This window comes from Mycobacterium sp. E1747 (assembly GCF_001667775.1).
Taxonomy (GTDB): Bacteria; Actinomycetota; Actinomycetes; order Mycobacteriales; family Mycobacteriaceae; genus Mycobacterium.
In genome coordinates this window covers 56417-113552 of the sequence record NZ_LZJI01000047.1, presented here as the reverse complement: position 1 = coordinate 113552, position 57136 = coordinate 56417, and the positions used below count along the sequence as shown (strand labels likewise).

Annotated in this window: 54 protein-coding genes and 2 tRNA genes (2 of these 56 cut by a window edge); 16 read left to right on the top strand and 40 right to left on the bottom strand. The window is 68.0% G+C overall.

What is annotated here, in order from left to right; genetic code table 11:
* A protein-coding gene (locus tag A5695_RS04610) for an NUDIX hydrolase (protein ID WP_068078729.1) crosses the window boundary here: on the top strand, positions 1-856 show its 3' portion. It extends 74 nt beyond the left edge of the window; only the last 856 of its 930 coding nucleotides appear in the window; its start codon lies beyond the left edge, outside the window; the stop codon is at positions 854-856.
* Positions 857-925: 69 nt separating this feature from the next.
* On the opposite strand, the gene A5695_RS04605 is transcribed toward A5695_RS04610, so the two are convergent.
* The 3 genes from A5695_RS04605 to leuC form a co-directional block, all read right to left on the bottom strand.
* Complete coding sequence (locus A5695_RS04605; protein ID WP_068078727.1) at positions 926-1555, bottom strand: HU family DNA-binding protein; 630 nt, start codon at positions 1553-1555, stop codon at positions 926-928.
* Between the two features lie 212 nt (positions 1556-1767).
* The gene (gene leuD / locus A5695_RS04600) at positions 1768-2364 is read right to left on the bottom strand and encodes a 3-isopropylmalate dehydratase small subunit (protein WP_068078725.1); all 597 of its coding nucleotides are present in this window, start codon (positions 2362-2364) and stop codon (positions 1768-1770) included.
* A 24-nt stretch (positions 2365-2388) separates the two neighbouring features.
* A complete protein-coding gene (leuC, locus tag A5695_RS04595) occupies positions 2389-3804 on the bottom strand; it encodes a 3-isopropylmalate dehydratase large subunit (protein ID WP_068078723.1) in 1416 nt (471 codons plus the stop codon).
* Positions 3805-3890: 86 nt separating this feature from the next.
* Between leuC and A5695_RS04590 the strand changes: the two genes are divergently transcribed.
* Together A5695_RS04590 and A5695_RS04585 are read left to right on the top strand one after the other, a co-directional pair.
* Positions 3891-4592 (top strand): IclR family transcriptional regulator, encoded by a 702-nt coding sequence (locus tag A5695_RS04590; RefSeq protein WP_068078722.1) that lies wholly within the window; start codon positions 3891-3893, stop codon positions 4590-4592.
* Between the two features lie 137 nt (positions 4593-4729).
* Positions 4730-5242 carry a pyridoxamine 5'-phosphate oxidase family protein gene (locus A5695_RS04585; RefSeq protein WP_068078754.1) on the top strand — a complete coding sequence of 171 codons (513 nt, stop codon included), beginning with the start codon at positions 4730-4732 and terminating at the stop codon, positions 5240-5242.
* 4 nt (positions 5243-5246) lie between these two features.
* Here A5695_RS04585 and A5695_RS04580 read toward each other — a convergent pair.
* The 4 genes from A5695_RS04580 to A5695_RS04565 all read right to left on the bottom strand — a co-directional run bounded on the left by A5695_RS04580 (position 5247) and on the right by A5695_RS04565 (position 7885).
* A tRNA-Glu gene (locus A5695_RS04580) sits at positions 5247-5319 on the bottom strand.
* 73 nt (positions 5320-5392) lie between these two features.
* Positions 5393-5464 (bottom strand) — tRNA-Gln (locus A5695_RS04575).
* 145 nt (positions 5465-5609) lie between these two features.
* Positions 5610-7091, bottom strand: coding sequence for a glutamate--tRNA ligase (gltX, locus tag A5695_RS04570; protein WP_082945848.1), 1482 nt, complete (start codon positions 7089-7091; stop codon positions 5610-5612).
* Positions 7088-7885 carry a fumarylacetoacetate hydrolase family protein gene (locus A5695_RS04565; RefSeq protein WP_068078718.1) on the bottom strand — a complete coding sequence of 266 codons (798 nt, stop codon included), beginning with the start codon at positions 7883-7885 and terminating at the stop codon, positions 7088-7090. Before A5695_RS04565 ends, gltX begins: the two co-directional genes overlap by 4 nt.
* Before the next feature lie 95 nt (positions 7886-7980).
* On the opposite strand from A5695_RS04565, the gene A5695_RS04560 reads away from it, so the two are divergent.
* Positions 7981-9285, top strand: a complete 1305-nt coding sequence (locus A5695_RS04560; protein ID WP_068078715.1) for an MFS transporter — start codon at positions 7981-7983, stop codon at positions 9283-9285.
* Here the strand turns inward: A5695_RS04560 and A5695_RS04555 are convergent.
* Together A5695_RS04555 and serA are read right to left on the bottom strand one after the other, a co-directional pair.
* Positions 9185-10195, bottom strand: coding sequence for a 3-isopropylmalate dehydrogenase (locus tag A5695_RS04555; RefSeq protein WP_068078713.1), 1011 nt, complete (start codon positions 10193-10195; stop codon positions 9185-9187). The genes A5695_RS04560 and A5695_RS04555 overlap by 101 nt on opposite strands.
* Positions 10196-10268: 73 nt before the next feature.
* Entirely contained in the window at positions 10269-11855 is a 1587-nt protein-coding gene (gene serA / locus A5695_RS04550) for a phosphoglycerate dehydrogenase (protein WP_068078711.1), read from the bottom strand.
* A 108-nt stretch (positions 11856-11963) separates the two neighbouring features.
* On the opposite strand from serA, the gene wrbA reads away from it, so the two are divergent.
* Positions 11964-12581, top strand: a complete 618-nt coding sequence (gene wrbA / locus A5695_RS04545) for an NAD(P)H:quinone oxidoreductase (protein WP_068078751.1) — start codon at positions 11964-11966, stop codon at positions 12579-12581.
* A gap of 39 nt (positions 12582-12620) precedes the next feature.
* Here wrbA and ilvC read toward each other — a convergent pair whose 3' ends face one another.
* From ilvC to A5695_RS04530, 3 genes are read right to left on the bottom strand one after another with little or no spacing between them, the layout of a single operon-like run.
* Positions 12621-13622: a ketol-acid reductoisomerase gene (gene ilvC / locus A5695_RS04540; protein WP_082945847.1), complete on the bottom strand. Its 1002-nt coding sequence runs from the start codon at positions 13620-13622 to the stop codon at positions 12621-12623.
* Positions 13623-13655: 33 nt separating this feature from the next.
* Complete coding sequence (ilvN, locus tag A5695_RS04535; protein ID WP_066952481.1) at positions 13656-14156, bottom strand: acetolactate synthase small subunit; 501 nt, start codon at positions 14154-14156, stop codon at positions 13656-13658.
* The gene (locus A5695_RS04530; RefSeq protein WP_369830157.1) at positions 14156-15982 is read right to left on the bottom strand and encodes an acetolactate synthase large subunit; all 1827 of its coding nucleotides are present in this window, start codon (positions 15980-15982) and stop codon (positions 14156-14158) included. Before A5695_RS04530 ends, ilvN begins: the two co-directional genes overlap by 1 nt.
* A 364-nt stretch (positions 15983-16346) precedes the next feature.
* Between A5695_RS04530 and A5695_RS04525 the strand changes: the two genes are divergently transcribed.
* The gene (locus A5695_RS04525; RefSeq protein ID WP_068078706.1) at positions 16347-16703 is read left to right on the top strand and encodes a PH domain-containing protein; all 357 of its coding nucleotides are present in this window, start codon (positions 16347-16349) and stop codon (positions 16701-16703) included.
* 3 nt (positions 16704-16706) lie between these two features.
* Here A5695_RS04525 and A5695_RS04520 read toward each other — a convergent pair whose 3' ends face one another.
* Entirely contained in the window at positions 16707-17564 is an 858-nt protein-coding gene (locus A5695_RS04520) for a DoxX family protein (RefSeq protein WP_068078704.1), read from the bottom strand.
* Between the two features lie 263 nt (positions 17565-17827).
* Between A5695_RS04520 and A5695_RS04515 the strand changes: the two genes are divergently transcribed.
* Complete coding sequence (locus A5695_RS04515) at positions 17828-18949, top strand: sorbosone dehydrogenase family protein (RefSeq protein WP_197515359.1); 1122 nt, start codon at positions 17828-17830, stop codon at positions 18947-18949.
* A 90-nt stretch (positions 18950-19039) separates the two neighbouring features.
* On the opposite strand, the gene gatB is transcribed toward A5695_RS04515, so the two are convergent.
* From gatB to gatC, 5 genes are all read right to left on the bottom strand, one after another.
* On the bottom strand, positions 19040-20551 hold the full coding sequence (gene gatB / locus A5695_RS04510; RefSeq protein WP_068078699.1) for an Asp-tRNA(Asn)/Glu-tRNA(Gln) amidotransferase subunit GatB: 1512 nt from the start codon (positions 20549-20551) through the stop codon (positions 19040-19042).
* A 100-nt stretch (positions 20552-20651) separates the two neighbouring features.
* Positions 20652-21845 (bottom strand): MinD/ParA family protein, encoded by a 1194-nt coding sequence (locus A5695_RS04505; protein ID WP_197515358.1) that lies wholly within the window; start codon positions 21843-21845, stop codon positions 20652-20654.
* A gap of 139 nt (positions 21846-21984) precedes the next feature.
* Positions 21985-23016 carry an ATP-dependent 6-phosphofructokinase gene (locus A5695_RS04500; RefSeq protein ID WP_068078697.1) on the bottom strand — a complete coding sequence of 344 codons (1032 nt, stop codon included), beginning with the start codon at positions 23014-23016 and terminating at the stop codon, positions 21985-21987.
* A 120-nt stretch (positions 23017-23136) separates the two neighbouring features.
* Positions 23137-24618, bottom strand: a complete 1482-nt coding sequence (gatA, locus tag A5695_RS04495; RefSeq protein WP_068078696.1) for an Asp-tRNA(Asn)/Glu-tRNA(Gln) amidotransferase subunit GatA — start codon at positions 24616-24618, stop codon at positions 23137-23139.
* Positions 24615-24914 (bottom strand): Asp-tRNA(Asn)/Glu-tRNA(Gln) amidotransferase subunit GatC, encoded by a 300-nt coding sequence (gene gatC, locus A5695_RS04490; RefSeq protein ID WP_068078694.1) that lies wholly within the window; start codon positions 24912-24914, stop codon positions 24615-24617. Before gatC ends, gatA begins: the two co-directional genes overlap by 4 nt.
* A gap of 144 nt (positions 24915-25058) precedes the next feature.
* Between gatC and A5695_RS04485 the strand changes: the two genes are divergently transcribed.
* Positions 25059-25715: an amino acid-binding protein gene (locus tag A5695_RS04485; RefSeq protein ID WP_156749455.1), complete on the top strand. Its 657-nt coding sequence runs from the start codon at positions 25059-25061 to the stop codon at positions 25713-25715.
* Here the strand turns inward: A5695_RS04485 and A5695_RS04480 are convergent.
* The 8 genes from A5695_RS04480 to A5695_RS04445 all read right to left on the bottom strand — a co-directional run bounded on the left by A5695_RS04480 (position 25712) and on the right by A5695_RS04445 (position 35024).
* A complete protein-coding gene (locus tag A5695_RS04480; RefSeq protein WP_068078691.1) occupies positions 25712-28648 on the bottom strand; it encodes an RND family transporter in 2937 nt (978 codons plus the stop codon). The genes A5695_RS04485 and A5695_RS04480 overlap by 4 nt on opposite strands.
* Entirely contained in the window at positions 28645-29076 is a 432-nt protein-coding gene (locus A5695_RS04475; RefSeq protein WP_369830156.1) for an MmpS family transport accessory protein, read from the bottom strand. The genes A5695_RS04480 and A5695_RS04475 overlap by 4 nt, the downstream gene beginning before the upstream one ends.
* Before the next feature lie 170 nt (positions 29077-29246).
* Positions 29247-29855, bottom strand: coding sequence for a TetR/AcrR family transcriptional regulator (locus A5695_RS04470; protein WP_156749460.1), 609 nt, complete (start codon positions 29853-29855; stop codon positions 29247-29249).
* Between the two features lie 41 nt (positions 29856-29896).
* Positions 29897-31009: a cystathionine gamma-lyase gene (locus tag A5695_RS04465; protein WP_068078684.1), complete on the bottom strand. Its 1113-nt coding sequence runs from the start codon at positions 31007-31009 to the stop codon at positions 29897-29899.
* Between the two features lie 4 nt (positions 31010-31013).
* Positions 31014-33095, bottom strand: coding sequence for an NAD-dependent DNA ligase LigA (gene ligA, locus A5695_RS04460; protein WP_068078682.1), 2082 nt, complete (start codon positions 33093-33095; stop codon positions 31014-31016).
* A gap of 35 nt (positions 33096-33130) precedes the next feature.
* Complete coding sequence (locus A5695_RS04455) at positions 33131-33454, bottom strand: helix-turn-helix transcriptional regulator (protein WP_068078680.1); 324 nt, start codon at positions 33452-33454, stop codon at positions 33131-33133.
* Positions 33451-33933, bottom strand: coding sequence for an SRPBCC family protein (locus A5695_RS04450; protein ID WP_068078679.1), 483 nt, complete (start codon positions 33931-33933; stop codon positions 33451-33453). Before A5695_RS04450 ends, A5695_RS04455 begins: the two co-directional genes overlap by 4 nt.
* A gap of 74 nt (positions 33934-34007) precedes the next feature.
* The gene (locus A5695_RS04445; protein ID WP_068078677.1) at positions 34008-35024 is read right to left on the bottom strand and encodes a methionine synthase; all 1017 of its coding nucleotides are present in this window, start codon (positions 35022-35024) and stop codon (positions 34008-34010) included.
* 105 nt (positions 35025-35129) lie between these two features.
* Here A5695_RS04445 and A5695_RS04440 point away from each other — a divergent pair, with 105 nt between their 5' ends.
* The gene (locus A5695_RS04440) at positions 35130-35765 is read left to right on the top strand and encodes a sensor domain-containing protein (protein WP_068078676.1); all 636 of its coding nucleotides are present in this window, start codon (positions 35130-35132) and stop codon (positions 35763-35765) included.
* On the opposite strand, the gene mnmA is transcribed toward A5695_RS04440, so the two are convergent.
* The 6 genes from mnmA to A5695_RS04410 form a co-directional block, all read right to left on the bottom strand.
* Positions 35762-36838, bottom strand: a complete 1077-nt coding sequence (mnmA, locus tag A5695_RS04435) for a tRNA 2-thiouridine(34) synthase MnmA (protein WP_068078674.1) — start codon at positions 36836-36838, stop codon at positions 35762-35764. The genes A5695_RS04440 and mnmA overlap by 4 nt on opposite strands.
* Positions 36839-38017, bottom strand: a complete 1179-nt coding sequence (locus A5695_RS04430) for a cysteine desulfurase family protein (RefSeq protein ID WP_068078672.1) — start codon at positions 38015-38017, stop codon at positions 36839-36841. It lies immediately after the preceding gene.
* A 432-nt stretch (positions 38018-38449) separates the two neighbouring features.
* Positions 38450-39343 (bottom strand): 1-acyl-sn-glycerol-3-phosphate acyltransferase, encoded by an 894-nt coding sequence (locus A5695_RS04425; protein WP_068078670.1) that lies wholly within the window; start codon positions 39341-39343, stop codon positions 38450-38452.
* Positions 39340-40185, bottom strand: coding sequence for a GNAT family N-acetyltransferase (locus tag A5695_RS04420; protein ID WP_068078668.1), 846 nt, complete (start codon positions 40183-40185; stop codon positions 39340-39342). Before A5695_RS04420 ends, A5695_RS04425 begins: the two co-directional genes overlap by 4 nt.
* Before the next feature lie 286 nt (positions 40186-40471).
* Positions 40472-41425 carry an electron transfer flavoprotein subunit alpha/FixB family protein gene (locus A5695_RS04415; RefSeq protein ID WP_068078666.1) on the bottom strand — a complete coding sequence of 318 codons (954 nt, stop codon included), beginning with the start codon at positions 41423-41425 and terminating at the stop codon, positions 40472-40474.
* A gap of 39 nt (positions 41426-41464) precedes the next feature.
* Complete coding sequence (locus tag A5695_RS04410) at positions 41465-42256, bottom strand: electron transfer flavoprotein subunit beta/FixA family protein (RefSeq protein WP_068078664.1); 792 nt, start codon at positions 42254-42256, stop codon at positions 41465-41467.
* A 227-nt stretch (positions 42257-42483) separates the two neighbouring features.
* On the opposite strand from A5695_RS04410, the gene A5695_RS04405 reads away from it, so the two are divergent.
* The 5 genes from A5695_RS04405 to A5695_RS04385 all read left to right on the top strand — a co-directional run bounded on the left by A5695_RS04405 (position 42484) and on the right by A5695_RS04385 (position 48554).
* Positions 42484-43290 (top strand): bifunctional 2-polyprenyl-6-hydroxyphenol methylase/3-demethylubiquinol 3-O-methyltransferase UbiG, encoded by an 807-nt coding sequence (locus A5695_RS04405; RefSeq protein WP_068078663.1) that lies wholly within the window; start codon positions 42484-42486, stop codon positions 43288-43290.
* Positions 43291-43316: 26 nt separating this feature from the next.
* Positions 43317-44879, top strand: coding sequence for a glycoside hydrolase family 57 protein (locus tag A5695_RS04400; protein WP_156749459.1), 1563 nt, complete (start codon positions 43317-43319; stop codon positions 44877-44879).
* 13 nt (positions 44880-44892) lie between these two features.
* Positions 44893-46137: a glycosyltransferase family 4 protein gene (locus A5695_RS04395; protein ID WP_068078659.1), complete on the top strand. Its 1245-nt coding sequence runs from the start codon at positions 44893-44895 to the stop codon at positions 46135-46137.
* A gap of 9 nt (positions 46138-46146) precedes the next feature.
* Positions 46147-47502 carry a TIGR01777 family oxidoreductase gene (locus tag A5695_RS04390; RefSeq protein WP_068078657.1) on the top strand — a complete coding sequence of 452 codons (1356 nt, stop codon included), beginning with the start codon at positions 46147-46149 and terminating at the stop codon, positions 47500-47502.
* Positions 47503-47567: 65 nt separating this feature from the next.
* Complete coding sequence (locus tag A5695_RS04385) at positions 47568-48554, top strand: alpha/beta hydrolase (protein ID WP_068078655.1); 987 nt, start codon at positions 47568-47570, stop codon at positions 48552-48554.
* Positions 48555-48567: 13 nt separating this feature from the next.
* Here A5695_RS04385 and A5695_RS04380 read toward each other — a convergent pair whose 3' ends face one another.
* From A5695_RS04380 to A5695_RS04350, 8 genes are all read right to left on the bottom strand, one after another.
* A complete protein-coding gene (locus A5695_RS04380) occupies positions 48568-49245 on the bottom strand; it encodes a phosphodiesterase (RefSeq protein ID WP_068078652.1) in 678 nt (225 codons plus the stop codon).
* Positions 49246-49300: 55 nt separating this feature from the next.
* Positions 49301-50380, bottom strand: a complete 1080-nt coding sequence (locus A5695_RS04375; RefSeq protein WP_068078650.1) for a sulfate/molybdate ABC transporter ATP-binding protein — start codon at positions 50378-50380, stop codon at positions 49301-49303.
* A 15-nt stretch (positions 50381-50395) separates the two neighbouring features.
* Positions 50396-51214 carry a sulfate ABC transporter permease subunit CysW gene (cysW, locus tag A5695_RS04370; RefSeq protein WP_068078648.1) on the bottom strand — a complete coding sequence of 273 codons (819 nt, stop codon included), beginning with the start codon at positions 51212-51214 and terminating at the stop codon, positions 50396-50398.
* On the bottom strand, positions 51211-52095 hold the full coding sequence (gene cysT / locus A5695_RS04365; protein WP_068078646.1) for a sulfate ABC transporter permease subunit CysT: 885 nt from the start codon (positions 52093-52095) through the stop codon (positions 51211-51213). Before cysT ends, cysW begins: the two co-directional genes overlap by 4 nt.
* Positions 52092-53129 (bottom strand): sulfate ABC transporter substrate-binding protein, encoded by a 1038-nt coding sequence (locus tag A5695_RS04360; RefSeq protein ID WP_068078644.1) that lies wholly within the window; start codon positions 53127-53129, stop codon positions 52092-52094. Before A5695_RS04360 ends, cysT begins: the two co-directional genes overlap by 4 nt.
* A gap of 410 nt (positions 53130-53539) precedes the next feature.
* The gene (locus tag A5695_RS30000; protein ID WP_255398583.1) at positions 53540-53662 is read right to left on the bottom strand and encodes a hypothetical protein; all 123 of its coding nucleotides are present in this window, start codon (positions 53660-53662) and stop codon (positions 53540-53542) included.
* Positions 53659-54393, bottom strand: coding sequence for a hypothetical protein (locus A5695_RS04355; RefSeq protein WP_068078642.1), 735 nt, complete (start codon positions 54391-54393; stop codon positions 53659-53661). The genes A5695_RS30000 and A5695_RS04355 overlap by 4 nt, the downstream gene beginning before the upstream one ends.
* Positions 54394-54514: 121 nt before the next feature.
* Complete coding sequence (locus A5695_RS04350) at positions 54515-55009, bottom strand: MarR family winged helix-turn-helix transcriptional regulator (RefSeq protein WP_068078639.1); 495 nt, start codon at positions 55007-55009, stop codon at positions 54515-54517.
* A 272-nt stretch (positions 55010-55281) separates the two neighbouring features.
* Between A5695_RS04350 and A5695_RS04345 the strand changes: the two genes are divergently transcribed.
* Both A5695_RS04345 and crtI read left to right on the top strand, forming a co-directional pair.
* Complete coding sequence (locus tag A5695_RS04345) at positions 55282-56463, top strand: polyprenyl synthetase family protein (protein WP_068078638.1); 1182 nt, start codon at positions 55282-55284, stop codon at positions 56461-56463.
* A gap of 27 nt (positions 56464-56490) precedes the next feature.
* Positions 56491-57136 carry the 5' portion of a phytoene desaturase family protein gene (crtI, locus tag A5695_RS04340; RefSeq protein WP_068078636.1) on the top strand. Its footprint extends 887 nt past the window's final position, so only the first 646 of its 1533 coding nucleotides appear in the window; the start codon lies at positions 56491-56493; the stop codon falls past the right edge of the window.

Here is a 57136-nt window from a genome sequence, read left to right as displayed (position 1 = left end):
TTCGTCCAACCCCGGCCTCGAGATCGCGGTGATCCACCGCCCGCGCTATGACGACTGGTCGCTGCCCAAGGGCAAGGTCGACCCGGGCGAGACGGCACCCGTCGCCGCGGTGCGAGAGGTGTGCGAGGAGACGGGGCACCACGCCATCCTCGGCAGGCGGCTCGACATGGTGAGCTACCCGATCGAGGCGGGGGTCAAAAAGGTTTACTACTGGGCGGCGCGCAGCACCGGCGGTGACTTCACCCCCGGCAACGAGGTCGACGAATTGATTTGGCTGCCGGTCTCCGACGCGCTGAAGAAACTCAGCTACTCTCATGATCGAAAGATGTTGCGCCACTTCAGCAAACACCCTGCAGAGACGCACACCGTGGTCGTGGTCCGACACGGCACGGCCGGCCGGAAATCCCGCTTCAAGGGCGACGACACCCAGCGGCCATTGGACAAGCGGGGGCGCGCACAGGCCGAGGCGCTGGTGCCGCAACTGCTGGCCTTCGGCGCCACCGATGTATATGCGGCCGACCGGCTGCGCTGTCATCAGACGGTTGAGCCGCTCGCGGAGGAGCTGGGTGTGACGGTGCACAACGAGCCCGCCCTCACCGAAGAGTCTTACGCCAAGAGCCCCAAACGCGGCCGGCACCGCGTGCTCGCCATCGCGGAGCAAGAAGGCACACCGGTCATTTGCACACAGGGCAAAGTGATCCCGGATTTGATCGCGTGGTGGTGCGACCGGGACGGGGTGCGTCCCGACAAGTCACGCAATCACAAGGGCAGCACCTGGGTGCTCTCGCTCGCGGGCGGCCGGCTGGTGTCGGCCGACCACATCGGTGGCGCCCTGGCCGCCAACGTGCGGGCATAACACGCGAATACCCTTCGGGTGCATCGCTGCACCCCGAAGGGTATTCGCGTCTAGAACTCGGCCGATGCCTTAGCGGCGACCGCGACGCGCGGTGGCCTTCTTGGCCGGAGCCTTCTTTGCAGCGGCCTTCTTGGCCGGAGCCTTGGTCGCAGCCTTCTTGGCCGGAGCCTTCTTCGCCACGACCTTCTTAGCGGCGGTCTTCTTGGCCGGGGCCTTGGTTGCGGCCTTCTTGGCCGGGGCCTTGGTCGCAGCCTTCTTGACCGGAGCCTTCTTCGCGGGCGCCTTCTTCGCGGGCGCCTTCTTCGCCGGAGCCTTCTTGGCCGCCGCCTTCTTCGCCGGAGCCTTCTTGGCGGTCGTCTTCTTTGCCGCGCCGCTTGCCACTACACCACGCTTCACTGCAGGTCCTTCCGACGGGAGACGCTGTGCCCCAGACACAACCGCTTTGAATTGAGCACCGGGCCTAAACGCCGGCACGGAAGTCGGCTTGACTTTCACCGTCTCGCCGGTGCGCGGGTTGCGGGCCACTCGGGCCGCGCGGCGCCGCTGCTCGAATACACCGAACCCGGTGATGGTGACGCTGTCGCCCTTGTGCACCGCGCGCACAATGGTGTCGACCACGTTCTCGACGGCGGCGGTTGCCTGCCGACGGTCGGTGTCCAACTTCTGAGTGAGCACATCTATGAGCTCTGCCTTATTCATCCAATCCCTCCGACGCTAGTGGTCCTCTGTTTTGAACCGACTAGTGCACACGGTAAACCCTCACCCAGCAAATTTCCAAGAGCCACGCGCAATTTCAGGGTCGGACAATCGCAGATTTTCGCAATCCGGTTGCCGCCCTTGACCGGTGGGGGACTCGAATTCCGCCCGGTTTAGTTAGGTGAGCGAGAAAAAATTCGGGTCGCCTCGACCGTTCACGAGGCGGGCAGAGTGCGCGGCTTCCACTGCGGATACGCGGCCTCGTATGACTCGATTTTATCGAGTTTCCGCAGCGTAAGGGCTATATCATCGAGACCTTCGAGAAGCCGCCAGGCGGTGTGGTCGTCAATCTTGAACGGCAACACCGTCGTTCCCGCGGTGATATTTCGATCTTGAAGATTGGCAGTGATTTCCAGTCCCGGACTCTGCTCGATGAGCTTCCAAAGTAGTTCCACGCCGTCTTGCGAAACTTCGGCCGCCAGGAGCCCGGCCTTGCCTGCGTTGCCCCGGAAGATGTCACCGAATCGAGACGAGATGACCACCCGGAACCCATAGTCCATGAGGGCCCACACCGCATGCTCGCGCGACGAGCCGGTCCCGAAATCGGGTCCAGCTACCAGGACTGACCCCCGATCAAAGGGGCTGAGGTTGAGGACGAATGAGGGATCCTGCCGCCAGCTGGCGAACAATCCGTCCTCGAAACCGGTTCGAGTGACCCGCTTCAAATACACCGCCGGAATGATCTGATCGGTGTCGACATTGGACCGCCGCAACGGCACACCGATGCCGGTGTGCGTCTGAAATGCTTCCATGCTCTTGCCTTCTTCTCGAATCGATCAGTTCAAATCGGCCGGGGCGGACAATGTGCCGCGAACCGCCGTCGCGGCTGCGACGGCCGGAGACACCAGGTGCGTGCGGCCGCCTTTCCCCTGGCGCCCTTCGAAGTTGCGGTTGGACGTCGCCGCGCACCGCTCCCCCGGCGACAGCTGATCCGGGTTCATCCCCAGGCACATCGAGCAGCCTGCCTGGCGCCATTCGGCGCCCGCGGCGGTGAAAACCTCACCCAGCCCTTCGGCTTCGGCCTGCGCGCGCACCCGCATGGACCCGGGCACCACGAGCATCCGCACCCCGGGCGCCAGCTTGCGTCCGCGCAGCACGTCGGCGACCACCCGCAGGTCTTCGATACGACCGTTGGTACACGAGCCCACGAACACGGTGTCGACCACTATGTCGCGCATCGGGGTGCCGGGGCGAAGGTCCATGTAAGCCAACGCCTTCTCGGCGGCCTGGCGCTCGGCGTCACCGGTCATCAGCTCCGGGTCGGGCACGGCCGCGGCCAGCGGAACTCCCTGCCCCGGATTCGTGCCCCAGGTCACGAACGGGCTCAACGATGTTGCGTCGAGGTGAACTTCGGTATCGAAGACGGCACCCGGGTCGGTCTGCAGCTGCTGCCAATAGCGCATCGCCGCGTCCCATTGCTCGCCCCGGGGCGCGTGTGGCTTGTCACGCAGGAATTCGAAGGTGGTGGCATCCGGCGCCACCATGCCCGCCCGGGCGCCGGCCTCGATGCTCATGTTGCAGATCGTCATCCGGGCTTCCATCGACAGCGATTCGATGGCGCTGCCGCGGTATTCGATGACGTGGCCCTGCCCGCCGCCGGTGCCGATCTTGGCGATCAACGCGAGAATGATGTCCTTGGCCGTCACACCGGCCGGCAATTCGCCGTCGACATTGACGGCCATTGTCTTGAATGGCCGCAGCGGCAACGTCTGCGTGGCCAGCACATGCTCGACCTCCGACGTGCCGATGCCCATCGCCAGCGCCCCGAATGCGCCGTGCGTCGATGTGTGACTATCACCACAGACAACGGTCATTCCGGGTTGGGTGAGGCCCAATTGCGGCCCGACGACATGCACGATGCCCTGCTCGATATTGCCCATCGAGTAAAGGCGGACGCCGAATTCGTCGCAGTTTCGGCGCAACGTCTCGACCTGCGTGCGCGACACCGGATCGGCGATCGGTTTGTCGATGTCGACCGTGGGCACGTTGTGATCCTCGGTGGCCAGCGTCAGATCGGGGCGCCGCACGGCCCGGCCCGCCAGCCGCAGACCGTCGAAGGCCTGCGGGCTGGTGACCTCGTGCACCAGATGCAGATCGATGTAGATCAGGTCGGGCGCGTCAGCGCCCCCGTTATCCACAACGTGGTCGTCCCAGACCTTTTCGGCCAGGGTGCGCGGCTTGCCGGAACCCATCTGAAAACTCGCCTCTATTCCTGGTGCGCGGCTCGCCGATCCACCACGGGCTGTGATCTCAGAATGCGAGACGCTAGTATCTTCTTGTGAGACAGCATAGCGGCATCGGCGTCCTCGACAAAGCCGTAAGTGTCCTGCACACGATCGCCCAATCCCCCTGCGGACTGGCCGAACTGTGCGAACGGACCGGATTGCCCAGGGCCACTGCGTATCGACTGGCGGCCGCGCTGGAAATCCATCGCCTGCTGGCCCGCGACGACGAAGGGCGCTGGCTACTGGGTCCGGCCGTCACCGAGCTCGCCGTCCACGTCAACGATCCGCTGCTGGCCGCCAGCGCGGGGGTACTGCCCCTGCTGCGCGAGACCACCGGCGAGAGCGTGCAGCTGTACCGCCGCGAAGGCACGACGCGGGTCTGCGTGGCCGCCCTGGAACCCGCTGCGGGCCTTCGCGATACCGTCCCGGTCGGGGCGCGGTTGCCGATGACGGCGGGCTCGGGCGCCAAGGTGCTGCTGGCCCACAGCGACGCGGCGACGCAGAAGGCGGTCCTGCCGACGGCAAAATTCACCGAGCGCACGCTGGCCGAAGTGCGGCGCCGCGGCTGGGCGCAAAGCGTGGCCGAGCGAGAGCCCGGGGTCGCGAGTGTGTCTGTTCCCGTGCGCGATGGCCGCGGCGCGGTCATCGCCGCCATCTCCGTGTCGGGACCCGTCGACCGAATCGGCCGCCGCCCCGGCGCCCGCTGGGCCGCCGATCTGTTGTCGGCGGCCGAAGCACTCACCCGCCGGCTATAGAGGCCGCCGAGTCGGGTGTGCAGCGATGGCGTCGCGAGTGCGACTACGGCGGCGAAATCGCCGAAATCCCGCCCCCCGCGCACACTCGACGCCACCAGCGCACGCTCGAACCGGTGCGGCCTGACAGACTGACCGCCATGGGAACCAATCAGCGCGCGAGCATCGTCATGTCGGAAGACGAAATCGCCGACTTCGTGGTCAAGAGCCGCACCGGAACGCTGGCCACCGTCGGCCCCGACGGCCAGCCGCACCTGACCGCAATGTGGTACGCCGTCGTGGACGGCGAAATCTGGCTGGAGACCAAGGCCAAGTCGCAGAAGGCGGTCAACCTCAAACGGGATCCGCGGGTGAGCTTCCTGATCGAGGACGGCCACACCTACGACACGCTGCGTGGGGTGTCGTTCGAGGGTGTCGCGGAGATCATCGACGATCCCGAGGTGTCGCATCGGGTTGGCGTCAGCGTGTTCGAGCGCTACACCGGGCCCTACACCGACGAGATGAAGCCCGTTGTGGAGCAGATGATGAACAAGCGCGTCTGCGTGCGCATCGCCGCCCGGCGGGCACGCTCCTGGGATCACCGCAAACTCGGCCTGCCGGCGATGCCGGTGGGTGGGTCCACGGCACCGGCCGTGTTGGGAACCGGTCAATAATTTGTAGCCCCGATGGGATTCGAACCCACGCTACCGCCGTGAGAGGGCGGCGTCCTAGGCCGCTAGACGACGGGGCCAGACACGATCCGAGGTGTCAGCATAGCTCACACGTCAGAAGGCCACCTAATCGCTTGAGGTGGCGAGATTTTGCTGGGGTACCAGGACTCGAACCTAGAATGGCTGAACCAGAATCAGCTGTGTTGCCAATTACACCATACCCCATTGGCTGCCTAAAACCGCTGGTCAGCGATCATTCCGGGTGATATCACGCCGCCCCGGGACCGCCACTGCCAGCCGTTGTCGGCCTTTGCGAACCGCAGTGCAGACTACCAAAGACTCGGCACAGTATCCGCACGCGAGGCCTTGGCTAGCCGACGATCGTTTCGCGCGCAGCGCGTAGCCGCTGCATGCTGCGGTCCCGGCCCAGCAGCTCCAGCGATTCGAACAATGGCGGGCTGACCGTCGTTCCCGTGGCCGCAACCCTGATCGGACCGAAGGCCTTGCGTGGTTTGAGGCCCAGGTTTTCGATGAGCGCGGCCTTGAGCGCGGGCTCGATCTGGACCGTCGTCCAGTCCGTCACGCCCTCCAGCGCGGCCAGCGCGGCGTCCAGCACGGCGGCCGCGTCCGGGCCGAGCTCCTTGGCGGCGGCCTTGGGATCGATGGCGTACTCGTGGTCGTCGAGGAACTTCAGCAGCTCCCACGCGTCGGCGAGCACGACGATGCGGGTCTGGACCAGGTCGGCGGCGGTGGCGAACGCCGCTTCGTAATTACCTGGGTCCAACCCGAGGCGGTGGCCGTGCACCTCGAGGTAGTCGCGCAGCCGCCCCGCGAAGTCGGCCGGCTCGAGCATGCGGATGTGCTCGGCGTTGAGCGCGTCGGCCTTCTTCTGGTCGAACCGCGCCGGGTTGGAGTTGACGTCGACGACGTCGAACGCGGCCACCATCTCGTCGAGGCTGAACAGGTCGTGGTCGTCGGCGATGGCCCATCCCAGCAACGCCAGGTAGTTGAGCAGTCCCTCCGGGATGAAGCCCCGGTCGCGGTGGGCGAACAGGTTCGACTGCGGGTCACGCTTGGACAGCTTCTTGGTCCCCTCACCCAATACCGTTGGCAGGTGGGCGAATTCCGGGATCCGCTCGGCCACCCCGATCCGGATCAGCGACCGATACAGCGCGAGCTGGCGTGGGGTCGAGGGTAGCAGGTCCTCGCCCCGCAGCACGTGGGTGATCTTCATCAGCGCGTCGTCGCAGGGATTGACCAAGGTGTACAACGGATCTCCGTTGGCGCGGGTCAGCGCGAAGTCGGGCACGCTGCCCGCGGCGAAGTTGGTGGGCCCGCGCACGAGGTCGCTCCAACCGAGGTCTTCGTCGGGCATCCGCAGCCGCACCACCGGCTTGCGCCCCTCCGCGAGGAACGCGGCCCGCTGGGGGTCGGTCAGCTGCCGGTCGAAGTTGTCGTATCCCAGTTTCGGGTTGCGGCCGGCCGCGATGTGGCGCGCCTCAACCTCTTCCGGGGTCGAGAACGCGTAGTAGGCCTCGCCCGCTTCCAGCAGCTTGGCCACCACGTCGCGATAGATCTCCTTGCGCTGCGACTGACGGTATGGACCATAGGGCCCGCCCACCTCCGGCCCCTCGTCCCAGTCGAGACCGAGCCAACGCAGCGCGTCCAGCAGCGCCAAATAGCTTTCCTCGCTGTCGCGTTCGGCGTCGGTGTCCTCGATACGAAATACGAACGTGCCACCCGTGTGCCGGGCGTAGGCCCAGTTGAACAGCGCCGTTCGGACCATTCCGACGTGCGGGGTGCCGGTGGGTGAAGGGCAGAACCGGACCCGGACTTTCGCTTCGGCGGTCACGACTTGCCCTTACGGACCACGGGATTGGACAGGGTGCCGATGCCCTCGATGGTGATCGCGACGGTGTCGCCGTCCTCGATCGGGCCGACGCCGGCCGGCGTTCCAGTGAGGATCAGGTCACCGGGCAGCAGGGTCATCACGGCCGAGATCCACTCGACGATGGCGCCGACGTCGTGGATCATCAGCGAGGTCCGGCTGTGCTGCTTGACCTCGCCGTTGACCTCGGTACGGATTTCGAGGTCCGCCGGGTCGACATCGGTGACGATCCACGGCCCGACCGGGCAAAAGGTATCGTGCCCTTTGGCCCGGGTCCATTGGCCGTCGGCCTTCTGCTGATCGCGGGCCGACACGTCGTTGCCGATGGTGTAACCCAGGATGCTGTCGGCGGCCTCGGCGGCCGTGACGTCCTTGCACGGCCGGCCGATCACCGCGGCCAACTCCCCCTCGAAATGCACGGGTGATGCGTTGGCCGGCAACCGAATCGGCACATTCGGGCCGACGATCGCCGTGTTGGGCTTGAGGAAGATGATCGGATCCGGCGCGGCCGGGCCGGTGAGCTCGGTCATCTCCGCGATGTGATCGGTGTAGTTCTTGCCGATGCAGACCACCTTGCTGGCCAGTATCGGGGCCAGCAGCCGCACATCGGGCAGCGGCCACGAGCGGCCGGTGAAGTTCGGCGTGCCGAACGGATGCTCGGCGATCTCGCGGGCAATCATCGCGGCGGGATCAGCGAGTTCTCCCTCGATGCTGACGAAGGCGACACCGTCCGGGCTGGCGATTCGACCAAGGCGCATTTCGTTGAGCCTACTAATGAGCGATTGCCCCATCGCAATGGCAGCAGGCACACGAGTATTACCAGCGGTTTTCCCCGCGTGTGCAAGCATGGGGGATGCAGACCGGGACGGCCGCGACGCGGGACCTGGGCGCCGGCGCGCGCTGGTCGATCATGGTCGTATCGTTGGTGGCCACCGCGAGTTCCTTCCTCTTCATCAATGGCGTCGCATTCCTGATTCCCTCGCTGCAAGCGGCGCGGGGAATCCCGCTCGACGAAGCCGGTCTGTTGTCCTCGATGCCCAGTTGGGGCATGGTGGTCACGCTGGTGCTGTGGGGTTACGTGCTGGACCGGGTGGGCGAGCGCCTGGTGATGGCCGCAGGCTCGGCGCTCACCGCGGTGGCGGCCTACGCCGCGGCTTCGGCGCATTCGATGGTGCTCATGGCCGTCTATCTGTTCCTCGGCGGCATGGCCGCCGCGAGCTGCAACACCGCCGGCGGGCGGCTGGTGTCGGCGTGGTTCCCGCCGCACCAGCGCGGCCTTGCGATGGGCTTACGCCAAACCGCGCAACCCCTCGGAATCGCCTTGGGAGCGCTGGTCATTCCCGAGCTGGCCGAACACGGACCGAGCACGGGGCTCCGATTCACGGCGTTGGCGTGCGCCTTGGGTGCGGCGGCCAGCGCGGTCGGCATCATCGACCCGCCGCGCAAGCCCCGGGAGAAAGCCACCGACACCGAACTCGCCAGCCCCTATCGAGGGTCGTTGACGCTGTGGCGAATTCACACGGTCGCGGGTCTGATGATGGTGCCGCAGACGGTGACCGTCACGTTCATGCTGGTGTGGCTGATCAAGAATCTGCACTGGTCGGTGGCCGCCGCCGGCAGTTTGGTCACCCTTTCGCAACTACTGGGAGCCGTCGGCCGCGTCCTGGTGGGCCGCTGGTCGGACCGGATCGGTTCCCGAATGCGTCCGGTCCGCCTCGTCGCGGGCGCGGCCGCCATCACCCTGTTCCTGTTGGCCTGGGCCGATTTCCTGAATTCGAGCTACCAGGCGCCCCTGATGGTGGCCATCTCGGTGATCGCCGTGCTCGACAACGGTTTGGAAGCCACGGCCATCACCGAATTCGCCGGTCCGTTCTGGAGCGGGCGCGCCCTGGGCATCCAGAACACCACCCAGCGAGTGATGGCGGCCGCGGCGCCACCGCTGTTCGGCGCCTTGATCACCGCCGCGAAATACCCGAACGCGTGGATATTGTGCGGGCTGTTCCCGGTCGTCGCGGTGCCGTTGGTGCCCGGGCGGCTGCTGCCGCCCGGGCTGGAAACTACAGCCCGGCGGCAATCCGTTCGCCGACTTCGGTGGTGGCGAGCCGTGCGTTCCCACGCGTTGCCAAATACGACTCGACAGCCCGATCCACCCGCTTAGCGGCTTCGTCCTCGCCGATATGGGCAAGCAGCAAGGCCACCGACATGATCGCCGCGGTCGGGTCCGCGATGCCCTGGCCCGCGATGTCCGGCGCGCTGCCGTGCACCGGCTCGAACATCGACGGGTTGGTCCGCGTGGCGTCGATATTCCCGCTGGCGGCCAAGCCAATTCCACCGCACACCGCCGCCGCCAAGTCGGTGATGATGTCGCCGAAGAGATTGTCGGTGACGATCACGTCGAAGCGCCCGGGGTCGGTGACCATGAAGATGGTGGCGGCGTCTACGTGTTGGTACGCGACCTCGACGTCGGGGTACTGCTCCCCGACCTCGGCCACGATGCGCGCCCACAACTTGCCGGCGAACGTCAGCACGTTGGTCTTGTGCACCAGCGTCAAATGCTTGCGCCGGCCCTGGGCGCGCTCGAATGCGTCGGCCACCACGCGGCGCACGCCGAAGGCGGTGTTCAGGCTCACCTCGGTGGCAACCTCGTTGGGTGTGCCGGCGCGGATGGCGCCGCCGGTGCCGGTGTAGGGACCTTCGGTGCCCTCGCGCACCACGACGAAATCGATGTCGGGGTTTCCGGCGAGTGGGCTTGCCACACCGGGATAAAGCCGGCCCGGCCGCAGGTTGACGTGATGATCGAGCTCAAAACGTAAGCGCAGCAACAAGCCCCGCTCCAGCACGCCGCTGGGCACCGACGGGTCCCCGATCGCGCCGAGCAGGATGGCGTCGTGCTGGCGCAATTCGGCGAGCACCGATTCCGGCAAGAGCTCACCGCTGGCGTGAAAACGCCGGGCGCCCAGATCGTAATCCGTCTTCTCCACACCGGGCAGCACCGCGTCGAGAACCTTGACGGCCTCGGCCGTCACTTCCGGCCCGATGCCGTCGCCGCCGACAACCGCCAACTTCATGAGCGCCGCTCTCCCCCGCTCGCGGGTGGTACCCCCACCTCATCGCTCAAATTTGTCTCGTCGCCGGCGCGCTTCACGATAGATCAACCACCTCAAGCTTGTTGGCGCCCACCGCCGCACCGATCTCCGATCGCACCTCGCCTGGCACGTCCTGGTCCAGCCGCAGCAGGATCGTCGCGCCCGGACCCTCGGCGTCCTCGGAGAGTTGCGCGGCTTGGATGTTCACGCCCGCCGAGCCGAGCAGGGTGCCGATCTTGCCCAGCGCCCCGGGCTGGTCGACGTAGTTGATCACCAGGTTGGTGCCGCGGGCGCGCAGGTCGAAGTTGCGGCCGTTGATCTGGACGATCTTCTCCACCAACTGCGGCCCGGACAGCGTGCCGGCGACGTTGACGGCGCTGCCGTCGGCGGCTACCGCGCGCACGTCGACGACGCTGCGGTGGTTGGGACTCTCCGAGGCGGTGGTGAGCTCGGCGGTGACGCCGCGCTCTTCGGCCAGCGCCGGTGCGTTGACGAATGTGACGGGGCCCTCGACCACCGCCGAGAACAGTCCTCGCAGAGCCGAAAGCTTCAGCACCTCAACGTCTTCGGAGGCCAGCTCGCCGCGCACCTGCACCGACACCGAGACCGGCGGCCCGGCGGACAACGAGGCGGCCAGCACGCCGAGCTTGCGCACCAGGTCCAGCCAGGGCGCCACCTCCTCGTTGACCACACCGCCGCCGACGTTGACGGCGTCGGGAACGAATTCCCCGGCCAGCGCCAGCTTCACGCTTTCGGCGACGTCGGTGCCCGCCCGATCCTGAGCCTCGGAAGTGGACGCACCCAGGTGCGGGGTGACCACCACCTGCGGCAGCTCGAACAGCGGGCTGTCGGTGCATGGCTCTTTGGCGTAGACGTCAAGACCGGCCGCCCGGACGTGGCCGCTGCGCACCGCCTCGGCCAGCGCGGCCTCGTCCACCAGCCCGCCGCGGGCGGCGTTGACGATGATGACGCCCGGTTTGGTCTTGGCCAGCGCTTCCTTGCCGATCAGGCCCGCAGTCTCGGGCGTCTTCGGCAGGTGCACCGAGATGAAGTCGGCGCGGCCCAGCAGGTCGTCGAGCGGGAGCAGTTCGATGCCCAGCTGCGCGGCCCGAGCCGGCGAGACGTAGGGGTCGTACGCGACGAGGTGGGTGCCGAAGGCCGTCAATCGCTGGGCGACCAGCTGCCCGATCCGGCCCAGCCCCACCACGCCGACCGTTTTGCCGAAAATTTCGGTGCCGTTGAACGACGACCGCTTCCAGGCGTGCTCGCGCAGCGAGGCATCGGCGGCCGGGATCTGCCGGGCGGCGGCCAAAAGCAGCGCCAGCGCGTGCTCGGCGGCGCTGTGGATGTTCGACGTGGGCGCGTTGACCACCAGCACGCCGCGCTCGGTCGCGGCGTCCACGTCGACGTTGTCCAGCCCCACCCCGGCGCGGGCGACGATCTTGAGCTTGGGGGCCGCGGCCAGCACCTCGGCGTCCACCGTGGTGGCCGAACGCACCAGCAGCGCGTCGGCCTCCGGCACCGCGGCCAGCAGCTTCTCCCGGTCCGGCCCGTCTACCCAGCGCACCTCGACCTGGTCTCCCAGGGCGGCGACAGTCGATTGGGCGAGTTTGTCGGCGATCAATACAACAGGCAGATTCACCCGGCCAGCCTAACGGCTGCGTTTGACGGGCATCGACGGGCTCGCCACTGCCGTAACCTGCACCGACGCGTGCTTGGACGCGCGTCGCCGTGGTCCTACGATGCGCTCGTGACCAAACTCGCGATCATCTACTATTCGGCCACCGGGCATGGCACCGCGATGGCGCAACGCGTGGCCGCCGCGGCCGAGTCCGCCGGCGCCGAAGTCCGGCTGAGGCACGTCACCGAGACCCGCGACCCGGAATCGTTCGCGCAGAACCCGGCCTGGACCGCGAATTACCAAGCGACCAAGGACCTTCCGGCGGCGACGGGTGAGGACATCGTCTGGGCCGACGCGGTGATCTTCGGTTCGCCGACCCGCTTCGGCTCTCCCGCTGCGCAATTGCGCAACTTCCTGGACTCGCTGGGCGGGCTGTGGGCCGAGGGCAAGCTCGCGGACAAGGTGTACGCGGCGTTCACGTCGTCCAACACCGTGCACGGCGGTCAGGAAACCACGCTGCTGTCGCTATACATCACCCTGATGCATTTCGGCGGCATCATTGTGCCGCCCGGCTACACCGACCCGCTGAAGTTCGTCGACGGCAATCCCTATGGGGTGAGCCTGGTCTCCACCCACGACAACATCCACGAGTGCGACGAGGCGACGGGTAACGCGCTGGACCACCTTGCCCGCCGCGTGGTCGAGACGGCCGGCCGGCTGGCGTCGCCCAGCGTCACGCCAGAGTGACCGCGGTGGCCGAACGCCACTCTGGCGTGACGCTCGCGGTTACGCCGTCTCGGTGATCGGCCGGTCGACCCAGCTCATCAGGTCGCGCAGCTTCTTGCCGGTCACCTCGATGGGATGCTCGGCGTTCTCCTTGCGCAGCTGCTCGAGTTGCTTGTTGCCGCCCTCGACGTTGGCCACCAGCTTCTTGGTGAAGGTGCCGTCCTGGATGTCGCGCAGGATCTCACGCATCCGCTCTTTGGTGCCGGCGTCGATGACCCGCGGGCCCGACAGGTATCCGCCGAACTCGGCGGTGTCGGACACCGAGTAGTTCATCCGGGCGATGCCGCCCTCATACATCAGGTCCACGATCAGCTTGAGCTCGTGCAGCACCTCGAAGTAGGCCATCTCCGGCGGGTAGCCCGCCTCCACCATGACGTCGAAACCGGTCTTCACCAATTCCTCTGTGCCGCCGCACAACACCGCCTGCTCGCCGAACAGGTCCGTTTCGGTCTCATCCTTGAACGTGGTCTTGATGACGCCGGCGCGGGTGCCCCCGATGGCCTTGGCGTAGGACAGCGCCAGCGCCTCGCCGTTGCCGGTCGGGTCCTGGTCCACCGCGATCAGGCACGGCACGCCCTTGCCGTCGACGAACTGGCGGCGCACCAGGTGGCCGGGCCCCTTCGGGGCGACCATCGCGATGGTCACATCGGCGGGCGGCTTGATCAGGCCGAAGTGAATGTTGAGGCCGTGTCCGAAGAACAGCGCGTCACCGGGCTTGAGGTTGGGCTCGATGTCGCTGGCGAAGATCTCGGCCTGCGCGGTGTCGGGCGCCAACAGCATGATGACGTCGGCCCACTTGGCCACCTCGGCGGGGGTGTCGACCTCCAGGCCCTGCTCGGAGACCTTGGGCCGCGACTTCGACCCCTCCTTGAGCCCGACGCGCACCTGCACGCCGGAGTCGCGCAGGCTCAGCGAGTGCGCGTGCCCCTGGCTGCCGTATCCGATGACCCCGACCTTGCGGCCCTGGATGATCGTCAGGTCTGCGTCGTCGTCGTAGAACATTTCTAGTGCCACTTTTGACTATCTCCTTGTGTGTTACTTGGCCGTGGCGATGCCGCGCGGACCGCGGGACAACGACACCACTCCCGATTGGACTATCTCGCGAATGCCGAACGGTTCCAGCACCCGCAGCAGCGCCTCGATCTTGCCGCGGTCACCGGTCGCTTCGATCGTCAGCGCCTCCGGCGATACGTCGATCACCTTGGCGCGGAACAGGTTCACCGCCTCGATCACCTGACTGCGGCTGCCCGCGTCGGCGCGCACCTTGATCAGCGCCAGCTCCCGGGACACCGCGGCCCCGTCGTCGAGCTCGACGATCTTGATGACGTTGATCAGCTTGTTGAGCTGCTTGGTGATCTGCTCGAGCGGGGTCTCCTCTGCGCTGACCACAATCGTCATGCGCGACATGTCCTTCTGCTCGGTGGCACCGACGGCCAGCGACTCGATGTTGAAACCGCGCCGGGAGAACAGCGCCGCCACGCGGGCGAGCACACCGGGTTTGTCCTCCACCAACACCGACAGCGTGTGCGTGTGCATCAGGCGTGCCCTTCGCTCTCGTCGTCGAACAGCGGGCGAATGCCGCGCGCGGCCTGGATCTCGTCATTGCTGGTGCCCGCGGCGACCATTGGCCACACCTGCGCGTCCGCGCCGACGATAAAGTCGATCACCACCGGACGGTCGTTGATCGCGCGCGCCTGGTTGATGACGTCGACGACGTCTTCCTCACGCTCGCAACGCAATCCGACACAACCCAACGCCTCCGCCAGCTTCACGAAGTCGGGGATGCGATGCGAGTGCGTAGCCAGGTCCGTCTGCGAATACCGCTCCTCGTAAAACAGCGTCTGCCACTGCCGCACCATGCCCAGGTTGCCGTTGTTGATCAGCGCCACCTTGATCGGCACGCCCTCGATCGCGCACGTGGCCAGCTCCTGGTTGGTCATCTGGAAGCAGCCGTCGCCGTCGATGGCCCAGACCTCAGCCTCCGGTCGAGCCATCTTGGCCCCCATCGCCGCCGGGATGGCGAACCCCATGGTGCCCAGCCCGCCGGAGTTGATCCAGGTGCGTGGGTTCTCATACGAGATGAACTGCGCCGCCCACATCTGGTGCTGGCCCACCCCGGCGACATACACGGCGTCGGGGCCGGCGATCTGGCCGAGCTTCTCGATCACGTATTCCGGGCCGAGGCTGCCGTCGCTCTGCGGGTCGTAGCTCAGCGGGTAGGTGGCTTGGACGCCGTCCAGATAGGCCCACCACTCCGTCATGTCTGGGATTGCCGCGGTGCCGGAATGCTCGTAGTGGCGCAGCATCGCGATCAGGTCGGTGATGACCGCTTTGACGTCGCCGACGATCGGCACGTCGGCATGGCGGTTCTTGCCGATCTCGGCGGGGTCGATGTCGGCGTGGATGACTTTCGCCTCGGGCGCGAACGTGTCGAGTTTCCCGGTCACCCGGTCGTCGAAGCGGGTACCCAGGGCGATCAGCAGGTCGCTGCGCTGCAGCGCCGCGACCGCGGCGACCGAGCCGTGCATGCCGGGCATGCCCATGTGCTGTCGATGGCTGTCGGGGAACGCCCCGCGAGCCATCAGGGTGGTGACCACCGGGATGCCGGTCAGCTCGGCCAGCTCGGCCAGCTGCTCGGTCGCCTCCCCGCGGATGACACCACCACCGACGTAGAGCACCGGTTTGCGGGCAGCGGCGATCAACTTGGCGGCCTCGCGGATCTGCCGGTTGTGCGGCTTGGTGTTGGGCTTGTAGCCGGGCAGGTCCAGGCGCGGCGGCCAGCTGAACGTGCACTCAGCCTGCAGCACGTCCTTGGGGATGTCGACCAGCACTGCGCCCGGGCGGCCCGAGGAGGCGATGTGGAAGGCCTCGGCGATCACCTGCGGGATCTCGTCGCCCGTGCGGACCAGGAAGTTGTGCTTGGTGATTGGCATCGTGATGCCCGAGATGTCGGCTTCCTGGAAGGCGTCGGTGCCGATCAGTGCGCGACCGACCTGCCCGGTGATCGCGACGACGGGCACGGAATCCATCTGGGCGTCGGCCAGCGGCGTGACCAGGTTCGTGGCGCCGGGGCCCGATGTCGCCATGCACACCCCGACCTTGCCGGTGGCGTGGGCGTATCCGCTCGCGGCATGACCGGCGCCCTGTTCGTGCCTAACCAGCACGTGGCGAAGCTTTTTCGAGTCGAACAGCGGGTCATACACCGGCAGCACGGCGCCACCGGGAATCCCGAAGATGACCTCGACGTCAAGTTCCTCCAGCGACCGGATCACCGACTGGGCGCCGGTAACTTTCTCGGGCCCAACGCGTTTCGGCTTCCTGGTGGGGGCGGCAGCGGGGGTTTCCGCCGCGTCGGAGGCGATGTCGGCGGCACGCTCCGGCTGGGTGGCGTGCTGCCTGGTGGGTGCGCTCACTGTCTTTCGTCCTTTATTCACTCTGGGAGTCTCGCTGGGGGCAACAAAAAACCCCCGACAGCTCTTCTGCTGCACGAGGGTTGCGCGTTGGTCTGGATAGCTTCAAATGCCGAAGAGGCTAGTCAGGCACCAACGCGCCGACCAATTACTACGAGCATCCCGGGCTGTCCGGCGGTATCCATAACGTCCGACGGTAGCCTTCGCACAGCTCAGCAGTCAAATCCGCCCCTGTTGCCCCGCGCCCGGATCCGGCCCCGGCGACCGGTGAAATGATGGTCGGGTGGCTACCGGTTCGTCTTCCCACACGCCCGTCGTGATCAAGGTCTCCCCCATCGCGCACCTGGCCGTCGGTTTCTTCACCCTGGGGCTGCTGATCCCGGTGATGCTGTGGCCGCCCTCGGCGCCGCTGCTGGTGATTCCCGTGCTGTTGTCGGCGCTGATCGTTCGGTTGCGGACCGTTGCCGACGATCGGGGCGTGACCGTCCGAACGCTGCGGAGCAGCCAGACGGTGGACTGGGATGACATCGACGGGCTGCGCTTCCATCGGGGTTCGTGGGCTCGCGCACATCTCAAGAGCGGCGCGGAGGTGCGCCTGCCCGCGGTGACGTTCGCGACGCTGCCGCAGCTGACGGAGGCCAGCTCGGGACGGGTGCCCAACCCGTATCAGTGAGCGTCAGGCGATCGGGTTGACCCCGTTGAGCAGCACCCACACGGCGATGCCGGCGGCGATGCCGACCAGCAGCGCGACGAAAGACCCGATGAACGGCCGATGCGCCCAGCCCCGTCGCGCGTCGAGACCGTAGCGGCCCGGCCCGCACAGGATCACCGCGACGGCCATCACGATCAGAGTGATCTGGTATTCGTGCCCGTCGGGCAGGAAGTACGTGAAGCTGTGCGGATGCGGCCGCGCGGTGATGGTGGCCAGCATGCCGTTGATCAAAAAGGCCAGCGCACCGGCCGCGGCCACCGGGGTGAACAGGCCCAGTACCAGCAGAATGCCCGCGACGAGCTCGCCCCCGGCGCTGACGTAGGCCAGGATGTCGGCGTGCTGGTAGCCGACGTCGGACAGTGAGTTCTTGAACCCGCCCACCCCGGAGCCGCCCCACCAGCCGAACAGCTTCTGCAACCCGTGGGCGGCCAGCACTACCCCGAGGCCGACCCGCATGACCAGCAAACCCAGATGCTGGGTTCCGCGCCGGCCGACCTCGTGCAGCCGGCCGTGGTGTTCGTCCGCGTCGATCTCGGTGGGCTCGGCTGCCGCGTGCCGCGATGCCTGCGGCTGGACGTAGGGCAACGGCTCCTGCTGGTCGAGCACGTTGTAACCGGCCGCGCTCGACCCACCGCCGGCGTGGTCACCCATGTACGGGATGACGGTGGTGGTTCCGGTGGAGGGGTTGAAGTCGCCGGGGTAGCCGACGGGCGTCAGATCGTCTTCGGGGTCAACCACACGCGCCGTCGCGGGGCGACCTGGAGTTGGCTCCGGGGATTCGCCGGGCCGCTGCCAATGTCCGTCATTCGGTTGACTGGTCACGCGTGTCAGGGTAAGGGCATTTGGCGCCGAATTGGGGATTTGAGCGGCGCTTTCGCCAGGCAATCGGCGGTTTGCCCGCCGAACGCGCCCGGATCGGCCCGAAAATGCCATCCGCGGGCAGCCGGAGGGGCCCATACGCCGGCGAATCGGGGCGGAGCCGGCCCGGTTCGCCGCTGGGGAGAAGCCGGCCGGATTGCGTCGCGCCAGGCGGGCAGGCGCATGCGTGTGGCGGCGGCGGCCGCACTATCCGTAGCCTGTCGGTCATGCGATTAGGGCGCTCGATTCGGTGCGGGTTCGCCGCGCTTTGCGCGGTGGTGCTGGTCGCGAGCGGTTGCGCACGGTTCAACGACGCCCAGTCGCAGCCGTTCACCACCAACCCCGAGCTCAAGCCCCAACCCAGCTCGACGCCGCCCCCGCCGCCGCCGCTGCCGCCCACGCCGTTCCCCAAGGCGTGCCCGGCTCCAGGCGTGATGCAGGGCTGCCTGGAGAGCACCAGCGGGCTGATCATGGGGCCCGACAGCAAAACCGCGCTCGTCGCCGAGCGCACCACCGGCGCGGTCAAGGAGATCTCGGTGAGCGCCGAGCCGAAGGTGAAGATGGTCATCCCGGTCGACCCGTCCGGCGACGGCGGCCTGATGGACATCGTGCTGTCGCCGACCTACACCCAAGACCGGCTCATGTACGCCTACATCAGCACGCCGACCGACAATCGGGTGATCCGGGTGGCCGACGGCGACATCCCCAAAGACATCCTGACCGGGATCCCCAAGGGCGCCACCGGGAACAGTGGCGCGCTGATCTTCACGAGCCCCACCACGTTGGTCGTGATGACCGGCGATGCGGGTAACCCCGCGGCGGCCGCGGACCCCAAATCGCTGGCCGGCAAGGTGCTTCGCATCGAGCAGCCGACCACCATCGGGCAGGCCCCGCCGACGACGGCGTTGTCGGGCGTCGGTGCGGGCGGCGGCCTGTGCATCGACCCCGTGGACGGCTCGCTCTACGTCGCCGACCGCACGCCGACGGCGGACCGGTTGCAGCGCATCACCAAGACCTCCGATGTCTCCACGGTGTGGACTTGGCCGGACAAGCCCGGCGTGGCCGGCTGCGCGGCGATGGACGGGACCGTGCTGGTCAACCTGATCAACACCAAAATGACGGTGGCCGTGCGGCTGGCCCCCGCGACGGGTGCGGTCACCGGTGAACCCGACGTGGTCCGCAAGGACACCCACGCCCACGCATGGGCGCTGCGGATGTCGCCGGACGGAAACGTCTGGGGCGCAACCGTCAACAAGACCGCCGGCGACGCCGAGAAGCTAGACGACGTAGTGTTCCCGCTGTTCCCACAGGGCGGCGGCTTCCCGCGCAACAACGACGACAAGACCTAGGTCTTACTCAGGGCCGCCCATCGAGTGCGAATCTCGCGACGACGAATCGGCTTGGCGCGTAGCTACATTCGCTCTCGATCCGGTCGGCACTCACCCCTGGCCGCAGGCCGCCAGCACCAGTTCCCGAACCCGGGCCGCGTCGGCCTGCCCGCGGGTGGCCTTCATCACCGCGCCGACGATCGCGCCCGCCGCAGCCACCTTGCCGCCGCGGATCTTCTCCGCCACATCGGGATTGGCGGCCAGCGCCTCGTCGACGGCGGCCTGGGTCACCGAGTCGTCGCGCACCAACTCGAGGCCGCGCGCCGTCATCACCTGCTCGGGCTCACCCTCGCCGGCCAGCACCCCCTCCACGACCTGGCGGGCCAGCTTGTTGGACAGCTTGCCCTGGTCCACGAGCGCGATCACCGCGGCGATCTGAGCCGGGCTGATCGCCAGCTCGTCCAGGCCGACGTTGGCCTCGTTGGCCTTCTGCACCAGGAAGTTTCCCCACCAGGCCCGCGCCTGCTCGCTGGTGGCGCCGTGCTTGACGGTCTCGATGACCAAGTCGACGGCGCCGGCGTTGACCAGGTCGCGCATCACCTCGTCGGATACGCCCCACTCCTGCTGAATCCTCTTGCGGCTCAGCCACGGTAGTTCGGGGATCGTTTCGCGGAGCTGCTCGACCCACTCACGGCTGGGCGCGACGGGTTCCAGGTCGGGCTCGGGAAAATACCGGTAGTCCTGGGCGGTCTCCTTGGCGCGGCCGGGGCTGGTGTATCCCGCCTCGTGAAAGTGTCTGGTCTCCTGGATGATCTGACCGCCGGACACGAGGACGGCGGCCTGCCGCTGCATTTCGTAACGCACCGCAACCTCAACGCTTTTCAGCGAGTTGACGTTCTTGGTCTCGGTGCGGGTGCCGAACTCGGCGGCGCCCTTGGGCATCAGCGAGACGTTGGAATCGCAACGCATCGATCCCTGGTCCATCCTGACATCGGATACTCCCAAGGCGCGCAACAGGTCTCGCAATGCCGTAACGTAGGCCCGGGCGATCTGGGGGGCCCGCTCACCGGCACCCACGATCGGCTTCGTGACGATCTCGATGAGCGGTACACCGGCCCGGTTGTAGTCGAGCAGCGAGGTCGTCGCGCCGTGGATGCGGCCGGTCTCGCTGCCCAGGTGGGTCAGCTTGCCGGTGTCCTCCTCCATGTGCGCACGCTCGATCTCGACCCGCCAGGTGGTGCCGTCGTCCAGCGGCGCTTCCAGGTAGCCGTTGATGGCGATCGGCTCGTCGTATTGGGAAATCTGGTAGTTCTTGGGCATGTCCGGGTAGAAGTAGTTCTTCCGGGCGAAGCGGCACCAGGGCACGATCTCGCAGTTGAGCGCGAGCCCGATTCGGATCGCCGATTCCACCGCCGTGCGGTTGAGCACCGGCAGCGAGCCCGGCAGCCCGAGGCACACGGGGCATACCTGGGTGTTGGGTTCGGCGCCGAACGCAGTGGAGCAGCCACAGAACATTTTGGTGACGGTCGACAGCTCGACGTGCACCTCGAGGCCGAGTACCGGGTCGAAGCGCGCGATGACCTCGTCGTAGTCCATGAGATCGGCGCTGGCAGCAACACTCATGCCGTCGATCGTAGTGGTGACCGCGAGCGCGGCGGCGCCGGGCGAAGCGGGTCACCACCACCAGGCACATGGTGACCGCGAGCGCGGCGCCGCCGGGCGATCAGGGCCAGTGCGGCGAGCGCGGCACGGGGCGCCGGTTGGGCTCCCCGCCCCTGACGGGGAACATGTCGGCCAGCACGGCCGCCATCTCGAGGTAACTTCGCCGGCTCTCCTTGTTCAATCGATCCAGCTCGATCTGGTTCCCGCTATGGATGTGCCGATCGAACGGCAGCACCACCGTTGCGCCGACGCGCGCGGACAATCGGTCGAGCTCGTTGGCGGCCAGCAGTTCCACCTTGGCCGGTTCGACGTGGTTGATCGCCAATACCGTCGACTGCACCAGCCATTGATAGGCGTTGTTCGCCAACCAATCCAGAGTGGTGGCGGTCTTCCGAATCGCGTCGATGGACGTACTGGTTACCACGACCAGCGCCAGCGCCTCGCGCAGCACCGCGTCCATCACACCCGAATTGAGCGCCTTCGCGCAGTCCACCAACACCACCGAATAGTGGTTGCGCAGGATCGAAAACGCCTTGACAGCGTCGTGGCGCTCGAGCCGCCAGTCGGTGTGCGCGTAATCGGGCAATGCGAGCACTTCGAGGCCGAAGTTATTCATGTAGGTGTGCGCCCGCACGTCTGCGTAACTCGTGATCGTGTCGTCGGCGAGCAGCTCGGCCATTCCCAGCGCGTTGGGCTTGCCGTGGCGCTCGGCCAGGTCGCCGGCGTCCACGTCGACGGCGACGATCCGGTCGTGGCGCACGTCGGCGAATGTCGACCCCAGCGCCTCCACGACCGCGGTCTTGCCGACGCCGCCCTTGAGGTTGAGAACGGCGATGGGAAATGCTCCGCCCACCTCCGCGCGGATGCGGTTGCGCAGCTCCTCTTTGTACCGCGCGTCTTTGCCGGGGCCCAGATCGACGCCAGTCAGGCGATGGACCACTTCTCGCCAGCTAAACCGGGGGGAGCCGTCGGGCTCTTGCTGGTCGAGCCCGTCCAGCGCCGTCCCGCCCGGCGGTCGCGCCGGCCGTCGCAGCGAGGGGCCCCGTCCCGCCGGGGCGGGTACGGGCGGTGGCGGCCTGAACGGCGGACGACGGATGGCCGGGTCCGATGGATGGGCTTGGGGCGCCGTGGTGGCCGCCGGATCGGCCTCGATGCGCCACGCGGGCGGACGCGACGGACGGACCGGCGGGCCCACTGGCCCCGCCGTCGCCGCGGGGTGCTGAACGGCTCCGCGAATCGAACCGCGGTTGCTCACTTTGGGGGTATAACCGCTAGGAACCGGTCCGGAAACCACGGATTTTGGGCAAACGCGCCCGGAGTTGGTCAACCGGCGGGCAAATTCAGGCCGTCGTCAGGTCAGGGTCACGTCAGGGCCGCCCGCCGTTTGCGGGGGATCAGCCGAAGAAGGCGGCGGCGTCGTCGTAGCGACTTTCGGGCACCAGCTTGAGTTGGCGTACGGCATCGGCCAACGGCACGCGGCCGATGTCCTGCCCTCGCAGCGACACCATCTGGCCGTATTCGCCCGCGTGTGCGGCGTCTGCGGCGTTGACGCCGAACCGCGTGGCCAGCACCCGGTCATAGGCGGTCGGAGTACCGCCGCGCTGGACGTGGCCCAGCACGGTCACGCGGACTTCCTTATTGATCCGCTTTTCCACCTCGACGGCCAATTGGGCCGCGACGCCGGTGAAACGCTCATGGCCGAACTCGTCAAGCCCGCCCTCGCGCAACGAGATTGAGCCTGGGATGGGTTTCGCGCCCTCGGCGACCACGCAAATGAAGTGCGAATCTCCGCGCTGAAACCGGCGTTTCACCAGCCGGCAAACCTCTTCGACGTCGAAGGGTTGCTCGGGAATCAGTGTCATGTGCGCGCCCGACGCCAGTCCGGCGTTGAGCGCGATCCAGCCGGCATGCCTGCCCATCACCTCCACCAGCATCACCCGCTGGTGGGATTCCGCGGTGCTGTGCAGCCGGTCGATGGCCTCGGTGGCGACGGTGAGCGCGGTGTCGTGGCCGAAAGTGACGTCGGTGCAATCGATGTCGTTGTCGATGGTCTTCGGCACGCCGACGACGGGAACGTTCTCCTCCGACAGCCAGTGCGCGGCGGTCAGGGTGCCCTCCCCGCCGATCGGGATCAGCGCGTCGATACCGTTGTCGTCCAGCGTCTGCTTGATCTGGTCCAGCCCGGCCCGCAGTTTGTCCGGATGCACCCGGGCGGTCCCCAGCATGGTGCCGCCCTTGGCCAAGAGCCGGTCATTGCGGTCGTCGTTCTGCAGCTGAATGCGCCGATTTTCCAGCAAGCCGCGCCACCCGTCCTGGAAGCCGACCACCGACGAGCCGTACCGGGCGTCGCAGGTGCGCACCACGGCCCGGATGACGGCGTTCAGCCCCGGGCAGTCACCACCTCCAGTGAGAACTCCGATCCGCATGCCCTTATCTTGCCCTGCGGCCCAGCTAGATGGCGCGGGCAGACGCAGAATCGCACCGAAGTGCGGAAAAAGATGCGGTTTTGCGTTTCCCCGCAAGCGGGCGGGTACACCAGCTGGGTGTTAGATGGCACTCGGCAGCGGGCCGCGCGCCACCTCGTAGGCGGCGCCCACCCGGTAGAGGCGGTCGTCGGCCAGCGCCGGCGCCATGATCTGCAGCCCGACCGGCAGTCCGTCATCGGGTGACAGCCCCGCGGGCACCGACATGCCGCAGTGGCCGGCCAGGTTCAGCGGCAGCGTGCACAGGTCGAACAGATACATCGCCAGCGGATCGTCCACCTTCTCCCCCAGCGGGAAGGCGGTGGTCGGGGTCGCCGGTGACACCACCACATCAGCCGACTCGTACGCCCGGTCCAGGTCGCGGGCGATCAGCGTGCGCACCTTCTGCGCCTGGTTGTAATAGGCGTCGTAGTAACCGGCCGAGAGCGCGTAGGTGCCGATCATGATGCGCCGCTTGACTTCCGGACCGAAACCGGCGGCCCGGGTCAGCGCCATCACCTCCTCGGCGCTGTGGGTCCCGTCGTCGCCGACCCGCAGCCCGTAGCGCATCGCGTCGAAGCGAGCCAGGTTGCTCGACACCTCCGAAGGCAAGATCAGGTAGTAGGCGGCCAGCGCGTATTCGAAGTGCGGGCAGTCGACTTCGGTCACTTCGGCGCCCAGCTCGGTCAACCGTCCCACCGCGGCCTCGAACGAGGACAGCACCCCCGGCTGGTAGCCGTCGCCGCGCAGCTGCTGCACGACTCCGACGCGCACGCCCCTGAGGTCACCGGCCGCGCCGGCTTTGGCGGCGCCGACGACATCGGGTATCGCCGCCTCGACGGACGTGGAGTCGCGGGCGTCGTGCCCGGCGATCACGTGGTGCAGCAGGGCGGTGTCCAGCACCGTGCGCGCGCACGGGCCGCCCTGATCCAGCGACGACGCGCACGCCACCAGCCCGTAGCGCGACACGGTGCCGTAGGTCGGTTTGACGCCGACCGTCGCGGTCAGCGCCGCAGGCTGCCGGATGGAGCCCCCGGTGTCGGACCCGATCGCCAGCGGCGCCTGGAAAGCGGCCAGAGCCGCCGCGCTGCCGCCGCCGGAGCCACCGGGCACCCGGTCGAGGTTCCACGGGTTACGGGTGGGGCCGTAGGCGGAGTTCTCCGTCGAGCTGCCCATCGCGAACTCGTCCATGTTGGTCTTGCCCAGGATCGGGATGCCCGCGGCGCGCAACCGCGTGGTGACGGTGGCGTCGTAGGGAGAACGCCAGCCCTCGAGGATCTTGGAGCCGCAGGTGGTGGGCATGTCGACGGTGGTGAAGACGTCCTTGAGCGCCAGCGGCACCCCTGCCAGCGGCGACGGCAGGGGCTCGCCCGCGGCCACCGCCTCGTCGATGGCCGCTGCGGCGGCAAGCGCCTCGTCGGTGGCCACATGCAGGAAGGCGTGGTAACGGTCGTCGGTCGCGGAGATCTGGTCCAGGCAGGCCCGGGTGACCTCGACCGACGACAGCTCCCTGGCGGCGATCCGGGCCGCCAGCGTGGCGGCGTCGGACCGGATGATCTCGTTCATTCGCTGTCCCCCAGGATCTGCGGCACCGCGAAGCGGCCATCGGCGGCCTCGGGCGCCTGGGCCAGCGCCTCGGACTGGGTCAGGCACGGGGTCGGCTCGTCCGGGCGGGTGACGTTCACGTCCTTGAGCGGGTTGCCGGTCGCTTCGACGCCGGTGACGTCGACGGCCTGCACCTGGCTCACGTGGGTCAGGATGGCGTCGAGCTGGCCGGCGAAGCTGTCGAGCTCGCTGTCGGTCAGCGCGAGCCGGGACAGCCGGGCCAGGTGCGCCACCTCGTCGCGGGAGATCTGAGACACGACAGGAAAGCCTAGTCGGGCGACGACGCGGCGCGCGGGGCGGGAACCGCGAGCGTGCGGGTAGCCGCACACTCGGGAGCCGGTCAGGGTCACCGGTCGTCCGCAGAAATGCAGTGCACGCATCGCTGTGTAACAGTGTTGGCCGTGCCGTCGTATCTGTTGCGCATCGAACTGGTCGACCGCCCGGGCAGCCTGGGCTCGCTGGCCGTCGCGCTTGGTTCGGTCGGCGCCGACATCTTGTCGCTCGACGTGGTCGAGCGCAGCTCGGGGTATGCGATCGACGACCTGGTGATCGAACTGCCGCCCGGGGCGATGCCGGACACGCTGATCACCGCGGCGGAATCGCTCAACGGTGTTCGGGTGGACAGCGTGCGCCCGCACACCGGGCTGCTGGAAGCGCATCGCGAGCTGGAGTTGCTCGACCACGTCGCCGCGGCCGGCGACAACGCGCACCGGGTGCAGGTGCTGGCCGACGAGGCGCCCCGGGTACTGCGGGTGAGTTGGTGCACCGTGGTGCGCAGTGCGGGCGACGGGTTGGAGCGGCTGGCCGCGAGCCCGGGTACGCCGGAGACGCGGGCGGATTCGGCCCCGTGGTTGCCGATCGAGCGGGCCGTGACGCTGGACAGCGCGGGCGATTGGGTTCCGCAGGCCTGGCGCGACATGGACACCACGATGGTCGCCGCCCCGTTGGGCGACCCGCACACCGCGGTGGTGTTGGGCCGCCCGGGCCCGGAGTTCCGGCCGTCGGAAGTGGCTCGCCTGGGCTATCTGGCCGGGATCGTCGCCACCATGCTGCGCTAGTGCGTCGCCAACGCCGAACCGGACAGCACCGCCTGCGAGTTCGATCCCACCAGCACGGCATGGTCGTCGTCGTCCCACAGCAACAGCTGCCGAACCGCCGGACGCGGACCGTAGGGCCGCAGCATGGTGCTGGCCGGACGCGGGCGCACCCGTTGCGGCCACCAGAACCATCGCCCGAGAATCCTTGCGACAGAAGGCGTCATGAACGACCGCACGATCAGCGTGTCGAACAGCAAGCCGAGCCCGATCGTCGTTCCGATCTGACCGAGAACCTGGAAGCCGCTGAACACGAACGCACACATGGTGAGGGCGAACACGATGCCAGCCGAGGTGACCACCGATCCAGAACCCGCCATCGCGCGAATGATGCCGGTGTTCAAGCCGGCATGAATCTCTTCCTTGAACCGGGAGATCAACAGCAGGTTGTAGTCGGATCCCACTGCGAGAAGCAGGATCACGGCAAGCGCGAGCACCACCCAGTACAGCTGAATACCGAGGAGGTACTGCCAGACCAGGACCGAGAGCCCGAACGAGGCGCCCAGCGACAAGGCGACGGTGCCCACGATGACCAGTGCGGCGATCAGGCTGCGCGTGATGATCATCATGATCAGCAGAATCAAACTCAGCGCCGCGAACGCGACGATCATCAGGTCGTACTTGGCGCCATCTTGGATGTCCTTATAGGTCGCGGCGGTCCCGCCGAGATAGATTCCCGCGTCCGCCATCGGCGTGCCCTTCAGGGCTTCATGCGCCGCTTTGGCCATCGGGTCGATGTGCGAAATACCTTGGGGCGTTGCGGGATCGCCTTCGTGCGTGACGATCATGCGGGCGGCCTTGCCGTCGGGTGAGAGGAACAGTTTGAGCCCGCGCTTGAAGTCGGGATTGTTGAACACTTCCGGCGGCAAATAGAAGGTGTCGTCGTTCTTGGCCGCGTCGAAGGCCCGCCCCAGCGCCGTCGCATTGTCGATCGCGGCCGCGGTCTGCGCGTAAATGCCCGACAGGGTGGCGTAATTGGCCAACGTCAGATCGCGATTGGTCTGTTGACTCTCGATCTGCGGCGGTATCAGCGTCACGAGTTTCGGCTGCAGCGCGTCGAGTTTGTCGAGTGACGCCGTCAGGTTCTCGAACTTCTCGGTGAGCTGATCAATTCCGTCGAGCGCGTCGAACAGCGACCTGAACGCGAAGCAGATCGGAATGTCGTAGCAATGCCTCTCCCAATAGAAGTAGCTGCGAACAGGGCGGAAGAAGTCGTCGAAATACGCGACCTTGTCGCGCAGGTCCTGGATCGTGCCGAGCGTGTCGTGGAAGCTCTGGGTCTCGTCGTGGGTGGTGCCGGCGAGCTGCTGTTGCAATACGTATTGCTGCTTGAGGATGTCGATGGTCTTGTTCAGCTCGTTGGCCTGTTTGAGGGCATCGTTGGCCCGATCCTGTTGGTAGGTCAGGTTTTCCTGCTGCGCCGCGCTGGAATTGCTGACCACGAATGCGAGCGAACTATGGACCAGCGGGGTGCCCAAGGGGCGGGTGATGGTCTGCACCTGCGCGACGCCGGGAACGTGAAATACCGCCTTGGCCACCTTGTCCAGGATGAGCATGCTCTCCGGGTTGCGCATGTCGTGATCGGTTTCAACCATGAGCAGTTCGGGCTCCAGCCGGGCGCGCGAGAAATGCTTCTCGGCGGCGGTGTAGCCGACATTGGCCGGAGCGCTGGCCGGCATGTAGGGACGGGTGTCGTAACTGGTCTTGTAGCCGGGCAGGGCGATCAGGCCCACCAGGGCCAGCGCGCACGCCGCGGCAAGGACGGCTCCGGGCCAGCGGACGATGGCGGTGCCGATCCGCCGCCAGCCACGGGTTCTGACCGCGCGCTTGGGGTCGAAGATGCCCACCTTGGCGCCCAGGGTGAGGATCGCAGGCCCCAGGGTGAGGGCCGCGAACAACGCGACGAGGATGCCCAATGCGGCCGGAATGCCCAGACTCTGGAAGTAAGGCAGCCGGGTGAAGCTCAGGCAGGCCACCGCGCCGGCCACCGTCAGCCCCGAACCCAGCACGATATGCGCCGTGCCGTGATACATGGTGTAGAAAGCCTTTTCGCGGTCTTCCCCGGTTCCGCGCGCTTCCTGGTAGCGGCCCACGAAAAATATCGCGTAGTCGGTGCCCGCGGCGACCACCAGAAGCGTCAACAGATTCGTCGCATACGTCGACAAGCCGATGACCCCGGCGTTGCCGAGGAATGCGACAAGGCCTCGGGCGGCCGACATTTCGATCAGGACCGTGGCGAGCACCAGCAGCGTGGTGAGCACCGAGCGGTACACGAAGAACAGCATCAGGGCGATCATGCCGATCGTGATCGCGGTGACCTTCGCGGTTCCCTTGCTGCCGACGTCGAACTGGTCGGATATCAACGGCGCCGCACCGGTCACGTAGACCTTGACGCCCGGCGGCGGCTTGATGCGATCGACGATGTCACGTAGCGCACCGACGCCCTCGTTCGCCAACGCCGAGCCCTGATTACCGGCGAGGTTCACCTGAACGTAAGCGGCCTTGCCGTCGCTGCTTTGCGACCCCGCCGCGGTCAGGGTGTCGCCCCAGTAGTCCTGGACGTGCTCGACGTGCTTCTTGTCCTGCTCGAGCCGGTGGATCAGCTCGTCGTAGAAGCGGTGCGCGTCCGCGCCGAGTGGCTTGTCGCCTTCCAGCACGATCATGGCCGAGCTGTCGGTGTCGAACTCGCCGAATTTCTCGCCGATGCGCTTGATGGCTTTGAGCGAAGGGGCGTCCGGCGAGTTCAGCGCCACATTGTGGGTCTTGCCAACCTCTTCCAGTTGCGGCACCGCGATGTTGGTGATCGCGGCCAGCGCCACCCAGAACAGCAGGACGGGCAGTGCGAGTCGGCGGATGGTGCGCGGGACGCGCGCCCGCGGCTGTTCGTGGTCGCTCATCCGGATTTGTCCAGGCAGAAGGTATAGGCGTCGACTTTGTCAACGGTGCGTTGGTCTTTCACTTCCCCGTTGACGGTGATGCGGCACCCCAGACTGTCGCCGGTGCCCTGCGCGACGACATTGCCCAGCACCGCGGGCTCGGTCGTGGTGATCGTGAACGACCACGGCAGCGGGGCGTCCTTCACTTGCTGTGGCTGGGCGTTGACATCAAGGTAGTTGATGGTCGCGGTTGCGCCCGGTGTGCCGAAGACCTCGAGCACCACCCGTTTGGGATTGAACGGGACGATTTCGTTGGCCAAGCCGCTGTTGGCCGAAGCGCCGCTATCTGAGCCGAAGATTCCGTGCAGGCGGTAGATGGCGAATGCCGCAAGCCCGACGACTAGCACCGCGACCAGCACCATCCACCCCCGTCTGACCAGGGATGCCACCGAAATCCCCTTCACCCGTTCACCTTTCGATCATCGGGTAACGCAATCACCCTCGAGGCGAGTACAGCCGCCGCCGGGGTGGGGCCTTGACAGGTATGACAGTACGGTACGGGACCGTACTGCACAAGAGACGCGACCGTGCACATTCCATCTCGGCGGATCAAGCCGCGCTACCCGGTGGTTCTGGTCAAACCCGGGATGAGAAACCCGTCCACGAGCGCTTGCACGGTGCGACGGGTGGGTGGCCGGCCAGGAATGATGGACCGGAAGATGAGATAACCGGGCAATAGGTCCCAGAGTTCGTCGGTGATGACGTCCTCGCCGATCTCGCCGCGGTCGACGGCTTGGCGCAGCACATGCTGAATCAACGCCTTGCGCTGCTTGAGGAATTGCTCCTGCAATGCGTCGTTGAGCGCCGGGTGCCGCGACACCTCGACCATCACCGCGCGGATGGTGCTGGCGTGCTCGGTGCCGTGCTGCCCACACGTCTCCCCCAGACTCAGCAGGTCGCCGCGCAGTGTGCCGGTGTTGGGCGCGACGGCGATCACGCGGACACCCTCGATGAAGGCGGCCAACACCAATTCGGCCTTGGAAGGCCAGCGCCGATACACCGTGGCCTTGCTCGCGTGGGCTTCGGCGGCAACCGCGTCGACCGTCAGCTGGTCGTAGCCGTGCTCCTGGAGCAAACGCAGGGTGACCGCCAAAATCTCGCCCTCTCGGGGCGACCACGGTGATTCCTGCGTCAAACGGTCCGCCGTCTGGGTCATAGCGCCCACGATAGAGCCGCTTGCGCTGCGCGGACCAATTTCGGGCGGGGCCGTCATCTCGACGTCGGCAGCGCGCGTTCGATGTCGGCGACCAGATCGTCGGTGTCTTCGATGCCCAGCGAGATGCGCGCGAACCCGTCGCCGACCGCATCGCCCCAGCGTGCCCGGCGATCCACCGACGTGTGGAGGCCGCCGAAACTGGTGGCCGCGACGAGCAGCTCGCTGCGCTCGACGAGGGCGTGCACCGCGGCGGCGTCGGCCAGTTCGACCGAGACCAAAGAACCGAACCGGCGCATCTGCGCCACCGCCACGCGATGAGAGGGGTCGTGCGCCAAACCGGGGTAGCGCACTACTCGGGCCGCCGGGTGGCCGGCCAACATCGTCGCCACGGCCCGGGCGTTCCGGCATTGCCGCTCGAAACGCAGTCCGGCGCTGGCCAGGCTGCGCAGCAGCAGCCATGCTTCGAACCCGCCCAGGATTGCGCCGGCGAGCAGTCGCTGGCGCTGCACGGCGGCGAGCAACTCGGGGTCGTTGGTGGCGACGTAGCCGGCCAGCAGGTCGCTGTGACCAGACAGCGCCTTGGTGGCGCTGGCCACCACCGCATCGGCCCCCAGTGACAGCGGCTGCTGCCCCAGGGGCGTGGCGGCGGTGTTGTCGACGATCAACCGCGCGCCGCGGCCACGGCAGATGGTGGCCAACCGGCGCAGGTCAACGACATCGAGCGCCGGGTTGGTGGGCGTTTCGGCCAGCACCACGTCGGCGCCCGCGGCGGCGTCATAGATCCGCGAGCTCGAAGCCTCGATGACGGTCACCCCCGCGGGCGCCAGGTCCTCCCTCGCGAAGCGGCGCACTTGGTAGTAGCCGTCGGCGGGCACCACCAGAGCCGATCCGGGCGTCGCGAGCTCCCGAAGCGCGGCGCCGACGGCGGCCATTCCGGAGGCGAACGCCAGCGCGCCGGTCGCTCCCTCCAGCTCGGCGAGCGCCGACTCCAGTTGCCGCCACGTGGGATTGGAGCCGCGGCCGTAGCTGTCCGACGCCTCGGTTTCGTCGCCCGACAGGTGGTAGGTCGCGGCGAGCACCGCCTGCGGCGCGACGGGCTGCCCCGGGATCGCTTGTGGGCTCGAGGCTTTGAGGCTGCGGGTGGAATCGCCGTAGCGAGGGCTCATCGGCCTATTCCGCCGGAGCTTTCGGCGGCCCCTCGGCCAACAGCTTCCGGAACCCGTCCTCGTCGAGCACCGGCACGCCGAGCTCCACCGCCTTGTCGTATTTGGAGCCCGGCGCGTCGCCGGCGACGACGTAGTCGGTCTTCTTCGACACCGAAGCCGCGGCTTTTCCGCCGCGGGCGATGATCGCCTCCTTGGCGTCGTCGCGCGAATAACCGGTCAGCGAACCGGTGACGACAACGGTCAGCCCCTCCAGCGTGCGGGGCACGCTGGCGTCGCGCTCGTCGGCCATCCGGACGCCGGCGGCCCGCCACTTGTCGACGATCGCGCGATGCCAGTCGACGGCGAACCACTCGGTGAGCGCGGCCGCGATCGTCGGCCCGACCCCCTCGACGGCGGCCAACTGCTCGGTCGACGCGGACATGATCGCGTCCAGGCTGCCGAACTCGGTGGCCAGTGCGCGGGCCGCCGTCGGGCCGACATGCCGGATCGACAGCGCCACCAGTACCCGCCACAGCGCCACCGCCTTGGCCTTGTCCAGGTTGTCGAGCAGGCGCCTGCCGTTGGCCGACAACGTGCCGGCCTTGGTCCGAAAGAGCTCGGTGCGCAACAGATCGTCCTCGGTGAGGGTGAACAGGTCGCCCTCATCGGCGATCACCCCGGCCTTCAGCAGCGCGATGGCCGCCTCGTAGCCCAGCCCCTCGATGTCGAGCGCTCCCCGACCGGCGACGTGGAAGACGCGCTCACGCAGTTGCGCCGGGCAGGACCGCGCGTTGGGGCACCGGATGTCGGCATCGCCCTCCTTGGCGGGGGCCAGCGTGGTGCCGCATTCGGGACATGTTGTCGGCATGACGAATTCGCGTTCGGAGCCATCCCTGAGGTCGACGACGGGACCGAGCACCTCCGGAATGACGTCACCGGCCTTGCGGATCATCACCGTGTCGCCGATCAGCACCCCCTTGCGCTTGACCTCGGCGGCGTTGTGCAGGGTGGCCAAGCCTACGGTCGACCCGGCGACCTTCACCGGCGTCATGAAGGCGAACGGCGTGACGCGCCCGGTGCGCCCGACGTTCACCCGGATGTCGAGCAGCTTGGTCTGCGCTTCCTGCGGCGGGTACTTGTAGGCGACCGCCCAGCGCGGTGCCCGCGACGTCGTGCCCAGCCGGCGTTGCAGCGCGAAGTCATCGACTTTGACCACCACGCCGTCGATTTCGTGGTCGATGTCGTAGCGGTGCTCACCCCAATACCCGATCCGGTCCTCCACCGCGGCCAGGCCGCGAACGCGTGCGGTTTCTTCGGCCACCGGCAGGCCCCAGGCTTTCAGCGCGGTGTAGGCCTCGTGCAGGGTCTTCGGTGCGAACCCGTCGGTGCGGCCGATGCCGTGGCAGATCATTCGCAGCTTGCGCCGGGCGGTGACCGCGGGGTTCTTCTGGCGCAGCGAACCGGCCGCGCTGTTGCGCGGATTGGCGAACGGCGCTTTGCCGTCCTCGACCAGGCTGGCGTTGAGCGCCTCGAAATCGGCGAGCATGAAGAAGACCTCGCCACGTACCTCAAGCACGTCCGGAATCGGCAAATCGGAACTGGCGGTGAGCCGCTCGGGCACGTCGTCGATGGTGCGGGCGTTGAGCGTCACGTCCTCGCCCACCCGGCCGTCGCCGCGCGTGGCGGCCCGTTCCAGCCGCCCGTCGCGGTAGACCAGCGACAACGCCACCCCGTCGATTTTGAGTTCGCACAGGTAGTGCGGCTCACGACCGATCTCGTTCTCGACGCGGTTGCTCCACGCGACCAGCTCGTCACGGTCGAACACGTCGTCGAGGCTCAACATCCGCTCGAGGTGCTCGGCCTCGGTGAAGTCGGTGGCAAAGCCCGCCCCGCCGACCAGCTGCGTCGGCGAATCCGGAACTCGCAGCTCCGGGTAACGGTCCTCCAGCGCGACAAGGTCGTTGAACATCTTGTCGAATTCGGCGTCGGAGACGATCGGCGCGTCTTTGATGTAGTAGCGGAACTGGTGTTCGCGGACTTCATCGGCAAGTTCCTGCCACTGCCGCCGGACTTCGGGCGCCACCGAATCAACTTCTGGTGAGCTCACCCTCGCAGGCTATCCGAGAACGCCGACACCACGAATCAGTCCTCCACGTACGCCCGCAGCCGGTCCAAGGCCGCATCCCACCGGCGCGACAACGCAGTGAGGTAGTCACTGGCCTCGGCCAAGGGGGCCGTCCGCACCGTCCAGACGCGCTCACGGCCCCGCCTGCTGCTAGTCACCAAACCCGCCGACTCCAGCAGCTGCAGGTGCTTGCTGGCAGCCTGCCGGCTGACCGGAATGACGGAGGTGAGCTGCGATGTCGAGCTCGGGCCCACATCGCAGAGCCGCACGATGATGCGCAGCCGGTTCGGGTCACCGAGTGCGTCGAAGAGCGGCGCGGCCACGGTGACGCGCCCGCTCATTCGCGTACGTCTTCCACATACCTGCGCACCAAGACCGTCTGGATCGCCCAACCCTCGGCGTTGGCCTCGAACGAGGAGGGGCGGCGCGCCTCGGGAATGTCCTCGAATCCGGATTCGGTAATGGTGAGCAGCACGCCGTCGGGCGCCTCCGACAAGGTGAACTCGACCAACGTCGTCGGCTCTCGGTTGTAGTCGACGTCCGAGTCGACGGCGAAGGGATGCCAGCGATAGGCGAGCCGCCGTGGCGGCTCGACCGCGACGATGTGCCAGGTGCTCTTCACTCCGGCGTGCGGCTCCTGGCGCTTGGCGACCTCGTCGTCGACCGTGGTCGGAGTGATCACCGCGGCGACCGAAGTCCCGGGGACGAACGGCCCGTCGAAGCGGACGCCGAACCAGCGGCCGAACTCGTCGGCATCGCTGATGGCCCGCCATACCCGCTCCAACGGCGCGTGCAACAAGACGCGCTTCTCAATCCTCATACGCAACCTCCTGGTTGCGTATGAGCCAATCACGTCACCGACACAAGCGCAACTGTTTGGTTGCGTTTGGTTGCCTATCGGATGGCGTCAGGGTCCTCCGCAAAAGCCTCCGCCGCCCCGCGGGCAAGCTCGATCGCCCGGCGCGCCCACTGCGGTGTCGCGCCGGCCAGACCACAGGCCGGGGTGACGCCGATTCGATCGCGTAGCGCCGATCGTCCGAAGCCCAGCCGATCGGTCACCGCGACCAGTGCGGCGGCTACCTCTGCTATCGAGGGTCGCCGTGGCGGCGCGTGGGCGGCAACCACGCCCAACATGACCGCGCGACCCGATTCGACGAACGCGGCGATGCCGTCGAGGTCCCCCGCGGCCAGCATGCTCGCGTCTACCGAGACCGCGCTTAAACCGCTGTCCTGCAACACTTTCCATGGGAATCCGGGGGCACAACTGTGCAGCAGCACCTCACCTCCCGCCGCGGCGGCACAGGTGTCGAGCAGGGTGGTGGCCACCGCCTCATCGAGCGGCGCCACCGGGCTCAGCGACGTCACCCCGGTCAGCTGCCCGCCCAACGCCTTCGGCAGCGACGGCTCGTCGAACTGGACCACCACCGGCGTCTCGAGCCTGCGGGCCAGCGCCGCGCGGTGGGCGGCGACGCCTTCCCCCAGCGACGCCGCCAGATCGCGCACGGCGCCGGGGTCGGTGATCGCGCGGTGGCCGTTGGCCAGCTCGAGTTCGGCGGCCAGCGTGATCGGCCCGGCGGCCTGCACCTTGAGGGCGCGGTCGCCACCGCGCAGGCCGGCCACCTCCCAGGCCTCTTCCAGCGCGTCCATGTCCTCGTCGAGCAGACTCACGGCGCGGCGGGTGACCGCGCCGGGCCGAGCGGCAAGGCGATAGCCGCGGGGAACGATGTCGATGGCCACGTCGATCAGCAACGCGCCGGCTCGGCCGAGCATGTCGGCGCCGACCCCCCGGGCGGGTAGCTCGACGATGTGGGCCAGCGCGCCGGCCAACTCCCCGACGACGACCTCGGCGGCCTCGCGAGGCTTGATGCCGGGCCACGACCCGATGCCGCTGGCCCTCGCGAAAACGCTCACCGGGAAACCGTATTCGACGTCACCCCACCGGCCGGTCGGCAGGGGTGTCTGCCGCGCGGCGGCACGGGTAGGTTCGACGCAAGAAGGGTGCGAAACGTGTCACGGATGGCGGGATTGGCACGGCCGCTGCTGTTATGCGGGGCCACGGTGCTGGCTGCGGCGTGCACCCGGATGGTGGACGGTGCGGCGGTGGCCCAATCCGGCCTTCCCCGCAGGGCGGTGCAGGGTGTCAACGTCGACACGATCCTGTTGGACCAGTCGCGGATGCGTGCGATCACCGGCGCCGGCGAGCATTTGACGATCATTCCCTCGATGGACGGCACCAGCCCGGTGGACATCGACGCGCTCGCGGACACCACGCCGCCCGAATGCCGGTTCATCTACGCCGAGACGGCGACGTTCGGACCCGATATCGAAGAGTTCCACAAGACGACCTTCCAAGACCCGCCCGACGGCGCGCTGATTTCCGAAGGTGCCGCGGCCTACCGTGATGTCGAGACCGCGCATCGCGCCTTCGGCGCGCTGGTGACCACGGTCGGGGATTGCGCGAACGGCTCGGCCGGCCAGCAATACGTCGGCGACTGGCTGTCCGACGCCGCGTCGCTGCACCTGCGACCGGGTGGCTGCGGCCGCGACTATCGGCTGCGGTCGGTCGCGATTGTGGAGGTCACCTTCTGCGGCTTCGCGCAATCGGTGTCCGACATCGTGATGACGAACATCGTCGCGAACATGCCGGCCTAGCGCGCGGTGTCCGCGATGGTGGCGCTGCCCAGCACCTCGTCACCGTCGGGGTCGGATCGGTAGAGCACCAGCGTCTGGCCGCGCGCGACGCCGCGCAGCGGGGCACGCAACCGGACGACGAGCTCGTCACCGACCAACTCCGCCACCGCGTCGGCCGTTTCACCGTGCGCGCGTACCTGGACCGCGCACTCGACGGGGCCCGACTGCGCCCGCCCCGCGGTGAAAACCGGTTCCCGCCCCCGCAACTCACGCACGTCGAGGTCGGCGGCCCGCCCCACCCGAACGGTCGCGGTGTCGGCGTCGATGGCCGTCACGTAGCGCGGCCCCCCATCGGGGCCCGGCCCGCTGATGCCCAGGCCCTTGCGCTGGCCGATGGTGAACACGTGTACGCCGCCGTGTTCGGCGAGCACCGCGCCGTCGTCGCCGACCACGGTGCCGCGGCGAACCGCGATCCGCTCGCCCAAGAAGGCCCGGGTGTTCCCGGACGGGATGAAGCAGATGTCGTGGCTGTCGGGCTTTTCGGCGACCGCCAAGCCGCGCCGGGCGGCTTCGGCGCGAATCTGCGCCTTGGGGGTGTCCCCTATCGGGAACGTGGCGTGGCGCAGCTGCTCGGCGGTCAGCACGGCCAGCACGTAGGACTGGTCCTTGTCCGGGTCAACCGCGCGGCGCAGTCGCCCGCCGGACAGCCTGGCGTAGTGGCCGGTGGCCACCGTGTCGAACCCCAGCGCAAGGGCTTTCGCGGACAGCGCCGAGAACTTGATCCGCTGATTGCACCGCACGCACGGGTTGGGCGTCTCGCCGCGCGCGTACGACGACACGAAGTCGTCGATCACGTCCGCTTGAAACCTCTCGGCGAAATCCCAGACGTAGAACGGGATTCCGAGGACATCGGCGACCCGGCTGGCGTCGGAAGCGTCCTCTTTCGAGCAGCACCCGCGCGAGCCGGTGCGCAGTGTGCCGGGCGTGGTCGACAACGCCAGGTGCACGCCCACCACATCGTGGCCGGCGTCGACCATGCGGGCGGCGGCGACCGACGAGTCGACGCCACCACTCATCGCGGCGAGGACCTTCATTTAGGGGGCCCCCGCGGCGGCCAGCGCGGCGCGGCGCGCCCGGTCCACGGCCGCCGGCAGCACCCGCAGCACGGCATCGACGTCGGCGTCAGTACTGGTGTGCCCCATGGACATTCGTAGAGAACCGCGGGCGCTGGTCGGGTCGGCGCCCATCGCCAGCAGCACGTGCGACGGCTGCGCGACGCCAGCGGTGCACGCCGATCCGGTCGAGCATTCGATTCCGTTGGCGTCCAAGAGCATCAGCAGCGCATCGCCTTCGCAGCCGCGGAACGTGAAGTGCGCGTTGCCCGGCAACCGTAGCGGGTCGCGAGCGCCGTTGAGGCTGACGTCGTCGATGCCGGCCAGCACCCCGTCGATCAGGCGATCCCGCAGAGCACGCAGCCGTGAGCCGTTCGCCTCGATCCCGTCGACCGCGATTTTTGCGGCGGTCGCCATGCCGACTGCGCCGGCGACATCGGCGGTGCCGGAGCGGATGTCGCGTTCCTGCCCGCCGCCGTGGGCCAAGGGCACACACGTCACGTCACGGCGAACCAGTAAAGCGCCCACGCCGGGCGGCCCGCCGAACTTGTGCGCGGCCACGCTCATCGCCGCCAGCCCGCTGGTGGCGAAGTCCACCGGCAACTGCCCCACCGCCTGGACTGCGTCGCTGTGCATCGGAATCCCGAATTCGGCCGCGACGGCGGCGAGCTCGGCGACGGGCATCACGGTGCCCACCTCGTTGTTGGCCCACATCACCGACACCAGCGCGACATCGTCGTGGTTGCGCAACGCCTCGCGCAGCGCGGCCGCCGACACGGAGCCGTCGGCGGCGGTCGGCAGCCACGTCACCTCGGCACCCTCGTGCTCGGCGAGCCAGTTGACCGAATCCAGGACCGCGTGGTGCTCCACCTCGCTGGTGATGATGCGCCGATGGCGCGGTTCCGCGTCGCGGCGGGCCCAGTAGATGCCCTTGACGGCCAGGTTGTCGCTCTCGGTACCGCCGCCGGTGAAGATGACCTCGGACGGACGGGCGCCCAGCCTGTCGGCGATCAGCTCCCGGGACTCCTCGATGCGCCGGCGCGCCGTTCGGCCGCTGGTGTGCAGGGAGGAGGCGTTGCCGACGGTGGCGAGCACCGCCGTCATCGCCTCGACGGCGGCGGGGTGCATCGGCGTGGTAGCAGCGTGATCGAGGTAGACCATGACCCGACCCACGATACCGGCAGGTCCGAGGGCGATCCGAGCCAGTGGCGATCGCAAGCGCGGCGCAGCCGGGCGCCGCGGGTCGCCACCATCGGATTACGTAGCGATCGCAAGCGCGGCGCAGCCGGGCGCCGCGGGTCGCCACCATCGGATTACGTAGCGATCGCAAGCGCGGCGCAGCCGGGCGCCGCGGGTCGCCACCATCGGATTACGTAGCGATCGCAAGCGCGGCGCAGCCGGGCGCCGCGGGTCGCCACCATCGGATTACGTAGCGATCGCAAGCGCGGCGCAGCCGGGCGCCGCGGGTCGCCACCATCGGATTACGTAGCGATCGCAAGCGCGGCGCAGCCGGGCGCCGCGGGTCGCCACCATCGGATTACGTAGCGATCGCAAGCGCGGCGCAGCCGGGCGCCGCGGGTCGCCACCATCTGACTACGAGGCCACCAGCACGGGCCCGTGACCGGCGGGCCGGGGCGTGCCCACACCCACCACCGACTGGCAGCGGTTCGCCAGGGCCCGCCGATCGGTCCCTGGGAGCTGCAGGGATTCGACGTGGACCCGGGCCAGGGTGCGGCGCACGGTGAGCAGCCTGCCGATGGACCCCACCAGCGTCTCGTCGCCGACGAAGGCCGGCACGGTCGAGACGCTGCCGTCGACGTGGTGATATGTCAACCGCAGCGGCTGCACGGGACGGCTTGCGTCGATCGCGGCCTGGAACATCGCCGGATAGAACGCCCCGCGGCCTCGATGCGGCTGCCCGGCAGCCGCACCGCCGGGATCGTCGCCGGGCGCACCGCACCAGGTGGTGCCCTCCGGAAAACACACGACCGTCTGGCCGGACCCCAGCCGGCGGGCGACGGTGTCCACCACCGCGGGCAGGCGCCGCAGACTGGACCGCTCGATCGGGATGATCTTCAGGGTGCGGGCCACGATCCCGGTGGCGGGGCCGGTGAACATGTCGGCCCGGGCGACGAACGACCCGGGCAGCACCGACCCGATGGCAAAGACGTCCAGCCACGACATGTGCGGGCTGACCACCAGGACACCGCTCAGGTTGCGAATCGGGCTGCCCGTGACTGTGATCCGAATCCCGAAGCAGCGCAACACCATCCGGCAGTAGATGCGCTGAACGCGGGTACGGCCAGGTAGCGGCACCGCCAGCAGCGCCACCCCGGGCGCCAGCAGCAGCGCCAGCATGACGCGAAGCGTCACCCGCAGCGCCACCAACAGGCCGGGCGACGCGGTCACGTCGCCGCGGCGCACACAACCGGCGTCACACGACGCGCGTGGTAACCAGGAGTGCCCGGTGTGGGCGGAGGTGCTCATCGGTCGCGGTCGGCCAGCTGCGAAGCGGCCGACACCGAGCGGAGCCGCTTCAGATATCGCGTATCGGCCCGCCGCTTTTCCAGCAGGACGCAGAAGTCGCCCACCCCGAAGTCGGGGTCGTGCGCGGGCTCGCCGCACACCTGCGCGCCCAGCCGCAGGTAACCGCGCATCAGCGCCGGGATCGACGGACGCGCGGGAGCCGGAATCTGGTCAAGCGCCCGCCCGTCGACCACCACCGGCCGGTGCGGGCGCACCCGGTACTGCGGCGGGGCCGCATGGCGGCTGAGGATGAAGTCGCGCACCCCGCGAAGCTGGCTACCGGGGGCATGGGAATCGCCGCCGATGGGCACCGACACGCAGCCGGTCACGTAGTCGTAGCCGTAGCGGTCCAGGTACGCCAGGATGCCGGCCCACATCAGCAGCACGACGCCGCCGTTGCGGTGCCCCTCGCGCACCACCGCGCGTCCCATCTCCACCAGCGACGGCCTGAGTGGGTCGAAACCGCGGATGTCGAACTCCGTCGCGGTGTAGAGCCCGCCCGCCGCGATGGCGCCGGCCGGGGCGAGCATGCGGTAGCAACCGACCAGTTCGCCGGTGCCGTCGTCGCGGACCAGCAGGTGGTCGCAGTGCTCGTCGAATCTGTCGACATCACGTCGTTCGCCGTCCTTCGTCGGCAGCGCGAAGCCGGGGGTGCTGCTGAAGACGTCGTAGCGGAGCCGCTGCGCCGCCTCGATCATGCCGGGATCCGTCGACAGCAACAGTGAATATCGGGGCCCGCCGGACGACGCCGACGTCGCGCCGTCAGGCTTGTCACTAGGGATCAGGACAGAAGCAATGCTCATGTAAGCCAACGTTGCGTAATCGGTGAGCGAGTCGGCATCGCGGCTGTGACGTGTCTGTGCACGTCAGGTGACGAAATGTCGATGCGGGGCCCGTGCTGCGGCGCGTTGAGGCAGGCGGAACGGATCGGGCCGCGCCGATTCGGCGCCGGCGCCATTCGCCGTCACCGACTTCGAGCCGGGTCTCCACTGGACCTGGCAGATGGCGGCGTCCCCGCGGCGCGCTGGCCGCGGTGATTACGCGAGAGCCCCCGACACCGCGGCGTCGGGGGCTCCTGGGCCGAGAGGATCAGCCCTTGCGCTGCTTGATGGCGTCGGTCAGCTGCGGGGCGACCTTGAACAGGTCGCCCACCACGCCGTAGTCGGCGATCTCGAAGATCGGCGCCTCTTCGTCCTTGTTGACGGCGACGATGGTCTTCGAGGTCTGCATGCCGGCGCGGTGCTGGATCGCCCCGGAGATGCCCAGCGCGATGTAGAGCTGCGGCGACACCGTCTTGCCGGTCTGCCCGACCTGGAACTGGCCCGGGTAGTAACCCGAGTCGACCGCGGCCCGGGAAGCGCCTACGGCGCCACCCAGCGAGTCGGCCAGCTCCTCGACAACGTGGAAGTTGTCCGCGCTGCCGACCCCGCGGCCCCCGGACACCACGATGCTGGCCTCCGTCAGCTCCGGGCGGTCGCCGGCAACCGCCGGCTCGCGCGCGGTGATCTTGGTGACGTTCTCCGCGGGCGCGGGCACCTCGACGGTGACCTGCTCTCCTGCGCCGGCCTGCGGCTCGGCGTCGATGGCGCCTCCGCGGACCGTGACGATCGGGGTGTCACCGTTGGCCTGCGCCTCGACCGTGAACGCGCCACCGAAGATCGAGTGCACGAACTTGTCCTCCTGCACGCCGACCACGTCGACCAGCAGGCCGGAGCCGATCCGGGCGGCGAGCCGGCCGGCGACCTCTTTGCCGTCGGCGTTGGCGGACAGCAACACGGCGGCGGGCGAGTTGGACTCGGCAAGCGCGGCCAGCACGTCGACCACGGGGGTGATCAGGTAATTCTCGGCGTCGTCGGACTCGGCGACATAGATTTTTGCGGCGCCCGCCTCCTTGAGACCGTCGACCAGCGGCGCGGCCGTCCCGGGCTTGCCGACCACGACGGCGGCCGGCTCGCCCAGCGCGCGGGCGGCGGTGATCAGTTCGGAGGTGACCTTCTTCAGTGCGCCTTCGGCGTGCTCAACGAGCACCAAAACTTCTGCCATGGTTTCTTCGCTCTTCTCGTCTGTGGGATGGGTGCTCGTCTAGATGATCTTCTGGGCCACGAGGTACTGGGAGATCTGGTTCCCGCCCTCGCCCTCGTCGGTGACCTTCTCACCCGCGGTCTTCGGCGGCTTCGGCGTCGACGACAGCACCTTCGACCCGGCGTTCTCAAGCCCGACCTCGTCGCTTTCGACGCCGATCTCGGCGAGGGTCAGCACCGTGACCTCTTTCTTCTTGGCGGCCATGATGCCCTTGAAGGACGGGAAGCGTGGCTCGTTGATCTTCTCGGTCACACTCACCACGGCGGGCAGCGACGCCTCGAGCTTGAACACCCCGTCGTCGGTCTCGCGCTCGCCCGTGACCTTGCCGCCCTCGATCGACAGCTTGCGCAGGTGGGTCAGCTGCGGCAGGCCCAGGTACTCGGCGATGATGGCCGGCACCGCGCCGCCGGAGCCGTCGGTGGACTCGTTGCCGGCGATGACCAGCTCGGTGCCCTCAATGGTGCCCAGCGCGCGCGCCAGCGCCCATGCGGTTTGCACCACGCACGAGCCGTGCATGCCGTCGTCCTTGAGGTGGACGGCCTTGTCGGCTCCCATCGACAGGGCCTTGCGGATCGCCTCGGTCGCACGTTCGGGGCCGGCGGTCAGCACCGTGACCGACCCCTCGCCGCCCTCCCGCTCGCGGATCTGCAGGGCCTCTTCGACGGCGCGCTCGTTGATCTCGTCCAGCACTGCATCGGCGGCCTCGCGGTCCAGCGTGTAATCGCCGTCGTTCAGCTTGCGCTCGGACCAGGTGTCTGGGACCTGCTTGATCAGGACCACGATGTTCGTCATGAGTGTGGTTCGTCCTCCTCGAAGGAGTCTCGCAGCAGTCGACCACGAGACTTTCAGTACGCGTTTCGCAGCGCACGGTCGGGTTACTACTCGGTAACTTTGTGCAGCCTGCCTTCACACCATAGCGGGTGGTACTGCAGGTTCTTCCGGCGTGTCCACCCTCGCTAACCGGCGCCGCCGCGTTCCCGGTTCGCGAATCCGACACTTCGCGTTAGCCTGCCTATGCGATGAGCGCAACCGTCCCCGACGTCCCCTGCCACACCTCCGGCGACCCCTCGCCGGCGGCTGACCCCGTGCTGACGCTGACGGGCGAGCGGACCATCCCGGGCCTGGATGTCGAGAATTACTGGTTCCGCCGCCACGAGGTGGTTTACCAGCGGCTGGCCCGACGCTGCGCGGGCCGCGAGGTGCTCGAGGCCGGCTGCGGAGAGGGCTACGGCGCGGACCTGATCGCCGCCGTCGCCCGGCGGGTCCTGGCCGTGGATTACGACGAGGCCGCCGTGGCCCACGTGCGCGGCCGCTACCCGCGCGTGGAAGTGATGCAGGCCAATCTGGCGGCGCTGCCGCTGCCCGATGCGTCGGTGGATATTGTGGTCAACTTCCAAGTCATCGAGCATCTGTGGGATCAGGCACAATTCGTCGCCGAATGCGCACGCGTGCTGCGGCGCGGTGGGTCGCTGATGGTCTCCACACCGAACCGGATCACCTTCTCGCCCGGCCGCGACACCCCGATCAACCCGTTCCACACCCGCGAACTCAACGCCGCCGAGCTGACCGAGTTGCTCCTCGACGCGGGCTTTCGCGACGTGTCGATCAGCGGGCTGTTCCACGGTCCGCGGCTGCGGGAGATGGACGCCCGCCACGGCGGCTCCATCATCGATGCGCAGATCGAGCGGGCGGTTGCCGACGCGCCGTGGCCGCCGGAGCTGGTGGCCGACGTCGCCGCGGTGACGTGCGACGACTTCGACATCGAAAGCGGGCCCCGGGACATCGACGACAGCCTGGACCTGATCGCGATCGCGGTAGCGCCGTGAGCGATTCGCACGACCGGGTGCCCGGCATGTTCACCCTGGTCCTGCACACCCACCTGCCGTGGCTTGCCCATCACGGCCGGTGGCCGGTCGGTGAGGAGTGGCTCTACCAGTCGTGGGCGGCGGCCTACCTGCCGCTGATGCGGGTGCTGACCACGCTGGCCGACGAGGACCGCCGCGGTCTGATCACGCTCGGCGTCACCCCGGTGGTGAACGCGCAGCTCGACGACCCCTATTGCCTGGACGGCATGCACCATTGGCTGGCCAACTGGCGGCTGCGCGCCGCGGAGGCCGCCAGCGTCCGGTCCGCCGCGCGTTCGAAGTCGGCCGACTATCAATCCTGCACGCCGGAAGCGTTGCGCACCTTGGGGATTCGGGAATGCGCCGAGGCGGACGGCGCGCTGGAGGACTTCGCCACCCGGTGGCGGCACGGCGCTAGTCCGCTGCTGCGCGGCCTGATCGACGCGGGCACGGTGGAGTTGCTGGGCGGCCCGCTGGCCCACCCCTTCCAGCCGTTGCTCGCGCCGCGGCTGCGCGAGTTCGCCCTGCGCGAGGGGCTAGCTGACGCGCAGTCGCGCCTCGGAGCGCGAAAAGGTCAGGGGCCCAGCGGGATCTGGGCGCCCGAGTGTGCCTATGCCCCAGGCATGGAGCACGACTACGCCGCCGCGGGTGTCACCCACTTCATGGTCGACGGCCCGTCGCTGCACGGCGACACCGCCCTGGGCCGGCCCGTCGGCGACACCGACGTCGTCGCGTTCGGACGAGACCTGCAGGTCAGCTACCGGGTGTGGTCACCGAAATCCGGCTACCCCGGGCACGCCGCGTACCGCGACTTCCACACCTACGACCACCTCACCGGGCTCAAGCCGGCGCGGGTGACCGGCCGCAACGTGGGATCGGGGGCCAAGGCGCCCTACGACCCCGACCGCGCCGACCACGCCGTCGACGTCCATGTCGCCGACTTCGTCGAAGTGGTGCGCAACCGGCTGACCACCGAATCCGAGCGGATCGGGCGGCCCGCGCACGTAATCGCCGCCTTCGACACCGAACTGTTCGGCCACTGGTGGTACGAGGGCCCGACGTGGCTGCAGCGGCTACTGCGCGCCCTGCCCGCCGCCGGCGTGCGGGTGGGCACGCTGAGCGACGCCCTCGCCGGCGGATTCGTCGGGCGCCCCGTCGCATTGCCGCCCAGTTCGTGGGGCTCGGGCAAGGACTGGCAGGTGTGGGCCGGCGACAAGGTGGCCGACCTCGTCCAGCTCAACAACGAAGTGGTCGAGACGGCGCTGAGCACCGTCGACAAGGCACTGTCGCAGCGAGCCTCGCTGGACGGGCCGCTTCCCCGTGACCACGTCGCCGACCAGATCCTGCGCGAAACCCTGCTCACCGTCTCCAGCGACTGGCCCTTCATGGTGAGCAAGGACTCGGCCGCCGACTACGCGCGCTACCGCGCCCACCTGCATGCGCACGCGACCCGCGAGATCGCCGGGGCGCTCGCGTCCGGGCGGCGGGACGCCGCACTGCGTTTGGCCGAGGGATGGAACCGCGCCGACGGACTGTTCGGCGCACTGGACGCGCGCAGGCTGCCCCGATGAACTGGGCGACCGCATGAAGATCCTGATGGTGTCGTGGGAGTACCCGCCGGTGGTGATCGGCGGGCTCGGCCGGCACGTGCACCACCTGTCGACGGCGCTGGCCGCCGCCGGGCACGAGGTCGTCGTGCTGTCCCGGCGCCCCACCGGCACCGACCCCAGCACGCACCCGTCGTCCGACGAGGTGGTCGACGGCGTCCGGGTGATCGCCGCAGCCCAAGACCCACACGAGTTCTCGTTCAGCACCGACATGATGGCCTGGACTTTGGCCATGGGCCATTCGATGACCCGCGAGGGCCTGTCGGTGAAGAAGCGGGGCACGCACCGGCCGTGGCGTCCCGACGTGGTGCACGCGCACGACTGGCTGGTGGCACACCCGGCCATCACACTCGCGCAGTTCTACGACGTACCAATGGTTTCCACCATCCACGCGACCGAGGCCGGGCGGCACTCCGGTTGGGTGTCCGGGACGATCAGTCGTCAGGTGCACGCCGTCGAGTCGTGGTTGGTGCGGGAATCCGATTCGCTGATCACCTGTTCGGCGTCGATGGCCGACGAGATCACCGAATTGTTCGGGCCCGGCCTGGCCGCAATCACGGTCATCCGCAACGGCATCGACGCCGCGCGCTGGCCGTTCGCCGACCGACGACCGCGCACCGGTCCCGCCGAACTGCTCTACCTCGGGCGGCTGGAGTACGAGAAGGGCGTGCATGACCTGATCGCCGCCCTGCCCCGCATCCGGCGCAGCCACCCCGGAACCACCCTGACCATCGCCGGGGAGGGCACCCAGCAGGAGTGGCTCGTCGAACAGGCCCGGAAACATCGGGTGCTCAAGGCAATTCGGTTCGTCGGCCACCTCGGCCATGCCGAGCTGCTCGCGGTGCTGCACCGGGCCGACGCCGCGGTGCTGCCCAGCCACTACGAGCCGTTCGGGATCGTCGCGCTCGAAGCCGCGGCGGCGGGCACGCCGCTCGTCACGTCGAACATCGGCGGCCTGGGCGAGGCGGTGATCAACGGCCAGACCGGGGTTTCCTGTCCGCCCCGCGACGTCGCCCGGCTTGCCTCGGCGGTGCGGGTCGTGCTCGACGATCCAGTGGCCGCGCAGCGGCGCGCCCGCGCCGCCCGCGAACGGCTCACCTCGGCCTTCGACTGGAAGACCGTGGCCAAGGAAACCGCCCAGGTATATCTCGCCGCCAAGCGCGCCGAGCGCCAGCCCCGGCCGCGAATGCCCATCGTCGAGCACGCGCTGCCCAGCCGCTAACCTGCAGCGATGGGGCTGGAGTTTTCGAGCGTGGTGGACGCGCCGATCGGCGACGTGTTTGCCTGGCACGCCAGGCCGGGCGCGTTCGCCCGGCTCTCGCCGCCGTGGCAACCCACGCGGCTGGTCTCCGAGGCCGCCTCGCTCAAGGACGGGCGGGCGACGCTGGCGCTGCCCGGAGGCCTGCGTTGGGTCGCCGTCCATCAGCCCGACGGCTATGAGCCCCCGCGCCGCTTCGTCGACGCCATTGGCGGAGACGGCCTGGCCACGCTGCCCACCCGAATCGCCGTGCGCTGGCGGCACACCCACGACTTCGAGGAGGTCGGCGACGGCCGCACCCGGGTCATCGACCGGGTGGACACGCCGGTGCCCGGCTCGTTGCTGCGGCCCATGTTCACCTACCGGCACCGTCAGCTGGCCGACGATCTTGCCGCCCACCGACTGGCCGCCGACAACGGGCTGGCCCCGCTGACCGTCGCCGTCACCGGAGCGTCCGGGTTGGTGGGTTCGGCGTTGACGGCTTTTCTGAGCACCGGCGGCCATCGCGTCATCCCGCTGGTGCGCCGCTCCCCGCGCGGCGGCGACGAGCGACAGTGGAACCCCGACGACCCCGACCCGGCACTGTTGGACGGGGTGGATGCCGTCATCCACCTGGCGGGCGCCTCGATCGTCGGCCGGTTCACCGACAAGCATCGACATGCCATCCGCGACAGCAGGATTGGGCCCACCCGCCGGCTCGCCGAGGCGCTGGGCCGCGCGGCGCACCGCCCGGCGGTGCTGATCTCGGCGTCGGCGATCGGATACTACGGAGCCGACCGCGGCGACGAGATCCTCACCGAGGACAGCGACCGTGGCGACGGTTTCCTCGCCGATGTGGTCGCGGACTGGGAGGCGGCGACCACGCCCGCGGAGCAGTCCGGGGTGCGCGTGGTCAAGGTGCGCACCGGGATCGTGCAGTCCCCGCGCGGTGGCACGCTGAAGCTGATGCGCCCGCTGTTCAGCGCCGGGTTGGGCGGACGACTGGGCGACGGCCGGCAATGGCTGTCGTGGATCGGGATCGACGACCTCGTCGACATCTACCACCGCGCGCTGTGGGACCAGGCACTGTCGGGGCCCGTGAATGCCGTTGCCCCGCAGCCCGTTCGCAACAGCGAGTACACCGCGACGCTGGCGCACATCGTGCACCGGTCCGCGGTGTTGCCGGTTCCTTCGCTGGGTCCGCGGGTGTTGCTCGGCGAGCAGGGCGCCCGCGAACTGGCCTGCGCCAGCCAGCGCGTCCTTCCGCACAAGCTGAACGCGGTGGGGCACCGGTTCCGCCAGCCCGACCTTGAGCAGGCGCTCCGCCACCTGCTCGGACAGGCCCGCTGAACTGCGCACGCGGCATTCGGGACCGATGGTTCCCTATTTAACTAACTTAATGGTTCAATCACTTAATGAACTCTGGGGCGCTGACCCGGCGTGCCCGTCGCACCAGCGCGATCGTGATCGGCGTCGTCGCGCTGGCCGTGATTACGTATTCTGGGCGCCCCGCGCGGGCCGAATCCGCGGAAGCGGACAGCACGACCGAGGTCGCCTGCGCGAGCACGATTCAGGCGATACCGACGACGTGGTATTTCCCCAGCACGCCGCCGCTCGGGCTGGTTTGGTTGCAGCACGGCTTTGTGGAAGGCAAGAAGGTATGGTCCGCCTTCGGCCCCGAGCTCGCAGCCAACGGTTACCTGGTGGTGGCCACCACGCTGTCCACCGTCAACCTCTTCGGCTGCACCGTGGAGCACCTGATCGACAACAGAGGGTTCCTGGACAACGTCGCCGAGGTCTTCGCCCATAAAGACGACCCGCATGGCGCGTTGGCGACGTCGTTCGCGATGGCGGCGGAGCAGGCGGGCCGGCCCGGGGCGCCGCTACCCGACAACGTGGTCTTCGTGGGCCACTCGGCGGGGGCCGAGGCCGTCGAATACGTGGCCGAGCGCCTGCACAGCTCCTACCCGGCCGCCTTCACCCGACTGAGCGGCATCGTCAGCGAAGACGGCGTGAAGTCCTTCCTCGGTTCCAACACCGAAGACGCGCTCGCGGGCCTCGCGGGAACGGGGCTGCCGATTTATGCCACGGCGTCGCCCCACCTGCTGTGCAACTTTTTTCAACGCGGCACCAAGGCCATCGAGCGGTACCTGCCGGACCGAACGTTTCACGGGGTGAAAATCACCACCGGCGCTCACGGCGACGCGATGGGTCCCTCGTCGCCGGTCTACGAGAACCTGGTGTGCGGTCGCCCCAAGGCGGACAACGTCGCCGCGGTGTGGGGACTGACCCGCGGCTGGATCGGCGACATGCTCGCGGGCACCGACACTCCCGACTTCTACCCGGGCGGAAGCTATTACACCGAGCTCCTGGTGGCCGGCACGATCACCACGCTGCCGTGACGGAGGCCGTCTCCTATTCCGCGTCCCTGCCGTGGCGGCTTCGCCGGTAAGCGCGGGCGCGCAGATCGGCGAGCCACCGCGGGTGCAGGCTCAGGCCGGGCGGCGTGTTGATCACGGGATCGAACGACACGTCCGACGCCCGTTCGGGGTCGATGACCCGGGTCAACGTGAGCCGGCCCAACGGCGTGAAATCGCCACTGCCACAGGCTTGGTCGAGCGAGACCTCGATGTTGTCGTGCTCGAGGCGCTCGCGCACGCTGTCCAGCGACAGGCCGAGACCGTCGATGCGGCTGACGATGCGGGCCCTGAGCCACCAGTTGGCTCCCTGGTAGTGCAGCGGCATCAGGGTGGTCAGGGTCTGATCGCTCCACGACGCGGCCGGGCGCAGCGCCAGCGCTCGGGACAGCAGGCCCGAGCCGGAGGAGACGACCAGGATGTCCCATGGCCCCGTCCCCTGCGGCGGTGTGACGCGGAAGGCCAGGCCGATGAAGTCGGGCAAGGCGCCAGGGGTGCCACTGGCCTTCGACACCCTGGCGACGACCTCGGACGACGGAATGGGCAGCCCCTGGCCCGCGGGGGCGACCCGTTCGATGGAGCCCTCCGCCAGTACCCCGACCGGATGGAACAACCGTTTGCCCCGGATGGCGGAGCCCCACTGGAAGGGCAATGCGACAAGATCGGAAACGCTCACCGGCGGCGGGTTCCCTTTTCGTCGCACCGGAAACGCGGCAAAACTCCTTACTCGGTCACGCGGTGGTCAACGTGGTCTCGTCCCGGTCCACCCCGCCGGCCGGCCGGGTGGCCGGGCGGCCGATCGGCGGTACCCGAGTCGCCCGCACGTACACCGTGTCACCGTCGCGCAGGGCCAGCGCTTCGGCGTCGCCGCGGGTGATCTGGGCGGTGAACGGCGCACCGCTGGTGGCGCTGGTCAGCTCGACCCGCACCTCGAAACCCAGTGTGACCACCCGATCGACGGTGGCGGCCACGACGCCGACGGACGCCGCGCTGCCGTCGCCGCCCGCGACCGCCATCTCTGGGTTGCGACCCACGCGGATGTCGTGCGGGCGGACGAGGGCGCCGTTGAGTTCCGATACCGCACCCAGGAACGACATGACGAATGGGTTCGACGGGGAGTCGTAAACGTCGCTCGGCGATCCCACCTGCTCGATGCGGCCCTTGTTGAGGACCGCGATTCGATCCGCGACATCCAGAGCCTCCGTCTGGTCATGGGTGACCAAGACGGTGGTGACGTGTACCTCGTCGTGCAGGCGGCGCAACCAGGCGCGCAGGTCTTCGCGCACCTTGGCGTCCAGGGCGCCGAACGGCTCGTCGAGCAGCAACACCTGCGGGTCGACGGCCAGCGCCCGGGCCAGCGCCATGCGTTGCCGCTGACCCCCCGAAAGCTGGTTGGGGTAGCGGCGGTGAAGTCCGCTGAGGCCTACCACCTCCAGGAGGTAGTCGACCTTGTCTTTGATTTCGGCCTTGGGGCGTTTCCGGATCTTCAGCCCGTACGCGACGTTGTCGCGCACGGTCAGGTGTTTGAACGCCGCGTAGTGCTGGAACACGAATCCGATGCCGCGGCGTTGCGGCGGCACGTGCGTCACGTCGCGGTCTCCGATCGTGATCGTTCCGCTGTCCGGTTGGTCGAGACCAGCGATGGTGCGCAGCAGTGTCGACTTGCCCGAGCCACTGGGGCCCAGCAGCGCGGTCAGCGAGCCTGTGGGCACCAGGAAGTCCACGTGGTCCAGCGCCACGAAATCGCCATAGCGCTTGTAGGCATCACGCACGATGATCGCGTGCGAGTCGGAATCACTGATCTGGACCATGTCCGAGTCTCCTTATCAAGTCTCGATTTTCGCGCGTACTCGGCGAACCTGCAGGATTACCTTGACGATCAGGAACGTCACGGCGACGCCCATCATCAACGTCGACAGCGTGTAGGCGCCGTACTCCGCCCCCCGGTTGTAGCGGTCATTGACCAGCAATGTCAGCGTCTGTGATTCCCCCGGCAGATTGGACGACACCATGATCACGCCGCCGAATTCGCCTAGGGTGCGCGCGGTGGTGAGCACGATCCCGTAGGTCAGGCCCCACCGAATCGACGGCAGCGTGATCCGCCAAAACGTCTGCCGCCAGGTCGAACCCAGAGTGGCCGCCGCCAGCTCCTGTTCGATCCCTACCTCCTGTAGCACCGGTTGAACCTCGCGCACCACGAACGGCAGCGTGACGAAGATGCTGGCAAGCACGATGCCGGGAGTGCTGAAGATGATCGTGATGCCGAGGTCTTTTTCGACGAACCCCAGCACCCCGGCCGAGCCCCACAGCACGATCAGGGCGACGCCCACGATGATCGGCGAGACGGCGAACGGCAGGTCGACGACCGTCTGCAGCACGCCCCGGCCACGAAATCTGCTGCGGGCCAGCAGGAGTGCGACTAGCACACCGAAGATCACATTCAACGGAACGACAATGGCCACCACGAGCAACGACAGCTGCAGCGCCGAAATCGCCGCCGGCGTAGTCACCCAGTCGTAGAACTGATTCAACCCGGGACGAAAAGCTCGCCATACGATGATGGCCACGGGAGCGATCAACATCACCGCCAGGTACACCAGCACCGCGAAACGGGTCAGGTAGCGGCCCCAGTTCACCGGGCTCACGGCGCCTTCTCCTCGCGACGGGCCCGCCGGCCACCGACGATCCGCAAGAGGAACAGCACCGCGAACGAAATCGACAGCAGCACGATCGATATCGCGGCCGCGCCGGTCCGGTCGTCGTTCTCGATCAAGGCGCGGATCCACTGGGAGGACACCTCGGTCTTGCCGGGCACCTGACCGCCGATCGTGACCACCGAGCCGAACTCGCCGATGCAGCGTGAGAATGCCAGGCCCGCACCGGATAGCAGCGCCGGAAGCAGAGACGGCAAGACGATCGACGTGAAGATCTTCGGGCCGGTGGCGCCCAGTGACGCCGCGGCCTCTTCGGCATCACGGTCGATTTCCAGCAGCACCGGTTGGATGGCGCGCACCACCATGGGCAGTGTCACGAAGATCAACGCGACCGTGACGCCCGGCGGCGTGTGCTGCAGGTGCACCCCGATCGGGCTGTTCTTGCCGTATAGCGCGAGCATCACCAAGCTGGTGACGATGGTCGGCAGGGCGAACGGCAGATCGATGATGGCGTCGATCACGCCTTTGCCGACGAAGTCGTCGCGCACGAGCACCCAGGCGGTCGCCAGACCGCACACCAAATTGATGGCCGTGACGACAACGGAAACCATCAGCGTCACTTTGAAGGACTCCAGCGCGGCGTGCGAGGTGATCGCCAACCAGAACGCCTGCCATCCTCCGCCGACAGCCTGCCAGGCGATCGCGGCCAATGGCAGCAGCACAATCAGCGAGAGCCACAGCGTTGCCACCCCGACTTGGAGCGACAGCCCGCCCGAACGGGACCGCGGGATCGCCGGTTGAGCTGGCCGCACTCGGCGCGGAATGAGTGCTGGCCTAATCGCTTCCGGTTCGGGGACGACGGCGGTGGTCATCCGGTGGCCTTCAGATAGACCTTGGTGATGCTGCCGGTGCTCTTGTCGAACAACTGCCTATCGACGTCGGCCCATCCTCCGAGATCCGTGATCGTCCAGAGTTTGACCGGCACCGGATAGAGGTCGCGGAACTTGTCCGCCACGGCCGGCTCGACCGGCCGGAAACCGGCCTCGGCCCATAGCCGTTGCGCCGCTGCCGTGTATTGGAAGTTCTTGAACGCAATCGCGGCGTCCAGGTGTGGACTCGTGGCGATGACTGCCAGCGGATTCTCGATCTTGAAGGTCTGCGACGGTGTGATGTGTTCGACCGGTTTCCCTTGCCGTTCAACGGCGATGGCTTCGTTCTCGTAGCTGATCAACACATCGCCACTGCCTTCGGCGAAGACGTCGGTGGCCAGACGGCCCGAACTTGGTCGCAGCTTCACGTGCTCGTGCACCAATCTGCTGATGAAATCGATGCCGGCGCCGGCATCCTTTCCCCCGCCGCTCTTGGCCGCGTACGGGGCCAACAGGTTCCATTTGGCCGAACCCGAACTCAACGGGCTGGGCGTCACGACCTCAATGCCCGGGCGCAGCAGGTCATCCCAGTCCCGGATCTGTTTCGGATTTCCTTTGCGCACAACCAACGTCACCACCGAGCCGAACGGGATGCCCTTGGTGGCATCCTTGTCCCACTCGGCGGAGACCTTTCCGGCCTTGACCAGCCGGGTGACATCCGGTTCGACCGAGAAATTCACGACGTCGGCCGGTTTGCCTTCGACGACCCCGCGGGACTGGTCGGCAGAGGCGGCATAGGAGGCAACCACCTGCACCCCCCTGCCGTCCACAGAAGCGTTGAACGCCGGAATGACCTTGCTCCAACCGGGTTCGGGCACCGAGTAGGCGACGAGGGTGATCTTGGTGTTCGCGTTCGTCAGTCCCGTCCCGCCCACGGCGTCACTGGCACCCCCGCCGCAGGCGGTGACCAGGCCGCACAACAGCGCGAGGGCGGCGCCATGCCGCCGACGCGGTGCGCTGCCGATGCGGTGGAGCATTGATGGCCTTCCGTCGCGGTGGTTTGATCCATGCGTCCCGCGGCCGGTTACCTAGAGGCATCAGTGGGTGATCAACTCCATACCGGACCGCGCAACGGGCTCGAAGAGTCAGCGACAACAATGCACGGGTACTGAGCAAACATCCTCTGCCACGCGCATGGGGGAAGATTAACAAGGCACGGGCGCGCCCGCGGGCGACGACAACCGGATGCAACCGACACGACGGACCGTAAGGGAGTGAACGTTTCGGCAGACGTCGCCGCGTTAACTATCGCGTAACACCGACCCGGTGCCCGGTGTGCCCCGCGGCCCCACCCTGGCGGGCCGTGTCGACCAGCAACCGCGCTCCGCTCGGGCGCCCGAGCGATCCCGAACGCGCAGGCTAGGCCCTCGGCGCCGCATGACGGTAGTCAGGCGCGGCGGATATCACCGACGACGGCCGGTGCGGCCGGGCCGAACTCCTCGCCCGAACGGGCGGCGCGCGGGTTGGCCAGGCCGTGGAGTCGTCCCGGGGCATCCGATGTAAAAGTCACGCTGATGGAAATCGACCGGCCACCCGCAGGCCGACCATGTGTGGTTCCCCGGGCTGGTTTTGCGCGCGGCCGTCGACGTACACCTGCTGCATCACCGCCTGCCAGGACTCGATCTCGGGCATTGCTCCCCACATGCCCTCGAACAAACCGACGATCACGGCCCCGTCGTCGGTCAGGGCGTAGACCGGTCCGCCGAAGTCACGACTGTCCACGGCCATGTCGGCGATGATGAACCGGCCGTCGCTGACGGAGCTGATCGTTCCGCACCGTTGGCCGGCCGATCGACGAAACTGGCACACCGGCAGTCCAGGCTGCGCGCGTAGGCCCGGGGAGGACTTCAGTTGCCGGCCGGTCGGCAGCAGATCCGAGGCGGTCACGTCGGGGCCGAGAGCGATGACCTCGTATTCGACGGGCGACATCGCGCGATTCGGCGCGGCGTCATCGGCGTCATCGGCGGCCTGGCGGCGGGCGAGCACCACCTTCCCGACGGGGTTCCCGTCGTGGTCGGTGACGTCGGGCTCACCGTTCCCGCATTGACCGGTGGTCACCGCGACCCGCAACCGGGGCTCGACCAACCCCACCATGCACACCACGGCGCCCTGGCGAATCTCCATACCGGGAAAGGCGGTGACGGCCGGGGTCGCGATGGCGTGGCCCGGGCAGCCGACCACCGTCACCGCGAAACCGACGGCGATCGCCAGGCGACCGCCCCGCCCGCTGACCACTTCCATTGGGCGCCACCACCCCTCACATCCGTCCGAGGGATCTTGTCGGACACGCTGCTGAGCCGCGTATACCCGCGGGCAACGCCACCAAACGGCTTAATCACAGGGGCCGAGGCGAAATCGCCGATCACTCCTGGGGTACTGCCAGTTCGCCCTGGAATCGTTGCATGGCGTCGATCACGGCGGCGAGGACCCGATGCGCTGCCATCAGGTCGGTGTCGGGCAGCTCCTCGAGGGCGACCCGGCTGTGGGCATCGAGCGGAGTGAAGAACGACCGGGCGGTAGCCAGCCCCGATTCGCCGTGCCGCAGGATGACCTTGCGTCGGTCATCGGGATGGGAATCGCGCCGGATATGACCCGAGTCGATCAACCGATCCACCAGGTAGGTGATCGCCGAACCGGACAGCCCCATCCGTTGGCTGAGGTCTCCCGAGGTCATCGGCCGCCCCGCGGTCTCTGCCACCATGATGTACATCAATGCGCGGAAGTCATTGGACCGCAACCGATGTAACATCGCAAACCGCCGACCGATCTGGTCGGATTCGGTCGAGATCTCCCGCAGATCGGCCGAGATCAGCGACTCAAGCGCTTCGCGGCGCGGGCGCTGTTCATCGGCTTCCATAACAAAGTGAGCATATCCGGTGAACCGGCCACACAGTTCAGTTCGTTAATGGTTAATTGATTGAAATGACCCTCGGTGTCGACCGCGGCCGCGAGCCCGAGTACCCCGGCGGTGTTAGTTGCGACTGGCGAACCGATAGGAATTTCAGTAAGTTAATGTTTAAGTTATTGAACATGATGGGCAGATCGTCCGGGGTTGAGACGGCCTGAGCGGAGCGGGAACTCGACGGCTTGATGGCCGGGCTTCGCCTCCGAGCAGCGGTGTGACCGCGTGTGTTTGAGCCGTCTCAGCCCGGGAATGCCAAGCCGTCCAGGAGGGAGTGTGTGGCGAAGATGGGTGCTTTGTCGTTGACACCCGCCACGGAGTCGCCGGCGGCTGCCGCGGACTGGCCCGGCACCGCCCCCTTCGACGAGTGGCGCTCGAGCGTGCGGCACGGCGTTCTCGACCTTCTCGGCGCCTTCGTCGAACCCCGGCGCTCCCAGTTGGACGACACCCGCGTCGACGCCGCTGGCGACATCCTGTTGGCGTTCGCCTCCGGGGGCAAGTGCCTGCGGTCGACGTTCGTGTATTTGGGGTGGCTCTGCGGTGGCGCGCCCGGCGAGGCCGCGCTGCGGGCGGCGGCCAGTTTCGAGTTGCTGCACGTGTTCGCGCTGCTGCAGGACGACGTGATGGACGGTTCGGCGCAACGGCGAGGCCGCCCGTCGGCACACCTGCAATTCGCCCAATGGCACCGCGAACGTGGGTTATCCGGCTCGTCAGAGCGGTTCGGTGAATCGGCCGCCATCCTGCTGGGTGACCTCTGCCTGATCTGGTCGGAGCAGATGCTGCGGGAAAGCGGTGTCGGCGCCCGGCGGCTGCAGCGGGCGTGGCCCCGCTACGACACGATGCGCACCGAGCTGGCGGTGGGTCAGTTCGCCGACCTGACGAGCGATGTCCGGCGCATGCCCTCCCTGGAGGCCGTGCTGGACGTGGCGCGACGCAAGTCGGGCAACTACACGGTGCGGCGACCGTTGGAGATCGGCGCGACGATGGCTGATTGCGACGATCGGGCGCTGACCCAGCTCGGCCGCTACGGGGCCGCCATCGGAGAGGCCTTCCAGCTTCGTGACGACGTGCTCGGCGTCTTCGGCTCGCCGGCGATCACCGGGAAGCCGGCTGCAGGAGACCTGTTGGAACGCAAGGCAACCAGCGTCGTGGTGGCCGCTCACCAGCTGGCCGATCCGCCCACCCGGGCCGAACTGACCGAATTGATGAACGGCCATTTCCTTGACGACGACGCGCTCGACCGATGCAAAGCGCTGATCGTGGCGACCGGGGCGGTCCAGATGATCGAGCAGATGATCGCCGACCGGGTCGCGTCCGCCCGCGAACACCTCGACGGCACCTCGATCAACGACCCCGTTCGCGCCGCGCTGGACGAAATGGCCGCCGCCTGCACGGATCGCGCCGAATGAGCGGCACAAATTTGGGAGAATGCTGACATGCGGACCATCGAGGGACGCAGCGAGCGCGTGGTGGTGATCGGCGCGGGCCTGGCCGGCCTGTCCGCCGCGCTGCACCTGGCCGGCCGCGGGCGCAAGGTCACGGTGGTCGAGCGCCACCCCTGGCCGGGCGGACGCGCGGGCCGCCTCGACATCGACGGCTACCGCATCGACACCGGGCCGACGGTGCTGACGATGCCGGACATCATCGACGAGACTTTCGCGGCCGCGGGCCAGAGCCGGTCGGACCGGCTGGATTTGCTCCCTCTCGACCCGGCCTACCGGGCGGTGTTCGCCGACGGCAGCGCGCTCGACGTGCACACCGACCCGGACCGGATGACGACAGCCATTGAGGAGTTCGCTGGATTCGGGCAGGCAGCGGGCTACCGGCGGCTGCGCAAATGGCTGCAGCGGTTGTACAGGATCGAATTCGACGGGTTCATCGCCGCCAACTTCGATTCCCCGCTGTCGTTGCTCACGCCGCAGTTGGCGCGCCTGGCCGTGATCGGCGGCTTCCGCAAGTGGGACCGTGTCGTCAAGCGGCATATCAGCGACGCTCGGCTGCAACGGGTCTTCACGTTCCAATCCCTCTACGCTGGCGTGGCGCCGCGGAACGCCCTGGCCGTGTACGCCGTCATCGCCTACA

Excerpts from the sequence above, each read along its gene's own strand:
- A5695_RS04350 (WP_068078639.1), bottom strand. The coding sequence starts at position 55,009 with ATGGAAGCCGATGAACAGCGCCCGCGCCGCGAAGCGCTTGAGTCGCTG.
- A5695_RS04515 (WP_197515359.1), top strand. The coding sequence starts at position 17,828 with ATGCGATTAGGGCGCTCGATTCGGTGCGGGTTCGCCGCGCTTTGCGCG.
- A5695_RS04400 (WP_156749459.1), top strand. The coding sequence starts at position 43,317 with ATGTTCACCCTGGTCCTGCACACCCACCTGCCGTGGCTTGCCCATCAC.
- A5695_RS04390 (WP_068078657.1), top strand. The coding sequence starts at position 46,147 with ATGGGGCTGGAGTTTTCGAGCGTGGTGGACGCGCCGATCGGCGACGTG.
- A5695_RS04395 (WP_068078659.1), top strand. The coding sequence starts at position 44,893 with ATGAAGATCCTGATGGTGTCGTGGGAGTACCCGCCGGTGGTGATCGGC.
- cysT (WP_068078646.1), bottom strand. The coding sequence starts at position 52,095 with ATGACCACCGCCGTCGTCCCCGAACCGGAAGCGATTAGGCCAGCACTC.
- ilvN (WP_066952481.1), bottom strand. The coding sequence starts at position 14,156 with ATGCACACGCACACGCTGTCGGTGTTGGTGGAGGACAAACCCGGTGTG.
- A5695_RS04405 (WP_068078663.1), top strand. The coding sequence starts at position 42,484 with ATGAGCGCAACCGTCCCCGACGTCCCCTGCCACACCTCCGGCGACCCC.
- mnmA (WP_068078674.1), bottom strand. The coding sequence starts at position 36,838 with ATGAAGGTCCTCGCCGCGATGAGTGGTGGCGTCGACTCGTCGGTCGCC.
- A5695_RS04585 (WP_068078754.1), top strand. The coding sequence starts at position 4,730 with ATGGGAACCAATCAGCGCGCGAGCATCGTCATGTCGGAAGACGAAATC.
- A5695_RS04455 (WP_068078680.1), bottom strand. The coding sequence starts at position 33,454 with ATGAGCGGGCGCGTCACCGTGGCCGCGCCGCTCTTCGACGCACTCGGT.
- A5695_RS04440 (WP_068078676.1), top strand. The coding sequence starts at position 35,130 with ATGGCGGGATTGGCACGGCCGCTGCTGTTATGCGGGGCCACGGTGCTG.
- A5695_RS04555 (WP_068078713.1), bottom strand. The coding sequence starts at position 10,195 with ATGAAGTTGGCGGTTGTCGGCGGCGACGGCATCGGGCCGGAAGTGACG.
- A5695_RS04375 (WP_068078650.1), bottom strand. The coding sequence starts at position 50,380 with ATGGTCCAGATCAGTGATTCCGACTCGCACGCGATCATCGTGCGTGAT.
- A5695_RS04355 (WP_068078642.1), bottom strand. The coding sequence starts at position 54,393 with ATGGAAGTGGTCAGCGGGCGGGGCGGTCGCCTGGCGATCGCCGTCGGT.
- leuD (WP_068078725.1), bottom strand. The coding sequence starts at position 2,364 with ATGGAAGCATTTCAGACGCACACCGGCATCGGTGTGCCGTTGCGGCGG.
- A5695_RS04425 (WP_068078670.1), bottom strand. The coding sequence starts at position 39,343 with ATGAGCACCTCCGCCCACACCGGGCACTCCTGGTTACCACGCGCGTCG.
- gatA (WP_068078696.1), bottom strand. The coding sequence starts at position 24,618 with ATGAACGAGATCATCCGGTCCGACGCCGCCACGCTGGCGGCCCGGATC.
- A5695_RS04410 (WP_068078664.1), bottom strand. The coding sequence starts at position 42,256 with ATGACGAACATCGTGGTCCTGATCAAGCAGGTCCCAGACACCTGGTCC.
- A5695_RS04465 (WP_068078684.1), bottom strand. The coding sequence starts at position 31,009 with ATGAGCCCTCGCTACGGCGATTCCACCCGCAGCCTCAAAGCCTCGAGC.
- A5695_RS04565 (WP_068078718.1), bottom strand. The coding sequence starts at position 7,885 with ATGCGCCTTGGTCGAATCGCCAGCCCGGACGGTGTCGCCTTCGTCAGC.
- leuC (WP_068078723.1), bottom strand. The coding sequence starts at position 3,804 with ATGGGTTCCGGCAAGCCGCGCACCCTGGCCGAAAAGGTCTGGGACGAC.
- A5695_RS04360 (WP_068078644.1), bottom strand. The coding sequence starts at position 53,129 with ATGCTCCACCGCATCGGCAGCGCACCGCGTCGGCGGCATGGCGCCGCC.
- A5695_RS04500 (WP_068078697.1), bottom strand. The coding sequence starts at position 23,016 with ATGCGGATCGGAGTTCTCACTGGAGGTGGTGACTGCCCGGGGCTGAAC.
- A5695_RS04560 (WP_068078715.1), top strand. The coding sequence starts at position 7,981 with ATGCAGACCGGGACGGCCGCGACGCGGGACCTGGGCGCCGGCGCGCGC.
- ilvC (WP_082945847.1), bottom strand. The coding sequence starts at position 13,622 with ATGTTCTACGACGACGACGCAGACCTGACGATCATCCAGGGCCGCAAG.
- A5695_RS04450 (WP_068078679.1), bottom strand. The coding sequence starts at position 33,933 with ATGAGGATTGAGAAGCGCGTCTTGTTGCACGCGCCGTTGGAGCGGGTA.
- A5695_RS04415 (WP_068078666.1), bottom strand. The coding sequence starts at position 41,425 with ATGGCAGAAGTTTTGGTGCTCGTTGAGCACGCCGAAGGCGCACTGAAG.
- A5695_RS04385 (WP_068078655.1), top strand. The coding sequence starts at position 47,568 with ATGAACTCTGGGGCGCTGACCCGGCGTGCCCGTCGCACCAGCGCGATC.
- gatB (WP_068078699.1), bottom strand. The coding sequence starts at position 20,551 with ATGAGTGTTGCTGCCAGCGCCGATCTCATGGACTACGACGAGGTCATC.
- A5695_RS04420 (WP_068078668.1), bottom strand. The coding sequence starts at position 40,185 with ATGAGCATTGCTTCTGTCCTGATCCCTAGTGACAAGCCTGACGGCGCG.
- A5695_RS04605 (WP_068078727.1), bottom strand. The coding sequence starts at position 1,555 with ATGAATAAGGCAGAGCTCATAGATGTGCTCACTCAGAAGTTGGACACC.
- A5695_RS04430 (WP_068078672.1), bottom strand. The coding sequence starts at position 38,017 with ATGGTCTACCTCGATCACGCTGCTACCACGCCGATGCACCCCGCCGCC.
- A5695_RS04480 (WP_068078691.1), bottom strand. The coding sequence starts at position 28,648 with ATGAGCGACCACGAACAGCCGCGGGCGCGCGTCCCGCGCACCATCCGC.